The organism is Panacibacter microcysteis, assembly GCF_015831355.1.
In the GTDB taxonomy this organism is placed as follows: Bacteria; Bacteroidota; Bacteroidia; order Chitinophagales; family Chitinophagaceae; genus Panacibacter; species Panacibacter microcysteis.
The window spans coordinates 1-45,009 of sequence record NZ_JADWYR010000004.1; the positions used below are offsets into that span (position 1 = coordinate 1).

Annotated in this window: 36 protein-coding genes; 30 read left to right on the forward strand and 6 right to left on the reverse strand. The window is 46.7% G+C overall.

Annotated elements, in window-relative coordinates; translation table 11 throughout:
• The 13 genes from I5907_RS21110 to I5907_RS21170 form a co-directional block, all read left to right on the forward strand.
• A partial coding sequence (locus I5907_RS21110; RefSeq protein WP_196992833.1) for a DUF2961 domain-containing protein occupies nucleotides 1-235 on the forward strand: 235 nt, incomplete at its 5' end.
• A gap of 138 nt (nucleotides 236-373) precedes the next feature.
• Nucleotides 374-1,396: a substrate-binding domain-containing protein gene (locus I5907_RS21115; RefSeq protein WP_196992850.1), complete on the forward strand. Its 1,023-nt coding sequence runs from the start codon at nucleotides 374-376 to the stop codon at nucleotides 1,394-1,396.
• A 2-nt stretch (nucleotides 1,397-1,398) separates the two neighbouring features.
• Nucleotides 1,399-2,733, forward strand: coding sequence for a DUF6786 family protein (locus I5907_RS21120; protein ID WP_346266801.1), 1,335 nt, complete (start codon nucleotides 1,399-1,401; stop codon nucleotides 2,731-2,733).
• A gap of 67 nt (nucleotides 2,734-2,800) precedes the next feature.
• Complete coding sequence (locus tag I5907_RS21125) at nucleotides 2,801-4,579, forward strand: L-fucose isomerase (protein WP_196992851.1); 1,779 nt, start codon at nucleotides 2,801-2,803, stop codon at nucleotides 4,577-4,579.
• 38 nt (nucleotides 4,580-4,617) lie between these two features.
• Complete coding sequence (gene fucP / locus I5907_RS21130; protein WP_196992852.1) at nucleotides 4,618-5,964, forward strand: L-fucose:H+ symporter permease; 1,347 nt, start codon at nucleotides 4,618-4,620, stop codon at nucleotides 5,962-5,964.
• A gap of 87 nt (nucleotides 5,965-6,051) precedes the next feature.
• On the forward strand, nucleotides 6,052-8,010 hold the full coding sequence (locus I5907_RS21135; RefSeq protein WP_196992853.1) for a glycoside hydrolase family 172 protein: 1,959 nt from the start codon (nucleotides 6,052-6,054) through the stop codon (nucleotides 8,008-8,010).
• 18 nt (nucleotides 8,011-8,028) lie between these two features.
• Complete coding sequence (locus I5907_RS21140) at nucleotides 8,029-11,151, forward strand: GH116 family glycosyl hydrolase (protein WP_196992854.1); 3,123 nt, start codon at nucleotides 8,029-8,031, stop codon at nucleotides 11,149-11,151.
• A gap of 151 nt (nucleotides 11,152-11,302) precedes the next feature.
• Entirely contained in the window at nucleotides 11,303-12,967 is a 1,665-nt protein-coding gene (locus I5907_RS21145) for a ribulokinase (RefSeq protein WP_196992855.1), read from the forward strand.
• Nucleotides 12,968-13,142: 175 nt separating this feature from the next.
• Nucleotides 13,143-15,773 (forward strand): GH116 family glycosyl hydrolase, encoded by a 2,631-nt coding sequence (locus I5907_RS21150; RefSeq protein WP_196992856.1) that lies wholly within the window; start codon nucleotides 13,143-13,145, stop codon nucleotides 15,771-15,773.
• Nucleotides 15,770-16,111, forward strand: coding sequence for a peptidylprolyl isomerase (locus tag I5907_RS21155; RefSeq protein ID WP_196992857.1), 342 nt, complete (start codon nucleotides 15,770-15,772; stop codon nucleotides 16,109-16,111). Before I5907_RS21150 ends, I5907_RS21155 begins: the two co-directional genes overlap by 4 nt.
• Nucleotides 16,112-16,124: 13 nt before the next feature.
• Nucleotides 16,125-17,201, forward strand: coding sequence for a GTP-binding protein (locus I5907_RS21160; protein WP_196992858.1), 1,077 nt, complete (start codon nucleotides 16,125-16,127; stop codon nucleotides 17,199-17,201).
• Complete coding sequence (locus I5907_RS21165; protein ID WP_196992859.1) at nucleotides 17,198-17,875, forward strand: MIP/aquaporin family protein; 678 nt, start codon at nucleotides 17,198-17,200, stop codon at nucleotides 17,873-17,875. Before I5907_RS21160 ends, I5907_RS21165 begins: the two co-directional genes overlap by 4 nt.
• Nucleotides 17,876-18,032: 157 nt before the next feature.
• A complete protein-coding gene (locus I5907_RS21170) occupies nucleotides 18,033-18,821 on the forward strand; it encodes an L-fucose dehydrogenase (protein ID WP_196992860.1) in 789 nt (262 codons plus the stop codon).
• A 666-nt stretch (nucleotides 18,822-19,487) separates the two neighbouring features.
• Here the strand turns inward: I5907_RS21170 and I5907_RS21175 are convergent.
• The 3 genes from I5907_RS21175 to I5907_RS21185 form a co-directional block, all read right to left on the reverse strand.
• Nucleotides 19,488-19,724, reverse strand: a complete 237-nt coding sequence (locus tag I5907_RS21175; RefSeq protein WP_196992861.1) for a hypothetical protein — start codon at nucleotides 19,722-19,724, stop codon at nucleotides 19,488-19,490.
• 184 nt (nucleotides 19,725-19,908) lie between these two features.
• A complete protein-coding gene (locus I5907_RS21180; RefSeq protein WP_196992862.1) occupies nucleotides 19,909-20,439 on the reverse strand; it encodes a hypothetical protein in 531 nt (176 codons plus the stop codon).
• A gap of 27 nt (nucleotides 20,440-20,466) precedes the next feature.
• Nucleotides 20,467-21,234, reverse strand: coding sequence for an RteC domain-containing protein (locus I5907_RS21185; protein WP_196992863.1), 768 nt, complete (start codon nucleotides 21,232-21,234; stop codon nucleotides 20,467-20,469).
• Nucleotides 21,235-21,712: 478 nt separating this feature from the next.
• Here I5907_RS21185 and I5907_RS21190 point away from each other — a divergent pair, with 478 nt between their 5' ends.
• From I5907_RS21190 to I5907_RS21215, 6 genes are all read left to right on the forward strand, one after another.
• Nucleotides 21,713-22,594 carry a DUF5694 domain-containing protein gene (locus I5907_RS21190; protein WP_196992864.1) on the forward strand — a complete coding sequence of 294 codons (882 nt, stop codon included), beginning with the start codon at nucleotides 21,713-21,715 and terminating at the stop codon, nucleotides 22,592-22,594.
• 452 nt (nucleotides 22,595-23,046) lie between these two features.
• Nucleotides 23,047-23,232: a PAS domain S-box protein gene (locus I5907_RS21870; protein WP_196992865.1), complete on the forward strand. Its 186-nt coding sequence runs from the start codon at nucleotides 23,047-23,049 to the stop codon at nucleotides 23,230-23,232.
• Between the two features lie 22 nt (nucleotides 23,233-23,254).
• Nucleotides 23,255-23,539: a hypothetical protein gene (locus I5907_RS21875; protein ID WP_283016305.1), complete on the forward strand. Its 285-nt coding sequence runs from the start codon at nucleotides 23,255-23,257 to the stop codon at nucleotides 23,537-23,539.
• A 69-nt stretch (nucleotides 23,540-23,608) separates the two neighbouring features.
• The gene (locus tag I5907_RS21205; protein WP_196992867.1) at nucleotides 23,609-24,928 is read left to right on the forward strand and encodes a metal-dependent hydrolase family protein; all 1,320 of its coding nucleotides are present in this window, start codon (nucleotides 23,609-23,611) and stop codon (nucleotides 24,926-24,928) included.
• 206 nt (nucleotides 24,929-25,134) lie between these two features.
• Nucleotides 25,135-26,250 (forward strand): AI-2E family transporter, encoded by a 1,116-nt coding sequence (locus tag I5907_RS21210; RefSeq protein ID WP_196992868.1) that lies wholly within the window; start codon nucleotides 25,135-25,137, stop codon nucleotides 26,248-26,250.
• Nucleotides 26,251-26,441: 191 nt separating this feature from the next.
• Nucleotides 26,442-26,888 carry a ribose-5-phosphate isomerase A gene (locus I5907_RS21215; RefSeq protein ID WP_196992884.1) on the forward strand — a complete coding sequence of 149 codons (447 nt, stop codon included), beginning with the start codon at nucleotides 26,442-26,444 and terminating at the stop codon, nucleotides 26,886-26,888.
• A 212-nt stretch (nucleotides 26,889-27,100) separates the two neighbouring features.
• On the opposite strand, the gene I5907_RS21220 is transcribed toward I5907_RS21215, so the two are convergent.
• Together I5907_RS21220 and I5907_RS21225 are read right to left on the reverse strand one after the other, a co-directional pair.
• Nucleotides 27,101-27,955, reverse strand: a complete 855-nt coding sequence (locus I5907_RS21220) for a nucleotidyl transferase AbiEii/AbiGii toxin family protein (protein ID WP_196992869.1) — start codon at nucleotides 27,953-27,955, stop codon at nucleotides 27,101-27,103.
• Nucleotides 27,952-28,590, reverse strand: a complete 639-nt coding sequence (locus tag I5907_RS21225; protein WP_196992870.1) for a type IV toxin-antitoxin system AbiEi family antitoxin domain-containing protein — start codon at nucleotides 28,588-28,590, stop codon at nucleotides 27,952-27,954. The genes I5907_RS21220 and I5907_RS21225 overlap by 4 nt, the downstream gene beginning before the upstream one ends.
• 397 nt (nucleotides 28,591-28,987) lie before the next feature.
• Between I5907_RS21225 and I5907_RS21230 the strand changes: the two genes are divergently transcribed.
• The 10 genes from I5907_RS21230 to I5907_RS21275 all read left to right on the forward strand — a co-directional run bounded on the left by I5907_RS21230 (nucleotide 28,988) and on the right by I5907_RS21275 (nucleotide 42,618).
• Complete coding sequence (locus tag I5907_RS21230) at nucleotides 28,988-29,590, forward strand: TetR/AcrR family transcriptional regulator (RefSeq protein WP_196992871.1); 603 nt, start codon at nucleotides 28,988-28,990, stop codon at nucleotides 29,588-29,590.
• Nucleotides 29,591-29,788: 198 nt separating this feature from the next.
• A complete protein-coding gene (locus I5907_RS21235) occupies nucleotides 29,789-30,940 on the forward strand; it encodes an efflux RND transporter periplasmic adaptor subunit (protein WP_196992872.1) in 1,152 nt (383 codons plus the stop codon).
• A gap of 392 nt (nucleotides 30,941-31,332) precedes the next feature.
• Nucleotides 31,333-34,500 (forward strand): efflux RND transporter permease subunit, encoded by a 3,168-nt coding sequence (locus I5907_RS21240; protein ID WP_196992873.1) that lies wholly within the window; start codon nucleotides 31,333-31,335, stop codon nucleotides 34,498-34,500.
• Nucleotides 34,501-34,716: 216 nt separating this feature from the next.
• The gene (locus tag I5907_RS21245) at nucleotides 34,717-36,129 is read left to right on the forward strand and encodes an efflux transporter outer membrane subunit (protein ID WP_196992874.1); all 1,413 of its coding nucleotides are present in this window, start codon (nucleotides 34,717-34,719) and stop codon (nucleotides 36,127-36,129) included.
• 43 nt (nucleotides 36,130-36,172) lie between these two features.
• Nucleotides 36,173-36,919 (forward strand): SDR family NAD(P)-dependent oxidoreductase, encoded by a 747-nt coding sequence (locus I5907_RS21250; protein WP_196992875.1) that lies wholly within the window; start codon nucleotides 36,173-36,175, stop codon nucleotides 36,917-36,919.
• A gap of 686 nt (nucleotides 36,920-37,605) precedes the next feature.
• The gene (locus I5907_RS21255) at nucleotides 37,606-38,838 is read left to right on the forward strand and encodes a helix-turn-helix domain-containing protein (RefSeq protein WP_196992876.1); all 1,233 of its coding nucleotides are present in this window, start codon (nucleotides 37,606-37,608) and stop codon (nucleotides 38,836-38,838) included.
• Between the two features lie 134 nt (nucleotides 38,839-38,972).
• Entirely contained in the window at nucleotides 38,973-39,470 is a 498-nt protein-coding gene (locus I5907_RS21260) for a DoxX family protein (RefSeq protein WP_196992877.1), read from the forward strand.
• Nucleotides 39,457-39,822: a hypothetical protein gene (locus I5907_RS21265; RefSeq protein ID WP_196992878.1), complete on the forward strand. Its 366-nt coding sequence runs from the start codon at nucleotides 39,457-39,459 to the stop codon at nucleotides 39,820-39,822. Before I5907_RS21260 ends, I5907_RS21265 begins: the two co-directional genes overlap by 14 nt.
• Nucleotides 39,823-39,894: 72 nt before the next feature.
• The gene (locus tag I5907_RS21270) at nucleotides 39,895-41,703 is read left to right on the forward strand and encodes a serine hydrolase domain-containing protein (RefSeq protein ID WP_196992879.1); all 1,809 of its coding nucleotides are present in this window, start codon (nucleotides 39,895-39,897) and stop codon (nucleotides 41,701-41,703) included.
• A gap of 606 nt (nucleotides 41,704-42,309) precedes the next feature.
• Nucleotides 42,310-42,618, forward strand: coding sequence for a hypothetical protein (locus I5907_RS21275; RefSeq protein WP_196992880.1), 309 nt, complete (start codon nucleotides 42,310-42,312; stop codon nucleotides 42,616-42,618).
• A 320-nt stretch (nucleotides 42,619-42,938) separates the two neighbouring features.
• On the opposite strand, the gene I5907_RS21280 is transcribed toward I5907_RS21275, so the two are convergent.
• Complete coding sequence (locus I5907_RS21280; protein ID WP_196992881.1) at nucleotides 42,939-43,211, reverse strand: hypothetical protein; 273 nt, start codon at nucleotides 43,209-43,211, stop codon at nucleotides 42,939-42,941.
• On the opposite strand from I5907_RS21280, the gene I5907_RS21285 reads away from it, so the two are divergent.
• The gene (locus tag I5907_RS21285) at nucleotides 43,190-44,065 is read left to right on the forward strand and encodes a leucine-rich repeat domain-containing protein (protein WP_196992882.1); all 876 of its coding nucleotides are present in this window, start codon (nucleotides 43,190-43,192) and stop codon (nucleotides 44,063-44,065) included. The genes I5907_RS21280 and I5907_RS21285 overlap by 22 nt on opposite strands.
• The last annotated feature ends 944 nt before the right edge of the window (nucleotides 44,066-45,009 follow it).

Sequence of the window (45,009 nt, forward strand, 5' to 3'; positions counted from 1 at the left end):
AGGTGATGGTCATTACCAGGTTGCACAGCGCTTTGGCCTTTACCGCTGGCATATCACAGACCCCATTCGTTTCGACAAAGATTTAAAAGTTACCATACAGGCACTCGGCTGGAGAGAGGGAGGCCGTTACCTGCCACTGAAAGATGATATTGCCTCTACCGTATTCTGGTACCAGGCAGAACCACACAATGCCTTTCCGCCATTGCCGTCAAAAGATGAGCTGGAGGTAAATTAAGTTCCGTATTATTTAAGTGATCAGGACACTGGGATTACATATATTAGATGATGCTAATACAAATTGCCGGACTGCGGGGACAAAACAAATATACACCGGTTCGTATTCACCTGTTAATCAAGTAAACAAAACTAGACAGTGGACAAAAAGACATCCCTTAAAGACGTGGCCAATCATATCGGCGTTTCGGCAGCACTTGTTTCATATGTAATGAACGGAAAAGAAAGGGAAGCGCGGGTGAGTGAGGAGATGGTCAAAAAAATAAAGATTGCGGCTGCGGAACTGAACTATCAGCCGAATCTGATTGCCAAAAGCCTGAAGATGGGCACAACAAAAACAATCGGGTTGATCGTGGCAGATATTTCAAACCCTTTTTTTTCCAATATCGCACGGATCATTGAAGATGAGGCAAAGAAACAGGGTTATGTCGTCATATTTGGAAGCAGTGATGAAAATGCTGCCAAGCAATCAGACCTGATTGACGTCTTTACAACGAGGCTGGTGGACGCTTTTATTATCGCACCCGCAATGAATACTGTTGACCAGATTCAGCAAATACTGGATAAGAACGTACCGGTGGTATTGATAGATCGTTTCTTTCCCGGTCTTGACGTGGATTGTGTCCATATTGATAATTACAATGCTTCTGCAAATGCAGTTAAACAGCTGGTCAAAAACGGCCGCAAAAAAATTGGGATGCTGGCCTATGATACGACCCAGTTGCATATGCAGGAAAGGAAACGTGGATATAAGGCGATACTGAAAGAAAGAAATATCAGGTTTAGGAAAGAATGGCTGGTGGAAGCCAGTTATCAGGAAATGGATAAAGATGTTGCCACTAAACTTGCCGCTATTCTTCAGCCATTGCAAATAGATGCACTTTTTTTTGCTACTAACTCCCTCGCTGTGGCCGGAATGAAAGCAATCAGCAAGATGGGTATTCGCGTCCCCGGGGAACTGGCGATAATTTCCTTTGACGAGAGTGAGGCATTCGATTTTTTTTACTCGCCGGTCACTTACGTGAGCCAGTCACTGACAGATATCGGGAGGGAGGCGGTTCGGCTGGTACTTCAGCGACTGCACAACAAAAGCAGGAAGCACCACACCGTTATTGTGGAGGCCAGGCTGGTGGTAAGGGAGAGTTGTGGTAACAATTTATAAGCGTGAACAAGCAAGGATGCCATATGACCTATACACATGTGCTTAAACGATTAAGTTTTCAATCCAATAAGATTGATGATATGCAAACAGTAGAAAGATTTATTCAACGTCTAATCATTACAATCACCGCCATTATGTTAACAACCGCATGTAAAAACACGGGGCAGGATAAGACAGCTTCGGAAAAGGAAATTTACAAGCCCGGTACTTTTGGATATGATCTGCAATTCCTGCAAGGATACGACAGCCTGATTCTGCTCAGATCTCCGGAAGGATCAGCACAGCTTATTGTATCTGCGAAATACCAGGGAAAGGTGTTTACCTCCACCGCGCAGGGGAACGACGGATTTAGTTTTGGATGGGTAAATTATAAGGCATTTGACGGCCCGGCTGATCTGCACATGAATGCTTATGGTGGTGAAAACCGTCTTTGGCTGGGTCCGGAAGGCGGTCCTTTTTCCCTGTACTTCAAACCCGGGGAAGACATGGTGTTTGATAACTGGAAAACGCCGGCGGCTTTTGACACAGAACCATGGGAGGTAGAAGTACAGACTGCACATTCCGTGACGATGAAAAAAGATATGTCGCTGGTGAATTACCGTGGTACACCGCTTCGCTTATCGGTAAAGCGGGAAATTGCGGTTTCCAGTGCGGACAGTATCAATAAACGTTTCGGGCTGCCATTGGATGCAGCTGTTAACGCAGTGGGATATCAGACCACCAATACCCTGATCAACAAAGGCAGTCAGCCGTGGACGGCTGAGACGGGCATGCCCTGTATCTGGGTATTGGACATGATGAAAAATACTGATTCAACAGTTATCGTGGTACCCATTCATAATCCTGACCAGGTTGATTTCAGCAAAGTGGCTACCACGGATTATTTTGGCGAAATCCCCGCCGACAGGCTGGTACGGGATGACCAACATTTATTTTTTAAAGCGGATGGAAAAAGCAGGGGGAAAATCGGCGTCAAACCCGCGCATACTGATCCGGTTATCGGCAGCTACGATCCGCTGAACGGCATACTTACGCTTGCCGTGTTTGAACCGGAGGCTTCCTCCAGGTATCTCAACCAGGAATGGGATCCCCGGAAATCCCCCTTTACCGGAGACGCGGTAAACGCGTATAATGATGGTCCCCTGGCTGACGGATCGCAAATGGGTCCGTTCTATGAAATCGAAAGTGTATCACCTGCCGCATTCCTCCGGCCACAGGAATCGCTGGTCCACCGCCAGTCCGTTTATCATTTTACCGGGGACAAAAAATCGCTTGATATGATCAGTAAGCGGTTCCTTGGCGTCTCACTCAACGATATTACCAACGCTTTTAAATAAAAGACAGGAAAGCATAAGCGCAGCTGATCCTGCACTGACTCTATCTGAATAACCGACAAATACTTATATGCATAAAACTGATTATCCCAAAATCGGCATTCGTCCGATTATCGATGGCCGGCTCGGCGGTGTACGTGAATCATTAGAGGCTACTACCATGAAGATGGCGGAGACAGTAGCAGCACTTTATCAACGGGAGCTTCGTTATCCGGACGGTTCGCCGGTTGAATGTGTGATCGCCGACACCTGCATTGGTGGCGTACAGGAGGCCGTTCAATGTGCCAAAAAATTTGAAACCAGTAATGTCGGCGTTTCACTATCGGTGACCCCCTGCTGGTGTTACGGCAGCGAAACGATGGATATGAACCCGTTGTTGCCCAAAGCGATCTGGGGCTTTAACGGCACCGAACGACCAGGGGCGGTTTATCTTGCTGCCACACTTGCCGCTCACAACCAGTTTGGGTTGCCCGCCTTTGGCATTTACGGCCATGATGTGCAGGACCTGGGTGATGAAAATGTACCTGATGATGTAAAAAGGAAGCTGCTGAACTTTGCCCAGGCAGGGCTGGCAGTGGCGATGATGCGTGGCAAGTCATACCTCGCGATCGGGTCTGTTTCCATGGGCATTGCCGGCTCTATCGTGGTGCCCGATTTTTTCCGGGAATACCTGGGTATGCGCAACGAGTATGTTGACTCGTCCGAAGTGTTGCGCCGCATCGAACAGAAAATTTATGATGAAATGGAGTTTGACAAAGCCCTGGCATGGGTAAAAGAGCACTGTAAAGAAGGGGAAGACCTGGCCAACGACGCAGAGAAACAGTCCACGCGGGAGCAAAAAGATAAGGATTGGGAATTTGTCGTAAAAATGACATTGATCATACGCGACCTCATGCAGGGAAACACGCGGTTAAAAGATAAAGGTTTTGGAGAGGAGGCATTAGGGCACAATGCGATTGTATCAGGTTTCCAGGGACAAAGGCAATGGACAGATTTTCTGCCAAATGGCGATTTTTCGGAGGCTATTCTTAATTCCTCTTTTGATTGGAACGGCATACGCGCGCCCTACATGGTGGCAACAGAAAACGATTGTTTTAACGGCATCAGCATGCTGTTTGGTTACCTGCTTACCAACACTGCGCAGCTATTCGCAGATGTCCGTACCTACTGGAGCCCTGAGGCGGTTGAGCGCGTGACAGGCTGGACACCGGAAGGTATTGCCGCGGGTGGATTTATTCACCTCATTAATTCCGGTTCTGCCACGCTGGATGGCAGCGGGCAGCAATCAATGGAAGGGCGTCCGGTGATGAAACCTTTCTGGGAAATTACCGAACCCGAGGTTCAGTCCTGTTTGGCAGCAACTACCTGGTACCCCGGTAATAAAGGTTATTTCAGGGGCGGGGGTTATTCCTCAAAATTTGTTACCAAAGGGGGTATGCCGGTTACCATGTGCCGTATCAACCTTGTAAGAGGCCTGGGCCCCGTGCTGCAGATTGCGGAAGGGGAGACCATTGACATTCCGCAGGATGTGCACGACATCCTGGATAAACGTACCGATGTCACCTGGCCGACTACGTGGTTTGTTCCGCGTCTTACCGGACAAGGTGCTTTTGCGGATGTTTACAGTGTCATGGCACACTGGGGCTCAAACCATGGATCGATCAGTTACGGGCACATCGGCGATAAACTCATTACCCTTGCTTCCATGTTGCGTATCCCTGTATGTATGCACAATGTAGCCGACAGCAAGATATTCAGACCTTCTGCATGGAATGCGTTTGGATCGGACAAGGAGGGCGGGGATTACCGTGCGTGTAGTACTTATGGCTCACTTTATGGCATTGCCTAACTCCCCCGTTTGTCAACTCATTAATCTTAACAATCGTCATGAAGAAACAAATAAAACTCACCCGCTTACCGGACGGCACCAGCTTGCTCTTTCCGTTTGCACTGATCTCCAGCTTGTTTTTAATGTGGGGTTTTGCACATGGTCTGCTGGATGTACTGGACAAACACTTCCAGGACATCCTGCACGTAACCAAGGCGCAATCGGGATTTGTCCAGTTTTCATTATACATCGGATACCTGGTCATGGCAGTCCCTGCGGGAATCATCATTAAAAAATATGGCTATAAGGCAGGCATCATCACCGGGCTGTCGCTGTTTGCAGCAGGCGCATTTTTGTTTTATCCTGTAGCAAAGCTGGAATCATTTGTGCCTTTCCTGCTTGCTCTTTTTGTCATCGCGTGCGGGCTGGCCTGCCTCGAGACATCTGCCAATCCATATTCCACCGTTTTGGGTCCCAAAGAATATGCGGCGAGACGTATCAATATATCACAGTCTTTTAACGGGCTGGGATGGATACTGGGTCCCTTAATCGGGGGGCTGTTGATATTCGGGGCCAATGATAACGGAGATCCGGACAGGTTTGCCTCTATGGTACAACCTTACATGATGGTGGGTGCAGTCGTTGTGGTACTTGCCCTGGTATTTCTTTTCGTCCGGCTACCCGAGATTGAAACCGGGCGCACCGAAGAAATACAGGAAGACCCTCCGATGCGGCACCTGCTGCGTCATCCCGCTTTTGTTGTTGCGGTCATTGCAGAATTTCTATATGTCGCAGCACAAACGGGGGTGAACTCCTTTTTTATCAATTATGTGACGGAAGCAGTTCCGGACCTGCAAAACCCTGTAGCGGGTATGATGGCCCATTTTGGCAGCTTTGGGGAGACCTTTATGCCACGTAACCCGGAACAGGCCGCTTCGCTGATTCTTGCCATCGGCGGGATGGGGCTGTTCTGGATCGGGCGCCTGTCAGGGTCTTACCTGATGAAATACATCGCCCCACAGCGTTTGCTGCTGGTATACGGTGCTGCGAATACCTTGCTGGTGCTGCTGGTTATAGCGGGCCTTGGCTGGGTCTCTGTCATATCACTTTTCTGCACGTATTTTTTTATGAGTATCATGTTTCCGACCATTTTCGCACTGGGTCTCAGGGATCTTGGCCCGCTTACGAAGAAGGGCGCCTCTTTCCTGGTCATGGCTGTTGCCGGTGGCGCTTTTTGCCCGCCGGTAATGGGGCTGCTGGGAGATCATTTCGGCATGCCGGTAGCATTTATTATTCCCTGCATATGTTTTGCCTTCATCGCCTGGTACGGCGGCAGACGCAGTACCCGAACGGAATTGCAGGCAGGCAAAAAAAACGGGCCGGTGCTCCATTATCAACACCATTAACGGCTGTCGACGGAGTGTGAAACGTGTAAGGCTGAAGAAAGTTATCCCGGATATCCAACATCATTCTTTTACAAAAAACACCGGCAGATGAAAACACTACGATTTGTTTTGCTGCTGATGGTCAACGGAATGGCCATCTCTGCATATACCCAGCAAACAATCACCGCAGCGGACGAAATAAAGCAGTTGTACGACCTCAGTTTACTTCCCGCCTACAGGAGTAAGACTTATTCGGCGCAGGTATCCAGTTACGACACCACCGGTGGAAATAATGACGGATTCAATGGCGATTATTCCTTTGTGAGACGCAATGCCGACAGCAGCCTGGTAATTCTGGATGTGCGTGGTGCCGGAACGGTAAACAGGATATGGACACCCACGCCAAACAGCGACACACTTGATTTTTATATTGATGATGCAGCACAGCCCTCCCTTTCGGTCTGCTTCAATGACTTGTTTTCAGGCAAAGTTTTTCCTTTTGTACAGCCATTGTGCGGTAACCAGCTGGGCGGGTATTACTGTTATTATCCTGTTCTTTTTCAAAAACATTGTGTCATTGTCACCCGGGGAAAAAAAATGTTGTTTTACCAGGTTGGCTACAGGCTATACCAAAACGGCACTACGGTGCAATCTTTTAATATTTCACGCAGCGACGAGGTAAAAACAGCCCTCGGTGCTTTGGAGCGGGTATGGAACACCAGTCCAGGAAAGACCGCAAAAGGGATCAATGCAAGTAGCGGTGATGGTAAAACGGTAGAAACTTCCATCCGCATCAAGCCGGGAGAAACAAAGAAAGTATTTTCCTGCATACAGGGTGGCAGGATCACCGGTCTCGAAATTACGCCTGCCGCCAGCGTAGCTACGCTGTCAAAAAACCTGCTGCTTCGGGTATATTGGGATGATGAACCGGGCCCGGCCATTGATTGTCCTGTATCGGATTTTTTCGGCTTTGCCTTTGGCAGACCTTCCATGCAAAGTATGTTGATCGGTACGGCAGACAATACCTGCTATAGTTGGCTGCCTATGCCTTTTGATAAAAAGGCGAGGGTTGAAATTGTTTACCGGGCGGATAAAGACAGCAGCCTTCCCAACCTGGATATACGTGCAGCAATTGCTTATACGCTGCAGCCCCGGCTGGCAGCGAAAGAAGGCAGGTTTTACGCTTACCGCAACAGTGGCGTAACAACGGATGGTAAGCCGCATGTGTTGTTGGACGTACAGGGTAAAGGCCATTATGTTGGCGCAGTATTGCAGGCCCAGGGTCTTCAAACCGGAATGACTCTTTTTTTTGAAGGCGATGATTCAACAGAAATAGACCAGACGCTGCGTTTTCACGGGACAGGATCCGAAGATTATTTCAACGGGGGCTGGTATGCATTGCTGAACCGCTGGGACGCCCGGATGAGCCTGCCGTTGCATGGTTCCCTGGATTATTCGCTGGCCTTTGCAAGAACGGGTGGATACCGGTTTTACCTGTCCGATAAAATGTCCTTTGAAAAGCATTTGTTTCACAGTATAGAGCATGGTGGTGAGCACAATGCTGTGCCGGGTATCTACACTTCCATCAGTTATTTTTACTGTGACCGGAACCCCCTGTCACCGGCCATCTATACCACGGAGAATACGACCGTTTACCTGCCTGATACGATCAGTATTTACCCCCAGTTTGCATCGGTAGTACCGGGGGAGGACATCAGCATTAAAACTACCTGGGAAAACAATGATATTGGTCAAAGCTTTGACATTACTGCCGGCAACAACAGTTTGTTGAAAATAAACCTGGAGGATGTTCCCCCCGGAGTATATAAGCTCCTCGTGTCTTATGCTGCACAACCCGGCGGTTGTATGTTTTCGCTCTGGCAAAGACAAACCAAAATATCCGCCGACTTCTCTTCGCGGGCCACGGCAACGGCAGTAAAGGAAGTCGAAGCGGGAAAAATAACCCTTACCGCGTTAAACAGCTCAGTGACTTTTCGGTTCACTGCAACAGATCAGCGTAAAAAATTCCTGTGGAGAAAACTGATACTGGTAAAACTGAAAGATTAACACATTAAATCTTTGCATATGAAAAAATGTTTCTTTGTGCTCGCCGGTCTGGTATGTACCCTCCTGGTACCCGCACAATCAACGGATCCGACACACCATGTGCCGGCGGACAAGCAGCTGCCTGGCACCTGGACCACGTCATTATACAGTAAAGAGAAAAAAATTTTTAAAGGGGCCGAACTCTTAACGATCGGTATGCCATGCGGTGGTATCGCCGCGGGCCAGTTGTATGTGCGGGGAGATGGCACACTGGCCAACTGGTGGATTGCCAACAATGCCCACAATACGGGGTATGGGATCGATTCACTCACAAAATTCAATACCGCCCTCGGTCCCTGGAAGGTTTGTTACCAGACGTTTGAACCGGCCAGTTATGTTTCTCAGGGTTTCGCACTCACGGTTACACAAAATGGAAAGAAACAAACCACGGTGCTAAACAAAGAAAATTTTGATGATATTTCGTTCACAGGTGAGTATCCGATAGCGGAAATAAGCTATGCCTCCAAAAAACAACAACTTCCGGTGAAAGTAGACGCAGAGATATTCTCGCCTTTTATTCCCATGAATGCCCGTGAGTCAGCTACACCGGGTACCATCTTAAAGTATACGATCAGGAATACGTCCTCCAAAAATGCAACAGTAATGCTGGAAGGTTGGGTGCAGAACCTGGTCTGTCTCGAAATAGCGGGTGAAATCAATGCATTGAGCAGGAACAGGACCGAAACAAAAAATGGTCTGACATCGGTAGTAATGGAACTAATACCGAAAAAAGAAAATGCCGCTGAAAAAAGGCCGGTGGTGCAGCTGTACGAAGATTTTGAAACCGGGTATGGCCGATGGGCCCTCACCGGTGACGCATTCGGGACTGCACCGGCGCCGGGCAGCTTTGGAGGCGATCAGTCCGGTGTACTCAACATGTCAGGCAAAGGGATGGTCAACTCTTTTTTAAACGGCGATCAGACAACAGGCCGTATGGTTTCCAAGCCATTTGTGATAAACGACAATTATATTGTTTTCAACATTGGTGGCGGTAATCATCCCGGTACAACCTGCATCAATCTGGTGATTGACCATAAGATCGTCCGTACGGCAACAGGTAAGAATACCGAAGGGCTGGATCCACACAACTGGGACGTACATGAACTAAAGGGTAAAACCGCCCATCTGGAGATTGTGGATGCGGCAAAAGGCGGCTGGGGTCACATTAATATAGACAATATCGGTTTCAGCAATCTGCCTGTAACAAGGGAAAAATATTATCCGCAGCAGCATCCCTACTTTGGCAACCTCTCTTTAAGTGTACTTTCCAACAATGCTTTTGCTGATGCGGACTACCAGGGTTTGGATGACAGTCACCGGGTGGATGCTGCGGCCAGAACCGCCGGTGAAAAGTTATGCGGCAGTGTCGGAACAACCATGACGTTACAGCCCGGAGAACAAAAAGAAATCAGCTTTTTACTCACCTGGTATTTTCCGAACCGGCCTTCCTATTACCAGGGCAGCGATGTAACGGCCATACTGGCCAACGACTGGAACCAGGCCTTACCGACTGATGGTGCAACCATCATTGGCAACATGTACAGTAACTGGTTCAGTAGTTCGCAGGACGTGGCAGCTTATCTTCAGCAAAATTATGAGCGTCTGTCCCGTCAAACGCATCTTTTTCATGATACTTACTATAACAATTCAACCATCCCTTACTGGTTAAACCAACGCCTGCTGATGCCTTTGTCTATCCTTGCCACTGAAACCTGCCAATGGTGGGCCAACGACAAATTCTGGGCGTGGGAAGGGGTCGGTTCATGTGTAGGAACCTGTACCCATGTATGGAACTATGAACAGGCACTGGCCCACTTTTTTCCGGAACTGGAACGCAATATCCGGGAGCGTACAGACTTCGATATTTCTTTCCGGCAGGATGGCGGTGTACTGGCGCGGAACGGTTGGGGGGGCATCCTGATCGATGGGCATGCAGGTGCTATTTTAAAAGCCTACCGGGAACACCTCAATTCAAAAAATGAATTATTTCTTACCCGCAACTGGGACAGGATAAAACGGGCTACCGAATTTATTATCCTGGAGGACGGGAATGAAGACGGGCTGATTGAAAAAACGCAGGCCAACACCTATGATATTGCTTTTTACGGGGCAAATACCTATGTGGGTTCATTATACCTGGCAGCGTTAAAAGCAGCAGGACGTATGGCGGTAATGATGAATGATACAGCCTTCGCGAACCGCTGTAATATGATTGCTGCAGCTGGCGAAGCACATTCGGTTGCAAGGCTTTGGAACGGTGAGTATTTTATTCAGGAGGTTGATCTTACAGCGCATCCTGAATTCCAGTATGCGACGGGTTGTCTTTCTGATCAGCTGTTCGGACAGACCTGGAACCATTTGAATAACCTTGGTTATATATACCCGGAAGAAAAAGTAAAACAAACACTCCGATCCATCTGGAAATACAATTGGGCACCGGATGTGGCAGTGCAAAATAAGGTCCACCCGCCGGAACGCACGTATGCCAGTTTCGGGGAGCCGGGATTGCTGGTCTGTACCTGGCCGAAGAGTCCGCACATGGGCGAGAAGGGAGTCCGTTACCGGGATGAGGTATGGACAGGCATAGAATACCAGGTGGCCACCAATATGATCTATGAGGGTATGACAGAGGAAGGGTTGTCCATCGTCAGGGCGGTGGATCAGCGCTATAGCCCGGAGAAGCACAATCCATGGAATGAAATAGAATGCGGCGATCACTATGCAAGGGCGATGGCGTCCTGGGGCGTTATGCTGGCATTGCAGGATTACTATTATAACGGTCCGCAAGGTATCCTCGGCTTCCACCCCAAAATACAGGCAGACAATTTTAAAGGTTTCTTTACGGCAGCAGAAGCCTGGGGAAACATCTTACAGGTGCTCGGGGGCAATCAGCAAAAAAATACCATTGCAGTAAAGTATGGCAATCTTTTACTACGCCAGGTACAACTAAAAAGCGATAAAAAACCGTCGTCCGTACAGGTGCTTTTAAACAACAAACCACTTACGAGCACGTATGTTTATGACGATCGCACTGCTTCCATTGCGTGTGAAGAAATGTCACTGACAGCAAATGATATTGTTGATGTAATAATGACTTTTTAAAGAAAAATAACGATTGTACATCCTGGCCAGGCTGCATTACTGCTATATAGCGTTGGTTGTGTCACACACTTGTACTACCACAACTAAGCCGGCACAGTAAAAACACGCTTTGTTTTAACTGTTCCTCTAAGGGCCATAAAAAAATAATGGAATGGAAAAAGCCTATGTTATCGGTGTTGACTACGGAACAGATTCGGTAAGGGCAATTATTGTTGACGCGTATAATGGCCAGGAGATGGCCGCGTCCACCTTTGAGTATCCGAGATGGAAAAAGCGCATGTACTGCAATCCGGAAGGCAATGTCTTTCGCCAGCACCCGCTGGATTATGTGGAAGGGCTGGAATGCATTGTAAAGGACTCCCTGCACCAGGCTGGTGAGGAGGTGCGCAAACACATCAAAGCCATTTCCATTGATACAACGGGCTCGTCGCCGGTTGCCGTCGATGAAAGTGGGATGCCGCTGGCACTACAGGAAGCGTTTGCGCATGAACCTGATGCCATGTTTGTTTTATGGAAAGACCATTCGGCTGTGCAGGAGGCAGAAGAGATCAACCGGCATGCCGGGAACTTTGAGACCAATTACCTTAAATATGTCGGCGGCATTTACTCCTCCGAATGGTATTGGAGTAAACTGTTGCATATATTAAGACAGCACCCGCAGGTGCGGGCAGGCTGTTATAGCTGGGTGGAACATGCGGACTGGATGCCTTTTTTGTTAACCGGTGGCACGCACATAAATCAAATGAAACGCGGGATTTGCACCGCAGGGCACAAAGCCCTGTGGGCGGAAGAATGGAATGGCTTCCCGCCGGAAGCTTTTTTTGCTTCTCTCGACCCCTTGCTGACCGGTTTTGTATCCAAATTGCCTGCCGTGGTATATACCGCAGACAAGGCGGCAGGAAACCTGTCCGAAGCATGGGCAAACAGGCTGGGATTAGGTACCAATGTAATGGTTGGTGTTGGTGCAATGGATGCGCATATGGGTGCTGTTGGCGGACAGGTCGAGCCCTACTACCTGAGCAAGGTCATGGGTACTTCCACCTGTGACATGCTGGTCGCACCGTTGGAAGACATGCAGGGTAAATATGTACAGGGCATCTGTGGCCTGGTAAATGGCTCTGTTATTCCCGGTATGATCGGGATGGAAGCCGGCCAGTCAGCTTTTGGTGATGTATATGCATGGTTGAGAAATGTGCTCGCCTGGCCCTTGGAAAATATCGCCCGTGGATTGGTGGAGGAGCAGACCATTCAAACGATTGTGAGCCGGATGATCCCAACATTAAGCCAGCAAGCTGCTTCCATTCCCCTTCAGGAAACGGATGCACTCAGTGTAGACTGGTTCAACGGACGTCGCACGCCTGATGCCAATGCACTCGTCAAGGCTGCCATCACCGGTCTTGACCTGGGAACTGATGCGGTAAAAATATTCCGTTCACTGGCTGAAGCAACCTGTTTCGGTGCCAAAGCAATTGTGGAACGCTTTACCAGCCAGCAGATCCCGGTACAGGGGCTCATTGGTGTTGGTGGCGTGGCAAAAAAATCACCGTTTATCATGCAGCTGATGGCCGATGTGATCAATATGCCCATCCGGATCAACCAATCCGAACAAACCTGTGCAATGGGAGCGGCCATGTTTGCCGCGACAGTTGCCGGTATCTACCCAAAGGTGGAGGTAGCGATGCAGGCGATGGGGCAGGGGTTTGAGCGCGAGTACAAGCCTGACCACGCAAAAACAGCGTTATACGGCCGGCGTTATGAAAAATATAAGGAATTGGGTGGTTATATGGAAGCAGCAACCCTGGTCCCGCAAGTTTAACAGGGTACGCTTCAGGAAACAGGAAAACCGGGTACAGGGAACCGCATACAGGCGGACATCCTGTTCCCATCCTGCTTCCGGCTGTAGCATTCCATGGTCGTGAACACGTATGCAGGATACCAATTTGCTGCACCGTTGAACTGGTTCAAATTGACCAAACATTAAAATATATGATATGGATAAAGCACAAAAACGCAGATCTTTTTTAAAATCAGTCGTATTGAGTGGTTCGGGTGTTGCCGTAGCGCCAATCATACAGGCTGGTAAGCCAGCAGAAACTTTCGTTACTGAAAGCAACGGGCAGCAAAAAGTACCATTACCTGACAGAAAATATAACGGTCCGTACACGGGGGAATACCTGAGTCGGGTTGCTTTTCCGATCGGAGGGATAGGAGCCGGCATGTTCTGCCTGGAGGGTACGGGTGCCATTTCGCACATGAGCGTACGCAACAGGCCTGAAATATTCCATGAACCATCCCTGTTTGCGGCCCTTGCCGTCAAGGGTGTAAAAAACGGCGTGAAAGTATTGGAGGGCCAGGTAGCTGACTGGAAAATGTTTGGGCAGAAAGGAACGGGTAATGGTGCTGCCGGGTCGACCTTTGGTTTGCCACGCTTTAAGCAGGCGGAGTTTATGACCCGTTTTCCGTTTTCAACCATCCGGCTGGCAGATCCAGATATCCCTCTACAGGTATCCATAAAAGGCTGGAGCCCCTTTATTCCCACGGATGAAGATAACAGCAGTCTTCCCGTTGGCGGGCTAGAATACACGTTTGTCAATAAAACCACACAGCCTGTCGACGCAGTCTTTTCATTTAACACCAAAAATTTTCTGGCGGATACGGCCGGGGCAGTCAACAGGATTGCCGGAACAAAAAATGGTTTTGTATTACAGCAGGAGGGGTTGAAAGAAAAACCCGAAACCGAAGGGCATTTTGCTGTTTTTACCAATGATGACCAGACGGTCGTTGATCATTGCTGGTTTCGTGGAGGCTGGTGGGATCCTCTAACGATGGCGTGGAATACCGTAAGGGATATGAAAATAAGAGCTACCGAACCCGTTGAAAAAGACGCGCCCGGTGCCTCGCTGTTTGTTCCATTTACCCTGCGTGCGGGGGGATCAAAAACAATCCGGCTGATGACCGGCTGGTACATCCCGGAAAGCAATATACATATTGGTGATGTCGTAACTGACGAGAAAAAAGATTGTACAACAGCAGAAGGCTGTTGTGCTGCTCCACAAGATCTGGGGGTTCAGAACGGACAGCAAAGCGCATCGCCCAATTATAAACCGTGGTACAGCAGCCGCTTTGCAAACGTGGAAGAAGTAGCCGGCTACTGGAGAAAAAATTATGATGACCTGCATGCGAAAAGCAAATTGTTTGCGGATACCTTTTACCGTTCCACCCTGCCCGCAGAAGTCATGGAAGCAGTAGCCGCTAACCTCACTATCTTAAAATCACCGACTTCCCTGCGCCAGTATGATGGCAGGTTCTGGGCCTGGGAGGGCTGCGGTGATGATGGGGGATGCTGTCATGGTTCCTGTACGCATGTCTGGAACTACGCGCAGGCGTTGCCGCATCTTTTCCCTGCACTGGAAAGAACATTACGCAATACGGAGTTTTGTGAGAACCAGGATAAGGCGGGACATCAGGCCTTCAGGGCCAATATGCCGATCAGCCCTTTGAAGCATGATTTTCATGCCGCTTCTGACGGCCAGTTGGGTGGTATTATGAAAGTGTACCGGGAGTGGCGCATCAGCGGGGACAATGCATGGTTAGAGCGTATCTATCCTGTCGTGGCAAAAAGTATGGATTATTGCATATCCACCTGGGATCCGAAAGGTAAGGGGGTGGTAGAGGAACCGCATCACAACACGTATGACATCGAATTCTGGGGTCCGGACGGTATGATCACCTCGTTTTACCTGGGTGCATTGACGGCTATGTTGTTGATGGGCAGGCACCTGAACAAAGATGTAGGCAAATATGAAGCACTTTACAGGAAAGGGAAAGTGCAATTGGAGACAAACCTCTATGACGGGGAATACTTTTACCAGGATATCGAATATAAAAACCTGGAGGCCGAAAACCCGGCAAAGGCCAAATCATTCGGCGGAGAGTACTCTGCTGAAGCAGTGGACATATTGAAGCAAGAAGGACCAAAATACCAGTATGGAAAAGGTTGTTTAAGTGACGGTATTCTCGGCGCGTGGATCGGCAGTATGTGTGCATTGCCTCCTTTCGTGGACGATCAAAAAGTACGGAGTCACCTGCTGGCAGTACACCGGTATAACCTGAAAACATCATTGCTGGAGCATGCCAATCCCCAGAGACCGGCTTATGCACTGGGGAATGAAGGGGGATTGTTATTGTGCACCTGGCCAAAGGGTGGCAAACTTTCCCTGCCTTTTGTATACAGTGATGAGGTCTGGACCGGGATAGAATACCAGGTAGCCGCCCACCTGATGGAAATGGGACAGGTGCAGGAAGGCCTGGATATTGTAAGGTTATGCCGTAATCGTTACGATGGCAGGGTACGCAACCCCTTTAACGAGTATGAATGTGGTCACTGGTATGCGCGGGCCATGAGTAGTTATGGTATGTTGCAGGCCTTAACAGGTGTCCGTTATGATGCGGTGGACAGAACCCTGCACATCCGTTCGCGCGTGGGTGACTTCACTTCCTTCCTTTCAACCGCCACCGGGTTTGGTACCGTAACATTAAAAGCCGGCAAACCTTCGCTCAGCGTCGTTTACGGCAGGATCGAAGCGGACACTATCCTGGTCAATGGCAAAAAAGTGTCATGATGCATTGTATTACCAGCGATATGATTGTATCCATACGATACAGGATGTACAACAGCAGGGGCGAGCTTGTCGAGGATACGATGTGCGCTACACCAGTGCAGTACCTTCATGGCTCCGCCGGCATTGCCAATACGCTGCAGTGCCAGCTCGAAGGCCTAACCGTGGGAAACCATCAACAGGTCTGGCTCTGTAGTGATATGGACCAGGGAGATGACGATTACCGGTTCGAGGTGATCATTGACGATATCCGCCCGGCAACCCCCGCTGAAATCATACTGGGTTACCCGGTACACATATCTGCGGATAACTGCGGGGGCGATTGTTTCTGTTATCAATAAAAAACATACAGTAATGAAAATACACCTCCTGAGCGGATTTTTAGGCAGCGGTAAAACTACCGCTGTCTCCACCGCATGTGAGATCCTTCAACAGGCAAATGTATCCGTGGCTGTAATTACGAACGATCAGGGTTCGGTCCTGGTAGATTCCCGGGTGTTCCGTCATAAAGGTATTCCGGACAGGCAGGTGGTCAATGGTTGCTTCTGCTGCAATTATACGCAACTGGAAGACCGTATTGGCGAACTAATGGACGCACACCGACCCACAGTGATTTTTGCCGAATCGGTTGGTTCCTGTACCGACATCGTCGCAACGGTCATGAAACCGCTGCTGCTTTCCGGGCAGGCAATCGAGGTAAGTTTTTCCAGCTTTGCCGATATCCGCCTGCTGCACCTGCTGTATATACGGCAGGAGCCTGTGTTTAGCCCGGAAGTACGGTATATTTTTCAAAAGCAACTCGAGGAAGCCTCCACCATCGTACTTACCCGGGCGGATCTTGCTGATACACGCGATACCGCAGCGGTGCAGGCTTTTTTACAAACCAGTTATCCGGGCAAAAAAATACTGCTCATCAATGGTTACGATCCTGCCAGCATCAGGATTTGGCTGGATAACGTCGGAACAGGAACATCCTCCATACAGGGTCCTGCCCTGGATATCGACTATGCGGTCTACGGTGCCGGCGAGTCCAGGCTTGCATGGCTGGATGAAGTGCTGCAGATTGAAAACGGAAACGGCCGGGCGCCGGAAGAAGCTGCATGGCTGGCTGCGGAAATATACCGGAATCTGACCACGCTCGGACTGCCTGTCGGCCACCTTAAAATGTCCATCGACGGGGTTGTCAAAATCAGTTATACGGCAAACGGAGGCGGATGGGCCGGGGGGGCATTACCCCCTGGCAAGACAGCAGCAGTTGTTATCAATGCCAGGGTTGAGACAGATCCCGGTACGCTTCAAAATATCGTCGGTAATGCTGTTGCGGCTTTGCGGCACACCCGTAACACTGGTGTCCGACAAATCAGTTCAGCCGCTTTTGTACCCGGCTTTCCAAAACCACAGCACCGTATCACTACGAATATTGATGCATGAACAACAGACAATTTTTAGCTGAAATGACGGGGACTTTTGCTATTGTGTTCTGCGGGACCGGTGCGGTGATTGTCAATACTGCTACTGCCGGTATGCTTTCCCATGCCGGGGTGGCGATGACCTGGGGGCTGATAGTCATGACCATGATTTATACATTCGGAGAGCGTTCAGGCGCACATTTTAATCCTGCGGTAAGTATCGCCTTGGTTGCTGCACAAAAACTGCCGGCCCGCTCTCTGTGTTGGTATATCCTGAGCCAGTGTGCCGGCGCTCTGATGGCGAGCGCGCTACTGCGAATTTTATTTCCGGGAGATGTATCACTGGGTACGACTGCGCCGGCGGGAACAGCACAGCAATCATTCCTGCTGGAAGTGTGCCTTTCCTTTCTCCTCATGCTGGTCATCCTTCATCTTTCCACCGCAAGCAAAGAGACAGGATTGTTCAGCGGGGTAATTGTTGGAGGAGTGGTCGGCCTGGAAGCCATGTTTGCAGGTCCTGTCTGCGGGGCATCGATGAATCCGGCGCGATCACTCGCACCGGCGCTCATTTCGGGTCAGACCGTTTATTTATGGTTGTATGTCCTGGCTCCCGTCACCGGTATGTTGCTGGCGGTACCTGTGCATCGCCATGTGAGCAATTCCTGTGTAAGGTCTGCGGCGGGAAGTGCCCGCTAGGTTGTTTGCCGCGGTCAGCATGCCCTGCCCTGAAGCAAATGCTCACAAACTGACTATCAACCTTTTGCCGCTTATCCAATCCATCAACCCCCGGATTTTTTATCAGATGACGCTTCCTTAATAATCTGTATTATTGTGCACTAAACTATTGTAAACGATGGACTTAAAGCTACAAGACAAGGTGATCATTGTCACAGGTGGTGCCCGTGGAATCGGGGAGGGAATCGTGCGCAGACTAGCCGATGAAGGCGCCATTCCTGCTATTGTAGACCTGAACGGGCAATCCGCACAAGCGCTAAGTGAAGCATTGCGGGAAAGTGGTAAACAATGTGTTTTTGCAGTTGCAGACCTTACGGATCCTGACCAGTGCAAACGCGCGGTGGAATCCGTCTACTCGATGTGTCATTCCATTGACGGGCTGGTTAACAATGCCGGACTGAATGATGGGGTCGGCCTGCAGGACGGTAGTTATGAGCAGTTTGTCAGGTCACTAACATTGAATGGCGTGCATTATTATACGATGACTGACCTTGTGCTTCCCTATCTGACGACAGGTAAAGGTGCAATCGTTAATATCTGCTCCAAGGTTGCCCTGACAGGCCAGGGTGGAACATCCGGCTATGCAGCGGCAAACGGTATGCGGCTTGAACTGCAGACTGCGCATGCAGCGGAAATGCGTGCACGTGGTCTTCGTTGTAATGCGGTGGTGGTTGCAGAATGTGCGACACCGCAGTATGAATGGTGGCTGAGCCAGCAGCCGGATCCCGAAGCGCAGTTACAACGGATCAATGAAAAAATACCATTGGACAACAGGCGGACAACACCGGACGAGATCGCTGCTACAACGGTGTTTCTGCTTTCTGAAAAATCCCGCTCCATAAACGCGGAATATTTTCATGTGGACGGTGGTTATGTGCATCTCGACAGACGCGTCGCGGCGCGGTAAGCATTTATTATCTTTTTATATGCCTGTGAACAGTTGCGTCGCTGCATAAGAACTTCCTTTGGTACATACGTGCTGCGTCATTGTTGAATGATGCTGTAGGATACAAAGCAGCAAACAGCTGCGTTCCTGATTCTGGCACTTTCTCGCCAGCCGGCATTTTTTGCGGATGATCCGCCTGCAACTGAAAAAGCCTGCAGGACTTTTTTGTCAATGCGCAGGCCTGGCCCGCCTGAACTTTCCAGATCAGCAAGAGGATATGGGGATCAGTCAGCAGGTAAAAAACGCGCACTTTGGCCAGGGCCGCTGCCGGCAGTACCCCGGCGCATTGACTTTTCGCCGGGCAACCTGCTGTTGTTACCATTGATTCCCTTCTCCCTGACGTGCTCCCGGGACCAGCTGATCCTGGTTGTCATTATCCGGGGATTGTATCAGAAAAAGTCGGGGTCGTGATCTGTGGCATCAGGAAAGTGATCCGGCAATACGTAACGGGATGGATGATGGAAACCGGCTGTTTGCTGTAACGAATTGTATCGGGTTGCTGATCCTGAAAATTCCTTAAGCGATATTAGGTGAAAGGGATGGAGGATGGATAAAAGATAAAAAACAGCTACAGGCCGTTGCTGCGGAAAAGCAGGATCAGCCCGTATCATCAGGAAGGGCTTCCCCTTACACGGATACACCGAGCAATCTGCAAAGTCTGTCTCGGAAAGTACTGTCTTTAAAACCGAGTACTTTCACTGTATCATCCGGATTGATGATTACGGCTCCGTCCCGGTGCCTGACAATTTCCCCGGACAAGGGAGAGAGTCTTTTAGCCATTTGGGTGATTTTGTTGATGCCTTCCACACTATCTGCCCCAAGGTATGAAGCGCCGTTATAAAAAATGTAGTCGTAAATGGACATAAGCAATGGTTCAATTGTTGAGATGGTTCTGCCAGTGCTAAAAGGTAGGAATTTTTTTGCTTTTGATCCGGTTTTCCAAATTTTTAATGATTCCCGGGCATGCTGTCGTATTTCAGGTGTTTGTCCCGGCACGACCGGTTTGAAATGCACCGGGTACAGGCAAGTATTGATTTCCAGCGAACATTCAGCGCTGTTCCCGACGCTTGATATGCCAGTGCCGGTCAGCATATATCAGGGACAGGGTATGTTGTTGCAGCAGCCCTTCTTTGAAGTTGAACACGCTACCAAATGGTGTAACACGAATACTTGTGGTGTAGGTAACCGTTGCCCCGTTGCCAGGTTTTGGCGTGTTTACCTCCAGAATAGTCTCCAATAACTTTTCACCCGCCTTTACATATTGAATATGGCGCCGCCGCTCCGTTTCGGGGGTGGTCAGCAGGTAAGGCGCGGCTTTGGCCGTAAAGCTGAGCCAGGCAGCCGTATCCCCTAATGGCTTCTTTTTTCTGATGACCACATAACCTGCCCTGTCAAGCCCGGCAGCTTTGATCTGTGCGATGGTCTTTGGGTCCCCCAGGTAGACCGGTAGCCCGATTACCTGCGGGTATTGCTGCTCCAGGATAGCGTTTGCTTCGGAAGAAGAAAGTGTTGCTTTCCCGCAGCTTGTCCAGAGGACCGGAAAGCAGCAGAGACAAAGGGCATACGTGAACTGTTTCATGTGTATTTTTTATGTGTACATCAATGCTTATCCGTTATAATTCAGGTCTGTTTCATCCATGTAGCGGATGAGCCTGGTTTTGAGATCATCCAGGAAACTGGTGCGGTTCTTTTTGCGGATCCGCAGCTCCTGGAAACTCCGGTAATAGTTGCCCAGGTCAACAGTGAAGGCGTCGCAGAAGAAATCTGCCAGGTCTTTGATGGTCGCCTTTCCGCCATTCAACATACCGGACTGTTGCAGGGCATAGAGCAGTTCCACGAGTGCAGCCTTACTGCCCGTCCATTGCAGCACTGGCGTATGACCAGTTGCAGTAACGTTATAACCTTGCCTGCGTTGCAGGTATGATTCGATCCAGGCACTCACTTTTTCTTTGGCATAAAACGCGGCAAGTACGGTACTGCAGCGGGCGGTCGGCCAGTCCGCGTATAGGCAGGCCCCCCAGTCTGCCAGTTCACCGGGTACCGTGCATCGGGTGAACAATTTATCATCCAGCAGTTCTTGACCGGACTGCAGATAAGTGCGCAGGAAACCGTGCCGGTTAAAAAAGGCCGCAATGTCCGCCAGCGCCTGCTGGTAGTACGCGTATATCTGTTCGCTGCCTACAGGGGGTGCTGCGGCCAGCAGTGCGGAGACATCGCGGTGAAACATCCAGTCGCTTTCCGGTCCCGGCCGCATCTCTTTAAAGAAGCGGATCTCTTCCGCACTGTCCGCAAAGCCCTTGTCCTGAGCATATTGCATCAGGCGTTCAAACATTTCCAGGCAGGCTGCTGCCATCCGGCGGTGCTGCTGCAGCATATCCGTTGTGGCGGTAAGTATAGCAGACAGGGTAGTTTCCAGTTCCGCTTTTAAAGTGGCGCAATAAGACGGGTAAATCTGTGTCTTTCATAGCTATTTCATTTAGTGGCATCAGTTAAATCATTTGCAGGATGAAGGTATGATTACAGGAAAACTCAACAACTTGATAATTATCAAGAAAAGAGGCATGAGTGAAGAGGTTATGCATGCATTTGCGTTTATCTGCTTGCGTCATCATATGGTGATGCTGATCAAATGCAGATCCTTCGGAGTAAGCACATGTTATGTGGTTCAAACTGCAGCACCAGTTCTGGTCAGTTTAACCTGGCAGAGCAGCAACTGATGCGTGTCTTTTTCATCAACAGGCGGTTAATCCGCCGGCGCTGCCGGATTGCTTTTACAGTCGTTGGTATATATTTGCAGCCGACCGATATCCGGCAAGCACTGTGCCCGGATAATTGATGAATCATGATACAATATGAACATACGACAGCTCATTCCCGCGATACTATTTCCACTCTGTTATGCGGTTTCGCTGCAGGGTCAGCCTGCCAGCATTATGATTGTTGGTTCGGATCACCTGGCCCAGCTGTATGACAGCAGTCATCCCAACACTGATGTGTTCAACCGGCAACGGCAGGCAGAAATCAGGACATTTGTCGCTGCAGCCACACAATTCAGACCTGACGCGGTGATGGTCGAGGTATTACCCGCACGGCAGGCTGAGCTCGACAGTCTATACCGGTTGTATGCGCAGGATAAGCTGAGTTTCGAAAGCCTGAAAGATGGCAGAAGCGAGGTATACCAGCTGGCATTCCGGATTGGCCGGCAGTCAGGACTGCCCGTCATCTTTTGCGTGAATGCCCCCGGAGGTACCTCGCAAAGTATCCTGGACAACGGAGACCGCATACAGTTGTTTAAAGACGAGGAGCAGTCGGTCAGACGGCTCGTCATGGAAAAGATGCATGCATTGCGGGCAGACAGTTTGTCGCTGCATGATTACCTCCTGTTCCTGAACCAGCCGGCTACATATAACAGGGTTTACCGGTTGCGTTACATGACACCGGCAAGGGTGACGAACGGGACATTTAAAAACCCGGATGCCATGGTCGACACCGCTTTTATCGACAAAAAATATATCGGTGCAGAGCTGGCTGCGATTTATAAAACAAGGGATTATAAAATATATTCCAACATCGTTACCACACAGCTGCAGACCGGTGCCAAAAAGATACTCCTCATCATCGGTGCAGCCCATGTTGGTTCACTCAAAAGCATGTTCCGGGATGACCCCGCATTCGAGCTGGCAGATACAGAAAAAATCCTGCGCAGCTTCCGCAAGTCTCCCGGCCGGCCCTGATGAGCTATCTCTGTAGTCTGAGCCGTATCCCGTCCACTGCAGGATGCTGACCAATTGAATTGATCGTCCCGGTCCGGATGGCGCTTTCCAGCCATCCTGCTGTATGATATAGTGTTCATAATTCACGCCGGTGGGTACGGTATTGCCCTGCAGGTGCACCCCGGAATCAGCGGGATGTTTAAAAAGCGCGGGCTGCTGACCACAGTACTGGCGACTTGTAATTCCACTCCAAACCACCCGGGGTGTTACCACAAAAATGACGGCCGGGCAACGGTGTCCCCCGCAAAATTCTAAGCTATTAAAAGTCAAATGCATACGCGACCTTTTTTGGGTAATCGGCGCAAATTCCGCGCGTAAATGGTAGGGACTTTAGGTGTGATAAATCATTTTATGCCGCAGCGATAACGGCAGATGTTACAATCTGCCAGAGGTACAATGCCAAAAACTTTTCTATGAGTTTCGAAACACAGCAGGTTCACCAGGCTACGTTAGCAGCGATCATTGAAAGCTCGGACAACACTTTTATCAGTGCGGATCTGAAAAGCCTGTTAACAAGCTGGAACAGGGCTGCCGAACGTATGTCCGGTTACACAGCAAGAAATGACTGGGTCAGGACATTATTCCATTATTCCCCCTGAACGGTTGCGTGAACAAGATGAAATGATGGCAAGAGTACGCCGGGGCGGGCATACCCAACATTTCCAGACCGAATGTCGTACCAAATATGGCAAACGGCTACCTGCCATTGTCTCGATTTCAATGGTGAAGAACACGCTTGGCCAGGTAGTGGGGGTTTCCAAAATCGCACGTGCTATGTCCCGCGGGCAGCAAAATGAGGAACGTCTCCGCCATATCTTCGGACTCTCCGGCAACATCAATGCAAAAAAGGATGTCAATGCTATTTCCTCCAAAACCATCATCCGGCTAAACAGAATATGGCCGTAACAGGTCAACAGCGTAACTTTTAACAAGTTTTCTGACATGTTCCCCATGCTGACCAAAAAAGCAAACTGCATGAAAAAACTTTGCCTGCTTTTGTTGCTGCCCGCTACGCTGTGTGCCAGCGCCCAACAAAAAATTCTCATCACCAATGTCGTGATTTTTAACGGAAAAGATCAACAGCTTTTTCCTGGCCATGTGCTGGTCAGCGGCGACACCATCAGCCAGGTGTCCAAAGCGCCTATTTCTGTCACAGGAAAAACAGACGTAAAAGTCGTCGATGGAAAGGGAAAATTCCTGATGCCCGGACTGATCGATGCACACACCCATGTAATGATGGAGTCAATGAGCATGATGGAACTCCTGGCGAGCGACATTGGGTTCATCACCGTGACGGCTGTAAAGTCAGCAGAGCTGGACCTGATGCAGGGGTTTACTACTTTCAGGGATCTTGCCGGGCCTGCTTTTGGTTTGCAAAAAGCGATTGACCGGGGTCTGGTCCCCGGCCCGAGAATATACCCCAGCGGTGCCATGATCTCGCAGACATCGGGGCACGGGGATTTTTTGCTGCCCAACAGCGTACCGCGCGATTATGCTGCGATGCTTGATTTTACCGAGCGTTTCAACTTTGGCATGATCGCCGACGGGGCAGAGCAGGTGTTGAAGCGGGTGCGGGAACAGTTGCGGCTTGGCGCGACACAGGTAAAGCTGGCCGCCGGTGGCGGGGTGTCCTCTAATTTTGACCCGCTGGATGTGACACAGTTTACGGAGGAGGAAATGCGCGCCGCGGTAGAGGCTGCCGAAAACTGGGGTACCTATGTGACAGTACATGCCTACACGCCACGTGCGATTCAAATGGCCCTGCGTGCGGGTGTACGTTGTATCGACCATGCACAGCTGATGGATGAGGCCACCGCCAAAATGCTGGCAGAAAAAAAGGCCTGGCTGAGCCTGCAGCCATTCGTGGAAGACGGGTCCAGCAGTTTTGCGGAAGGCTCACCCAACCGTATCAAACAGTTGCAGATGAGGGCGGGAACCGACAGCGCCTACCTGCTCGCAAAAAAGTTTAGGATCCCCACCGCTTTTGGAACGGATTGCCTGTTTGACCGGGCAGCCGCAGCACGCCGCGCCGTGAATTTAACCAGGCTTACACGCTGGTACACTCCCTATGAAATTCTGCAGATGGCCACTTCCGGTAATGCCGGGCTGCTGGCCATGTCCGGACCCAGAAATCCCTATCCCAAACCACTGGGCGTTATTGAACAAGGTGCTTATGCAGACATCCTCCTGGTCGACGGTAACCCGCTTGAACAAATTGACATACTGGAGCAGTATGACAAAAAATTGCTGCTGATCATGAAAGACGGCGTGATCTATAAAAATCTTTTGCAGTAATAGTTTCCTGTATACAGCAGGAGCATCGAGTGGTTCATTGTCTCCCTCATAAGATGCGCAATGGCCTTTGCACGGGGCGGGTTTTGTCAGGGGAACATGACAGGGAAGCGGGTCAGACAGTTGTCGTGTCGCAGGTTGAGTCGCCGGATCATACGCTGGCATCAATTTGGTCTTGTAATGCAGCAGGGTAATTAAAATCCGCACTCATGTTAACGAAACAACCGCTTTACGTAAAAATCCTCTCCGTCCTCCTGATCCTTTGTATTGTTTTCTACACTTTTTTTATTGCACAGGGGATAATCCTGCCACTCGGCTTTGCCTTCCTGATGGCTGTCTTATTATACCCGCTGGAAAAACTACTGGTAAAGATCCGTTTGCCGAGGGTGGCAGCGATTATCGTGGCACTCCTGGTTGCCAGCCTGACCGCTTTCCTGGTCGTCGCGCTGATCTCATACCAGCTCGCATCATTCCTGGATGACCTGCCGGGAATCAAAAAAAACCTGAATGACTTTTTCGTGAACGCACAGTCGTGGCTGGATAAAACTTTTCATATCAGCAAACGACAACAGGACATTGCCATCAGCGATGCAGGAAAAAATACGCTGACCTCTGCCAAAGCCGCAGCGGGCAGTACGCTTGGGGCGCTGACGACTTCCCTTGGGAATCTGCTCCTGTTACCCATTTACACTTTTCTGCTGATGTATTACCGTGATCACCTGATACATTTTGTCCTTCGTTTGTTTGATGAAGGGGAGGAAAAGCGGGTCGCGCTGGTCATTTCGAAAATCAGGAAGGTCATTCAGCAGTATGTAACGGGCCTGCTGATGGAAACCGGCTGTGTGGCGGTGCTGAACTGTGTGGGATTGCTGCTGCTTGGTATTCCTTACGCCATCCTGCTCGGCGTTATTGGCGCGATATTAAACCTGATTCCTTATATCGGTGGCCTTGTCGCGCTGGTACTGACGGGTATCGTGACGCTCAGTAATACCGGGGACACCGGTAAAACCATAGGGAGTATCGCCGTTTATTTTGTAGTCCAGTTTATTGATAACAATTTCCTGGTGCCACGCATCATTGGCTCCAACGTGAAGCTGAATGCACTGGTATCCATCCTTGCAGTGCTGATCGGCGGAGCGCTCTGCGGGGTGGGAGGGATGTTTTTGAGTTTACCCTTTGTTGCGGTGTTGAAAGTTATCTTCGAAAACGTTGACTCGCTGAAACCATGGGGTCTGTTGCTCGGTGACGAAACCGATGCGCGCTGGATAAAAAGAAGGAAAGGTCCGGAGCTTGCCGGCACCGGGGCGGACCAGACCCCGAAATAAACGGGACAGCGCAGTGTACCCACCGATGAGTGTCTCCGGGAGCAACAATGCCGGGTGGAGGTCTGCACCCCATCTGCGGGTACGAGGCAGGTGTTATTACAGCACGGTTACACCCCGAAAGTTATAGCAGGGTTGCATTACCCCGACCTGTATTTTGATGGCTGTGACCAGTTTGATAAAGATCTGCATGCATTAAAAAGTGGGGGAGTATACATACCATCGAGAAACTGTGTGCTGCCATGGCACGGACATTTATTCTGGTAGGTGATGAAAATAAATATACTGCCAGGCTGACCAATACTTATCCTGTCGTGCTGGAAGTGTTGCCGCAGGCCCGCACTTATGTACCCATAGCCATAAAGGGGTTGTTTGCGGATACGGTGATCAATTACCGTCACACAAACGGAGGCCGGTATACCCGCACGCAAAACAACAATTTGCTCCTGTATGTCTGGTTTGCTCAAATGCCGGAACCTGCACTGTTGGATATTCAGTTAAACCGGATCACACGTGTGGTGGAAACTTCTTTATTCTATAACCTGGCAAACAAAGCCATCAGAGCAGGAGCCGGCGGCATAACAGTTTTGCAAAAAGAGGGTCATATTGTTGAGCAGACATGCTACGGCAGGATGCCCTGAATGACAGCAAATACCGCGGCCGGCAGGATGATATCATCAGGCAGAAACCAGCGTTTTCAGGCTAAAGGAGGCCTGACTCAAAACAAGCAACGGCTGCCTGGCCAGGAGGGCGCTGTTTCATTGAATCATGCGTTGCTGAGATTACTGACAGGCACTGAAGATTTTGGTATGCTGAATGCTTTGTTTGCGCATCTGTCTGCTGTATAAATTGCCTACACAAATTTGATCATTTTCGCCAGGTCACGGAAATAGTCCGGGGACCAGATATCCAGCTTTTGGTAATCTTTGATAAACGGCACGACATCTTCTTTCACCTGGTCCATGGAGACTGAACTGATCCTGTCATTGAGTACCTGAAAGAATGCTTCTTTACTCATGGTATCGGCGGACCAGTTTCCGCTATCCTTCGCCCTTTTTGCCAGGTGTTCCAGGTGTAACGGGATACTTTTCCGGACATACCATTCCATATCATACCAGTCCCTGCCTTTGACACGGTTGGCCCATTTCCGGAAAAGCAAAGCATGCATCTTGCCGGCAAACAAATCCGGCAACCGGTAGCATTTGGTATAGAAGGAGAAGGGCTTTACGAGCAGCTTCTCTTCTGTCTGAAACCCCAATGGCGGTTTCTTGTCAACTTCCAGTTTGATCCTGATGATGGCGTTGAGCTTATCAGGCTTTTCCTGCGGAACGATCCCTTTCAACGTGATCTCCTGCCAGGCAGTGTCCGGTTTTAAAAACGCGGACTCCACATTGCTTTGCTTTGTTTTTTCCTTTTTGGTGATCGTGACCTCCATACCCAGCGCTGCCAGTTCCCTTGCCATTCCGTTGAGGTAAGGCTGCAGGGAAAAATCAGGATTTACTTCCAGCAAAGAGAAGTCAAGGTCCTCCGAAAACCGGTCCAGTCCGTGAAAGATCCGTAAGGCCGTGCCACCGTAAAATGCGGCCACTTCAAAAAAACGGCTTCGCTGCAAACCGGCCAGTGCGATCTCCTGCATGATTTCCCGCAGCGCCTGCTGTGCCTCCTCCTTATTTCGGGGTTGATATTCTTCCAGCCATTCCCTGATCATAGTGCCTCCAGTGTTTTTATCAGCATGCGTAAACTGTTTTGCTTAGCCGCATCCGGGAGCCAGGAGCGGATCATCTCCCTGTCTAAAGTCCGCAAAGGTTCGCGTTCCATGCGCAGGTCCTCTTCTAAAAAAAATTGTGTCTGGCTGACACTGCGAAGCAGTACACCTGTTCTGGTAAGGATCACATCACATAGTGCCTTTTCGGGACCGGCTATCAGTGCCGTTTGATCCTTTGCCAATACCACGCGCCTGATACCAAAACTATAATAGGGCAGTCTTGTTTTGAAGTACCGGAAGAGCCCCGCCGCTGTGCGGAAAGTTCTGGTGGAACCTGTCGTCATCGAACCAATAGCGGTTACCCGTTCGGGGATCAGTCCCCAATGGGAAAGCGCTGCCTCCAGCGACACATAACTTGGTCCGTAAATATGATTTGCCAGGTTAAAAAGGGAAGGCTTTGCATCCTGCAGCGCGTCGCCCGTTATGTATAAGCCCCGCTTTATCCGGGTGAGCATATGTTGCTTTTCCAGCTCCTGTATCTTATTATGCGGGCGCAGGTAATCTTTCAGCAGATCCATCAGGATGCTCATACTGATTGCCTGTCCCTTATATGGCTGCAATGCCTGTTCGATCGTCATGACATGTCATTTTTTGAACAGATAATTGGATAAAATCCAATTATCTGTTGTAAAATTAGCACATTATTGTTATTTATATGCAGATACTGTGATTATGTTACAATATCTGTCAAAATTTTTACAGGCATTGTTTTTCGCAACATGCAAGCAGGTTGTTTCGTTGACCTTAATGTTCCGGCAGTAATGGCAGCTATCTGTGCCCTGCGGGGGTAAATCAATGTCTGGACCATACCTGCAAAAAGCCGCATCTGATTTCCCCCGGAACACAGGCAGTAATAAACACCGGGCATGCTGGTGCAGCGCTGAAGCAGCCACCAGCAAATTTTTTTTGGGAGGAGAAGATGTTTTACCTTAGCTTTGTCTAACGGTGTTAAATTATTTTACACCTAAAATTTAAATGGCAAGTAAAGAACGCATTCAAAGATTAAAGGACGAAACCAGGTGTAATATACTGTCTGCCAGTCTTGACATCGTTAAAGAGGAGGGATGGCCTGCCCTCAGTATGCGTAAAATTGCTGATAAGATAGAATATACAGCGCCTATTATCTACGAATATTTTGGTAACAAAGATGCTATTTTAATAGAGCTTACCCGAATGGGCTACGTAAAACTTTCCAGGCTATTGGTGGAAGCACAAAGTAAATTTACTACGCCTGAAGAACAGCTCGAAGCAATGTGGCTGGCTTACTGGAATTTTGCTTTTGCTGAAAAAGAGCTCTACCAGGTGATGTATGGTGTGGAAATGAACTGTTGTGCAGGTTTTGAAAGCGACTGCCCGGATGTAAAAGGCCCATCAGAAATGCTTTGGAATAAGATTGAAGAAATCACTCCCGTACAAAAACGTACCGAGGAATATGTTGATACCAAGTATTTTACGTTTTGGTCAGTCGTACATGGGCTGATTTCTATCAATTTAACAAGGCAACTGGTATCGGATGAAATTAACCGGCAAGTATTAAAGGACGCAATCAGCGGTATTATTAATGCTATAAAAAACTAATTTTTTTTTGCGTAAGGATTTAACGCTGTTAAATGATTTAATAACGTTTGAACTCGCAACCTGTTATTTAATATCGCAGGTTACTTAGATCCGGAACAGAAACAACAGGCACAGCAAACTGATCTTTTATACTTAACAGCATGAAAGCTGTTTTTTTTAAACTATTTACTTAACACTGTTAAACAATTGAATCGCGTTATGAACAAGCTAAAAAACTATGCAGCTTACGGATTATTCTTATACCTGGTATCCTGTGCAAGCAATGCCATGAATACCCCACCACCTCCACCTGCATTGCCCGTTGTAAAATTAGATACCGGCTCTGTTATCACCTGGCAGGAATATCCTGCTAACGTACAAGGCACAACAAATGTTGACATACGCCCCCAGGTGAGTGGTTACCTCGAAAAGATCTACGTAGAAGACGGCGCTTATGTTACCAAAGGCCAGCCTTTATTCCGTATCAACAGTTCGGAATACGGACAGTACAGCAATACCGCTGCTGCCAACATCCAGTCTGCAAATGGCGCAGTGGAGAAGGCAAAAGTTGAAGTTGAAAGATTACAACCTTTGGTGGCTAATAAAGTGATTGCCGAAGTACAATTAAAAACGGCCCTTGCAAACCTTCATGAAGCGGAAGCTGCTTATCAAAGAGCAGTAAGCGATAAACGCAGCGCAGATATTACACTCGGCTACACCCTTATTACAGCGCCTGTAAACGGCTATGTTGGTCACATCAACTTTAAACAGGGCAGCCTTATTGGTAAAGGAGAATTGGAACCATTAACTGTACTGAGCGAAGTGAATGATGTACATGCATACTTCTCCATGAGCGAAGCTGAGTTTTACAGTTTCTTCGCCAACATCGAAGGCAAAACTGCCGCGGAAAAAATTGCGCATATTCCTGCCGTTGAACTGAAACTAGCCGATAACAGTATTTACCACACAAAAGGAAAAGTAGAACTCGTGCAGGGTCAGTTTGACCGTAGTTCGGGCAGTATAGCATTCAGGGCAGTATTTGCAAACCAGGACAGGCTGTTGCGGTCAGGTATCACCGGTAAAATCCGCATTCCGTTTGCTCAGCAAAATAAATTGCTTGTGCCTGAGGAAGCCACTTATGAATTGCAGGATAAAGTGTACGTCTTCGCTGTAGGCGATAGTAATAAAGTGGTCAGCAGGGAGATCAGCATTAAAGGTAAAAGTAATGGCAACTACATTGTTGATAAAGGGGTAGAAAACGGTGAAACCATTGTTTTCAGTGGCTTACAGCGGTTAAGAGACGGTGCAGTTATTACACCGCAGCGTATTTCTTTCGACAGCGTGTTGAACACTACAGTTGCAAAGCAATAACAAAAAACAATCATCAATTATATCAACAAAGTGTGGTGATTTTCTTTTGAACCCGGCTGCAGCGCTGCTATCATCGGCTCTTGCGTCGCACACTTGTACTGTAAGCATATAGTGCGGCAATGTGCAGACAGGTTCATTGTATAGGGCAGGTTCAAAACATAATCAACACACTTATTTTTCTCAGCATTTATGCTGATGGTAACTGCTTTGCTCTATACATAACAAACCAATAGCAAATGTTTGAAATAGCAGGGATGCTGCAATGTGCAGCAACATGATCCGAACGCACAAGTGAGTGACACAACAGAAGAAGAAAGTAGTAATGCAGTTAAGCACAAAATCCGGATGCTTTCATCAGCAACCAACGCAACAATCAATCACAAAATATTTTTATGTTCAGAAAATTTATAGAACGACCCGTACTCTCCACCGTGATCTCTATACTGCTGGTATTGGCCGGCATAGTATCGCTCAGATCGCTGCCCATCACACAGTTCCCTGATATTGCCCCACCGGCAGTATTGGTAACAGCAGCTTATCCCGGTGCCAGTGCAGAAGTGGTGGCACGATCCGTTGCAACCCCTTTGGAAGAAGCCATCAACGGGGTAGAGAACATGACTTACATGACCTCAAATTCCAACAACGACGGCACGATGACGCTGAGTGTTTTCTTCAAGGCCGGCACAGACCCTGACATAGCTTCTGTAAATGTGCAGAACCGCGTAGCAAAAGCCAGCAGCCTTGTGCCGCAGGAAGTTTTGCAGGCAGGTATCAGCACACAAAAACAACAGAACAGCATCATCATGGCCATTGCGTTATATACGAACGACAGCAGTTATGATGAAACATTTTTACAGAACTATGCAAGGATAAATATTGTGCCCGAAATACAGCGTGTTCATGGCGTTGGCCAGGCAACGATATTTGGTTCAAAAGACTATGCCATGCGTATCTGGTTAAAGCCAGACAGGCTTGCAGCGTATAATCTTTCTGTGCAGGATGTAATGGCGGCAATCAAAGAACAAAACCTGGAAGCGGCACCCGGTAAGTTTGGTGAGGGCAGTGAAGAGTCTTTTGAATATGTGATCAAATACAAAGGCAAGCTTAGCAGGAATGAAGATTATGAGAATATTATTTTAAAAAGTAACAATGATGGTGCTTCCATCAGGTTAAAAGATGTAGCAAGAGTGGATCTTGGTTCGTTCAATTATTCAGCAGATGCAAAAGTTGATGATGGTCCTTCAACAGGTATCCTGATTTACCAGACTGCAGGCTCCAATGCCAACGATATACTTACAGAAGTAAACAGCATCATGGAACGGGTGAATAAAGACCTCCCCAAAGGTGTTAAGACCTTTGTGCCATACTCAGCAAAAGAGTTCTTAGATGCTTCTATTGATAAAGTAGCGCACACATTGATTGAAGCGTTTATACTGGTATTCATTGTAGTGTTTCTGTTCCTGCAGGATTTTCGTTCTACATTGATTCCCGCAATAGCTGTTCCGGTTGCTGTTCTGGGTACTTTCTTCTTTATGCAGTTGTTTGGCTTTACCATTAACCTGCTTACTTTATTCGCATTGATACTCGCTATCGGTATCGTAGTAGATGACGCGATCGTTGTGGTGGAAGCAGTACATACCAAAATGGCGAATGAACATTTGCCTGCAAGAGCTGCTACAATTAAAAGCATGCATGAAATATCCGGCGCTATTATTTCTATTACGCTTGTAATGGCTGCCGTGTTTGTTCCCGTGGGTTTTATGCAGGGCCCGGCCGGCATCTTTTATAAACAGTTTGCATTTACACTGGCTATTGCCATTCTTATCTCGGCGGTGAATGCATTAACATTGAGCCCTGCATTATCTGCATTGTTTTTGAAGAACAATCACCAGGGGGCTAACACAAAACCTGTAAACTTTAAACAAAGATTTTTTAAGGCATTCAATGCAGGATTTGAAAATATTACGGGCAGGTACGGTCGAAGCCTGCGGTTTCTTATCAAAACAAAATGGATCGCATTAACAGGCCTTTTTGCTATTACGATTACAACCGTAATATTAATAAAACAAACGCCGACAGGTTTTATACCTACCGAAGATCAAAGCATCTTTTTGTATTCACTGAACATGCCTGCAGGAGCATCATTAGAACGTACAAAGAAAGTAGTGAAACGCGTGGACAGCATTATAGCTACCGTTGAAGCTGTAGAAAAATCTTATAGTGTTGCGGGTATGAATATTATTACCAATGCTACAAGTCCTATCAGCGCGCTGGCATTTGTAAAATTGAAAAAGCCAGGTACAAGAGGCCATACAGAAGATATCAACGCAATACTTGGCGAAGTAAATCAAAAGCTTTCTGTAATCTCTGCAGCAGATCTCTTCACATTTACACTGCCTACTGTGCAAGGCTTCGGAAACACCAATGGCTTTGAATTAATACTGCAGGACAGGGCCGGCGGCAAACTTGAAAATCTGAGCGCAACTGCTTATGGCTTTATAGGTGAACTAATGAAGCGTCCAGAGATCATGTATGCATTTACAACCTTCAATACAGGCAACCCGCAATACAAATTAAACATAGATGAAGACAGGGCAAAACAACTGGGTGTGTCCATCAATGAAATACTGCAAACAATGCAGGTGTACTATGGCAGTTACCAGGCAAGCGATTTTAACCGCTTTGGTAAGCAGTACAAAGTAATACTGCAATCAGATGTTGCCTATCGCATAGATCCTGAAACGCTGAATGATGTGCAGGTAAAGAATAACGAAGGTATAATGGTGCCGATCAAATCGCTGGTTAACCTGGAGAAGGTGTACGGCCCTGAAACAGTGACGAGAAACAACCTCTTTAATGCTGTTACAATAAACGGCGTACCCAGGCCGGGATACAGTAGCGGTGAGGCTTCGAAAGCAGTGCAGGAAGTAGCTGCAGCATATTTACCAAGAGGTTATGCATATGAGTGGGGCGGACTTGCAAGAGAAGAAGAAAGTGCAGGCTCGCAAACCACGCTCATCTTTATCATGTCACTCATCTTCGTGTACTTCTTACTGGCAGCGCAATACGAAAGTTATATTCTTCCGCTTGCAGTGATATTATCTGTGCCTACAGGTTTACTGGGCGTGTTTGCATTCATCAATCTTGCAGGTATTGAAAACAATATTTATGTGCAGGTTGGGCTGATCATGCTGATTGGTTTGCTGGCAAAGAATGCAATATTGATTGTAGAGTTTGCCGTACAAAAAAGAAAGGATGGCATGTCTGTAAGGCATGCTGCCATTGAAGCTGCAAGGTTACGCCTTCGTCCTATACTCATGACTTCATTCGCTTTTATTGCGGGTCTTGTTCCGTTGCTGATGGCAACAGGCGCTTCTGCAATGGGTAACCGTTCTATTGGTACAGGTGCGGTTGGCGGTATGCTTACAGGTGTATTGCTCGGCATCTTTGTTATACCTGTTTTGTTTGTCATCTTTCAAACATTACAGGAAAAGGTTACAAAGAAAAGAGTGGTTGAACCTGATGGACTATTGATTGAAAGATTAGAGATGGCTAATTGATTTTCGTGAACAACCTGTAATACCTGTAGCAGCATCGTTGTGTCACTCACTTGTACGTTCTGCACATTGCTGGGCAAAGAACAAGCCGCTGAAGAGTGCGACGCAACCGGGGCTTTATAGTAGTAATACAGTTGGGTACATAATAAAACGAACGGATAACACCATGTTGCGGCTTTTGGTAATACATACGAATTATAGCATAATAAAAAATTTCAAATGAAAATTATACTCACCTGTTTTACTGCAATCATGTTTTTACTAAGTGCATGTAAAGTGTCAAAAGATATAGGTGCACCAACAGACGCGGCGCCTGTTGCCTACAGGAATGCCGATACGACGACAACAGATACAGCAAGCATTGCAAACATCGAATGGAAGCATTTTTTTACGGATCATGATCTTCAGCAACTGATTGACAGCAGCATTGCCAATAATTATGACATGCAGGTAGCTTTAAAAAATATAGCAGCTGCGCAGCTGGTTTTAAAACAAAGTAAACTTGGCTATTTACCAAATGTAAACCTGCAGGCAAATGCAACGATCAACAGGCCTTCCGATAACAGTTTGAATGGTATAAGTCTTAGCCAGTTTCTTGGAAAATCTTATGTGGAAGATTATACTGTTAGTGGCGCCATAAGCTGGGAAGCAGATATCTGGGGCAAAATAAAAAATCAAAAAGAAAAAGCATTGGCCTCCTTCCTGCAAACAGGTGAAGCAAGAAAGGTAATACAAACAAACCTTGTTGCATCTGTTGCAAGTGGCTATTATAATTTATTGATGCTCGATACACAGGTTGCCATCGCAAAGAAGAATCTCCTGCTGAATGACAGCACACTCGGTATTATCAGGTTACAATACAATGCCGGCGAAGTAACTGCATTGGCGGTGCAGCAGGCCACGGCCCAGCGTTTACTGGCAGCGCAGCTTATTCCACAACTTGAACAGGAAATAGCGGTACAGGAAAATGCCCTGAGTTTACTGGCAGCTGTAGCACCTGCTGCTATTAAAAGAAACAGCGGCATTAACAATGTTCAGTTTACAACAAGAAATGCGGTTGGTGTTCCTTCCGCGTTATTGCAAAACAGGCCGGATGTAAAAGCAAGTGAACTGGAACTGGCAAAAGCAAATGCGAATACTGGCATTGCAAAGGCAAACATGTATCCATCTTTAACGATAACTGCATCTGGTGGTCTCAATGCTTTTAAAGCAAGTAACTGGTTTAATATTCCTGCTTCATTATTCGGCGCTGCCGCGGGCAGTATTGCACAGCCCCTGTTTCAGCGCAAACAATTAAAAACGCAATACGAACTGGCAAAAATTGACAGGGAAAAAAGAGTGATAGAATTCAGGCAATCTGTTTTAACTGCGGTTGGAGAAGTAAGTGATGCATTGGTAAAAGTAAATAAACTGGAAGAACAGCAAAGCATTGCTGCAACAAGAGTAGATGCTTTGCAACAAGCGATAGGAAATGCAGACCTGCTGTTTAAAAATGGCATGGCTAATTACCTTGAAGTGATTACAGCGCAAAGCAATGTATTGCAGGGAGAACTTGAATTGGCTGCATTGAAAAAAGAACAATTGCATGCAACGGTGGAATTGTATCGTGCACTCGGGGGTGGATGGAAGTAAAAAATAAAAATACAATACACATTATCATTTTAAATCAACAGACATGGCAAAGTTAACAAACAAGGTAGCGATCATAACAGGCGCTTCTAAAGGCATCGGAGCCGGTATTGCAAAAGCTTACGGAACAGCAGGCGCATCAGTAGTGGTAAATTATGCATCAGACAAAGACGGGGCAGAGCGTGTGGTAAATGAAATTACTGCCGGCGGCGGTAAGGCAGTGGCAGTACAGGGAAGCGTAGCAATTGCAGCAGATGTACGGCGAATATTTGCAGCAGCACAACAGGCATTTGGCAAAGTAGATATACTGGTGAACAATGCCGGTGTATTTCGCTTTGACCCGCTGGAAGCAGTAACGGAAGATGAATTTCACCGCCAGTTTAACACCAATGTGCTGGGAACTATTCTTGCCACGCAGGAGGCGCTGCAATATTTTGATCAAGGCGGCAGCGTGATCAATATCGGATCTGTCATCAGTGACAACCCCATGGCCAATTCCGTTGTGTACTCAGCTACAAAAGGCGCAGTGGATACCATTGCGGTGGCTTTATCAAAAGAACTTGGTGCAAAAAAGATTCGTGTGAACACTATTGCACCGGGTGCCGTAGAAACAGAAGGTACACATACTGCCGGTATTATCGGCAGCGGGTTTGAAACGGAGATGATCGCAAATACGCCGCTGGGCAGGCTTGGTCAGCCGGATGATATTGCAAAAGTTGCCGTCTTTCTTGCGTCGGATGATGCCACATGGGTAAACGGGGAGAAGATCAAGGTCAGCGGGGGAGCGCGATAACAGCCTGATTTTTTCAGCGGCTCCTGTTACAAACAGGTTGCGGCCGGCTAAGCATACCGTTTTGACCTTTCCTGCATAAGGAATCACCTTGTCAGCGGACTATGTGATAAATCACATCAGGTTAGGTGAATAATCACCTTTTCCGGATGAGCGCCTGCCCGCATCTTTGTGCCGTTGCTGACGTGGAAAATAAACTTATTCATTGGGGGTGAAAAGTTGAGAAACACCGGACAGCCTGGTTCACCCGGGCTGTTTGCTTTTGCGGAAGGAATGTATTATTCATTAGTCCGGACGGTGCCCCATGCTTCTGCAGGAACGATAAATGATATTGTTTTTAGTAAGAACCAGGGCAGTAAATGATAATTCGCAAACTCTCCCTCAGGAAACTTTCTGGTGACTATCTAAACGCTGCGAAAATTGTTATTGGTCCATTTGTTCTATCAAGAAGTTTCAATAAAACCGCAACGTAACGATGCTATAAAAAACTACCGTACAAGGTGAGTGACACAACAGCAGCCTAATAGTTGCAATACTGCGGGTAACATACCATCCGAAAAAAGATACAGCAATAATTATATTTCAAAAATGCGTAAGCAAAAGCAGGCTTATTGCATCATTCCTTTTACGATTACAAAACGGTACAAGGTTATCAATTATATTTAACCCTCAACATCACGAACGATTCAATGCAGTTTGATTTTAATCTTCGGAGCTCTTTCCTCCTTATTTTTTTTGTTCATACACTCGTTTATAGTGGTTTGTTTTTTTACCGGTATAAGAAAAAAGAACAGCGCTCCAGTCTCTGGATGGGCTTCTTCCTGCTGCTGGCCGCACTTTACATAAGCCCGTGGATGTTGGGGTTTTCAGGCTGGTATGGTCACCAGCCTTACCGGAACATTTTGTTCTATGTACCTTTTCAACATCTTTTTTTGATAGGGCCGGTGATATTCTTTTATGTGGCCACCTTATTTAATCCGCACTTCAGGTTAAATGGCAAAAACTGGTTACACTTTTTACCGGCTATGCTTTACCTGCTGTTTTGTATTGTAATGGTAGTGTATGATCAGTTGATTGTACAACAATATTATTTTCTCAAAAAGGAGCAGGACCCTGATTTTGATGACTGGTACCAGATAGCCGGTTATATAAGCATGATCACTTACTTTGTTGCATCCATAAAATATTACTATAATTACAGGAAAACGGTAGAGGCGATCATTAGCAACGCGGCAGAATTTCTTTTTGCATGGGTAAGAAATTTTTTATTTGCGTTTTTGTTTATTCTCTCTGCATGGTTTTTTATTGCGGTGTTTGGTTTGTTTTACCAGATCAATTATGTAATTACCTGGTGGTACTTCCTGGGCTTTGCCATTATTTGCTATTACATTGCGATTGCAGGATATTCGAATGCGGTAGAAGCAAAGCTTTTTTTCCAGGGCAGTTTCTTCAATACTGATCAGCGGATTTACCTGGTTGATCGGGTGATTCCTTTAAGTCTTGGTTATGTGGAAGCAGACATACAGGAAATAAGCTTGCAGGAAATAAACAACAACAGCGAGGCAGCTAATCCCAAACTTGCACTATGGAAAGAACAGATTGAAAAGCTATTGACAGAAGAACAGGTTTACCTGGAACCCGAACTTACATTGCTTGATATAGCGAAAAGATTACAAACCAATATTTCTAACCTCAGCCTTGTAGTCAATACATCTTTCCAAAGCAACTTTAATGATCTTATTAACCGTTACAGGGTAAACCATTTTATAGTGTTGTTGGATAATGCCGAACATAAAAAGCAAACACTTTTATCCCTTGCCTTTGAAAGCGGCTTCAACAGCAAGACCACTTTTAACCGGGCCTTCAAAAAAAACACCGGTTTATCACCCGTTGAATACATCAAAACAAAAGTGGATAAATAGCTGATAATCATGTAAATGGATTTTTTGATATGCTATGCAGATAATATGAACCCTGTTTTTGATGGTTCACATCATCATTTGGAACGCCTGTTTAAATGGCTTTTTCAAATTTTGGGGCATTGAAAAAATGTTCCATGAAAAAATTCTTTACACGCATCACAGCACCTGTAAAACTTCCCTACTGGCCACAGGATTTGTTGCTCCTCATCCCGAGAATTTATTGCGGCTATCTTTTGTCTTTCAATTTTGGCGCAGCCAAGTTTGGGTTGCCGTGGAGCCCGGATGAAACCAACCTGCGTTTATTTGAAGTAGCGTTTTGGTTCCCTAACGACATAGCCGAACATGGTGGTGTTTTCGCTATGTTTCCTGCAACGCTTGCATGGTTGGGTGCATTTAGCGAAGGCGTTGGTGGCCTTGCGCTCATCCTCGGTTTTCAATTAAGGTTGTTTTCCTTTTTAATTGGCTGCACTATGTTGGTTGCTGCTTTTGTTCAACACGCCGGTCACGATCTCTGGCAGCAGTTACCTGCCATTGGTTTCTTATGGGTGGCAATTTATTCGCTTATCCTCGGTGGCGGAAGATTCAGTTTAGATTATCTCATTGCTCAAAAACTTCGTTATGAAAAAAAATAAATTAATGATCCTGCTGTTAGCAGTCGTTTTGCTTGGTGGATGTGTGCAAGAGGCACACCTCAAAACCGTGATGGTTACGCTTACCGTTCACAACAAAAAAGGGATACAGGCAGTTGGCATACGCGGCAACGGTAACCCGCTTACATGGGAGCAGGATTACCCGATGACGGCCGTGGTAACAGATTCTGTATATCATGCCAGCTTTAAAACAATGACGGCTTTTAAATTTACAGAGATGAAATTTACCGTAGATGGAGCATGGGAACTGGAAGGTAGGCCCAACAGAAAAGTTGTTTACCCGGAAAACCGCGATACGGTTGTTGTAAATGCAGTTTTTGATCAGCAGGATTGATGATACCATCCGTTTGCTCAACCAGCTATACTTCACCACATCGTTTATCTTATAACACAAACAAAACAGTATATGTATAAATATTTCCTGGCTTTTTTCCTGGTTGTTGCAGCAAAAGCTGTTGGCCAGCAAACCACTACAGCTCAGAAAATAAAAGAAGTCGAAAACAGCCTGATGCAGTATGTTCCCGTAAAAGGCTTTGCAGGCTGGAACATACTGGACCGTATGAAGTATTATAAAGTGCCGGGATTGAGTATTGCGGTCATCAGTAATTATAAAGTGGACTGGGCAAAAGCTTATGGCATGGCCGATACAACTTTGCATACACCGGTTACTACAGAAACCATGTTTTCAGCAGGTTCCATCAGTAAATTGCTGATGGCAGTAACCGCACTAAAACTGGTAGAAACGGGCAAAATATCACTCGATAGCCCGATCAATAATTACCTCACCTCGTGGAAACTTGCCGGCAATGCTTTTACACAAAAAACACCCGTTACATTAAGGATGCTGTTGAGCCATAAAGGAGGAACCAGCCAGTCTTCTTATTTCGGTTTTACGCCGGATAAAAACCCCCTGCCCACCATCGTACAAATTTTAAACGGAGACCCCGTTGCAGCAACAAGAAGAGTGGTGGTAAACAGCGAACCCAACAAAGTATTTCAGTATTCAGGTGGTGGCAGTATGATAGCACAGATGGCGTTGATGGATGTAAGCCACCAGTCATTTGATGCGCTTACAAAGCAGGTACTGTTTGATAAACTGGGCATGAAACATTCCACTTTTGCGCAGCCTGTTCCGGCGGCATTTGCCGGTAAAACGGCATGGGGTTATTCGGCAGCATCCTGGTATAAAGGCATGCCGTATGTATATCCGCAACAGGCCGCTGCGGGTCTTTACACAACGCCAACAGATCTTGCAAAATTTTTTATTGACATACAGTTATCTGTACTGGGCAAAGGCAACGTGTTGGGTAAAGGAATGGCCAATGAAATGCTCACACCGCAGGTAGATGTATCAGACGGTGGTTATAAAGAGCAAATGGGTGTTGGCCCATTCCTGCTGCAACGTACAGATAACAGGGATACAGCAGGTATTTACTTTGAGTTCACCGGTGTAAATGCGGGTTTTCTTGCTTATGGTATTGCCAGTATAAAAGGCGGTAACGGTGTCGTGGTTATGCTTAATTCAGGCGATGACCAGAATGGTATTGGCAAAGAGATCAGGAGGGCTGTTGCAAAAACATATCATTGGGTCAATTACCTGCCCGAAACAATTCAGCCGGTTACATTAAGCAATGAACAGTTGGATAAAATGGCCGGCCGCTACCGGATGGGCGCTAATGAAGTATTGTACCTGCGGCGGGAAAACAATTACCTGGTAGAGAACATCAATGAAGGTAATGATATTTATTGTTTCCCCGTTGCAGCAGATACTATTGTGTTTACTGACTTTAACGTAAAAGGTTTTTTTACATTCAATAATGATGGCGAAGCTGTTTCCCTGCAATCGGTGTGGCAGGATAAACCAATGCGTAAAATGAAAGCAAATGAGTTTACAGCCAACGAATACCTTAAGATGAAAAATTACACAGCGGCAAAAAAAGCTTTTGGCGAATTACACCTGAATGAATACCAGCTTACTTATATCGCTTATGACTTGCTGAACAAAAAGCCTGCAGACTTTGAAGCGGCGAAAACCCTACTCGATGTTACCACGGAACAACACCCAAATGCAGGGATCGTTTACAGCCGCTGGGGTGAGTATTATCAAAAGCAGCACGATACAGCCAATGCCATCAAAAATTACCAGCAGGCACTAAAGCTGGACCCTAATGATACACAGGCCAAAGAAATACTCATGACATTGATGAAGCAGTAAAATGTTTTAGAGATTTCATGTCGCAGGCAGTATATCGCTGTGCAGCTTTGGTTGTGTCACTCACTTGTACGTTCGGTAGTTGGGTGATTTGCAGCGTTGCGGTTCACGACTACATATTAATCTATTCAATCTGTAAAGAGAAAAGACTTGAATCAAAATGTCACAGAAAAACGTTGCAGCAATTCTTGATAAATTAGTCTGCTTTATTAGTCAGGTCGAAAGCGCAATTCATCCTGCAAAATATAACCTTGATCATTTAAATATATTGCCTGGCGAATTTGATTATGCGCCCAAAGATTTCATGCAACCCACTTGCTGAAAAAGGAAATTAGCATTAAATACATCAAGGATTTGTCAGGTGGTTTCAACATCAAAATCACTTAGCGAAATTTACATGTACGCAAAGAAAAGTCGATAAATACAATAAGCCTTTTAAATGACCGCTGGCAGAAAAATACGATAGCATAGTAAGTTGTATTTGCGCCACTACAATTGAAAAAGGCGAACACAAAAATACTGATTACCAACAGCTCTTTTTTTGAACTATTTATTGGAGTGGCGTATATTTAAGTGTTATGTGCCACTTTAGTGCAACCCTCTACGACAATGAAGAATTTTAATAAACAGACATTCATTATTGCAACAATTCTATTTGGACTGTTGCTTATCCCGAGTTTTTTGGCAGCTTGGGCTGAAGATGAAGGAACGCTTGGTACAAATATTATCTGGGTAACATTTGCTAAGCTTTTTCATATTCTTCGCTTTCCGACTCATACTTTACTGTGGACACTTTTTGCAAACGGAGGTGCGACAATTTATTTTGTAGGACTTATCATTAACTGTTTGTTTTATGGTTTTATAACGCAACGACTCCTCTCATTTGCAAAACGTAAACGACTTACAAGTGCAGACTAATTTAAAGCTATATCATAAACTATTACCGTTGCTTATCATTCCGATATGTTTATTTTTATTTGTGACATTTGGTTGGAGTGCATTTGCGACAATAACAGAGCGGAGCGGACTTAACGGAAACATGTATTACTACTACAATTTGACACGCCTTCAATATTCCTTTTACACAGCACTTATTTCATTTGTTGGACTTTGTTTCATTTTTTTATTAACCGCCTACTTATTTAAAGGAAGCCCTTCAAAGCTGACAAAACTATTTTGGTACTTTTTAATTTTCGTTGGAGTTTTAATTATTTTCGAAATATACTTGCAGACAAGATTTACAGAAAAGGGGTAGCTTTCAAAGCAAAGCGGCACATAACATTGGGTTTGCTGCAAGGCTGGCTGGACATTGGAGCAATGGTCATTTTATCGCTGTTGTGCTTCATCTGGGCTGGACAAACATAGCTGGGCTTTTGTTTGTTAACTTGTACTTTTATATCTTTAATCAGCAGCGGTTCCGGGCGGACGAGCAATGAATTCCAGCCCTGCAGCAAGCCCTGCCCGTTGCCTGCTACTTTAAACGACCACCGTGCAAGAAATAAACCTTTCATCAAAAGAGCTTAAAAGTTTTCCACTTGACATCTTAGGTCTGACAGATGTTGAAAAGTTAGACTTATCAACGAACACAGGTTCGTGGGACAGTTGGCTTTATCCAAATGAGTTTATTTCATTGCCAAACGAAATTGCAAACTTAAAAAGTCTGACATATCTCAATTTGGCACGGACTTGTTTGGAATATTTACCTGAGACATTTAATCAATTAAATAACCTAACTTATCTTGACTTGTCCTCAAATAAGCTAACAGAGTTTCCAAAACCTGTTATAAAATTATTTCAATTAGAATACTTAGACCTTTCGGCTTGCACTATTTTGACCATACCAGACGAAATTGAAAATCTAAAAAAATTAAAAATTCTTAAGTTGGACAGTTGCGGCTTAGGGACAATTCCAAAAACTATTAGAAAGTTAGAAAGCTTAGAGGAACTGCATCTTTACAACAACTATCTGCAAAAATTACCATCAGAAATCGGAGAACTTAAGAATTTGAAAATTTTAATGTTAGGTAGTTATGAAAATAACCACAACCAAATAAAGGAACTTCCTGCTGAAATAGGACAACTTAAAAACATTGAATACATTCACTTAGGAAACAACAAACTAAAATCGTTGCCTCGCCAAATCGCCAATTGTACTAAGCTAAAAGAACTTGCATTGTGGTGTAATGAATTTGAAGAAATCCCTGAATGGCTATCAGAGATGAATTTAAAAGACTTAAATTTTTACACAAACAAAATTCAGCACTTACCGACAAACTATAAGTTTTTAACTAAGATACCGAAGCTTACACTTGACAAACACCTTGACAAGGAACTTGCAAGTAAAAGAAAATGGAAATGGTTCTGACGAAAAGCAGCAGGCAACAAAAGTATTTGCAAAAGCAGGGCAGGACAATGTAACATCAGCTATGTGCAGTCATCAGCAGCGGTTCGGGCTCGACGTTTAATGTTAAGCTTTAGTTCTTAACTTCAACAACATATTTTCAAATGGGCATTTGTTCGTGGCTGGACAATCAATGAATTCCCTGCCTTCGCAAATACTCGAACGTTGGGCGTCATACAATGAAAAATCTTCAGACTACAATTTTATCGTTTGACAATTGGACACAACCATGGAAATTTTACGAGTTTGTGGTAAATGACAAAGAGCTAATTTCTGGGGATGTGGAACTATTCAAAGAAGTTTGGAACAGAGCAAGCGATGTTAAGTTTTGGAATTTTAGCGACTTGACATTGGGTTGTCAAGCCTGTCAGAAATTTATCATGGATAATTATGATTTAGCAAATGAGGCCGTTGTTTCAATAGTTAGGGCGATATCGTATCAATGGAAATAGGGAGCTAAGATAAACCCGCAAATTATTTTTCTGTTCCAAGTGTTGTTGCTACAGGCATAAAAGATGATTGATACTATGGCAGGGCAGTTTGCAAATGCATTTGATAATAGAGGAGGAGACTGCGACAAATCATGAGAGATGTACGAACGCCCAACATTGGGTTTTATGCAAGTTGGGCATGACCAGCAAACATCAACTAATTGCAAATCCAGGCTGTGGTTCGGGCTGGACAAACAACTTTCAACTTTAATTATTAAATTCAACTTTATATTTTCAATCAGCAGCGGTTGTGGGCAGACGAATAACAATTCCCAACCTGCATAAAGCCGTGTACGTTGGCGGTAATTTTATGAAGACCCTACTAACCATCATAATTCATTTTTTATCTGTAGCTGTATTTGGACAGACTAAGACGCTTTACAATGTGATAAACCCAAACGGGGACACTTCGTTTTG

Excerpts from the sequence above, each read along its gene's own strand:
- I5907_RS21210 (WP_196992868.1), top strand. The coding sequence starts at position 25,135 with ATGTTAACGAAACAACCGCTTTACGTAAAAATCCTCTCCGTCCTCCTG.
- I5907_RS21150 (WP_196992856.1), top strand. The coding sequence starts at position 13,143 with ATGGATAAAGCACAAAAACGCAGATCTTTTTTAAAATCAGTCGTATTG.
- I5907_RS21140 (WP_196992854.1), top strand. The coding sequence starts at position 8,029 with ATGAAAAAATGTTTCTTTGTGCTCGCCGGTCTGGTATGTACCCTCCTG.
- I5907_RS21125 (WP_196992851.1), top strand. The coding sequence starts at position 2,801 with ATGCATAAAACTGATTATCCCAAAATCGGCATTCGTCCGATTATCGAT.
- fucP (WP_196992852.1), top strand. The coding sequence starts at position 4,618 with ATGAAGAAACAAATAAAACTCACCCGCTTACCGGACGGCACCAGCTTG.
- I5907_RS21875 (WP_283016305.1), top strand. The coding sequence starts at position 23,255 with ATGATGGCAAGAGTACGCCGGGGCGGGCATACCCAACATTTCCAGACC.
- I5907_RS21260 (WP_196992877.1), top strand. The coding sequence starts at position 38,973 with ATGAAAAAATTCTTTACACGCATCACAGCACCTGTAAAACTTCCCTAC.
- I5907_RS21225 (WP_196992870.1), bottom strand. The coding sequence starts at position 28,590 with ATGACGATCGAACAGGCATTGCAGCCATATAAGGGACAGGCAATCAGT.
- I5907_RS21135 (WP_196992853.1), top strand. The coding sequence starts at position 6,052 with ATGAAAACACTACGATTTGTTTTGCTGCTGATGGTCAACGGAATGGCC.
- I5907_RS21155 (WP_196992857.1), top strand. The coding sequence starts at position 15,770 with ATGATGCATTGTATTACCAGCGATATGATTGTATCCATACGATACAGG.
- I5907_RS21245 (WP_196992874.1), top strand. The coding sequence starts at position 34,717 with ATGAAAATTATACTCACCTGTTTTACTGCAATCATGTTTTTACTAAGT.
- I5907_RS21145 (WP_196992855.1), top strand. The coding sequence starts at position 11,303 with ATGGAAAAAGCCTATGTTATCGGTGTTGACTACGGAACAGATTCGGTA.
- I5907_RS21180 (WP_196992862.1), bottom strand. The coding sequence starts at position 20,439 with ATGAAACAGTTCACGTATGCCCTTTGTCTCTGCTGCTTTCCGGTCCTC.
- I5907_RS21220 (WP_196992869.1), bottom strand. The coding sequence starts at position 27,955 with ATGATCAGGGAATGGCTGGAAGAATATCAACCCCGAAATAAGGAGGAG.
- I5907_RS21160 (WP_196992858.1), top strand. The coding sequence starts at position 16,125 with ATGAAAATACACCTCCTGAGCGGATTTTTAGGCAGCGGTAAAACTACC.
- I5907_RS21230 (WP_196992871.1), top strand. The coding sequence starts at position 28,988 with ATGGCAAGTAAAGAACGCATTCAAAGATTAAAGGACGAAACCAGGTGT.
- I5907_RS21255 (WP_196992876.1), top strand. The coding sequence starts at position 37,606 with ATGCAGTTTGATTTTAATCTTCGGAGCTCTTTCCTCCTTATTTTTTTT.
- I5907_RS21275 (WP_196992880.1), top strand. The coding sequence starts at position 42,310 with ATGAAGAATTTTAATAAACAGACATTCATTATTGCAACAATTCTATTT.
- I5907_RS21175 (WP_196992861.1), bottom strand. The coding sequence starts at position 19,724 with ATGTCCATTTACGACTACATTTTTTATAACGGCGCTTCATACCTTGGG.
- I5907_RS21280 (WP_196992881.1), bottom strand. The coding sequence starts at position 43,211 with ATGAAAGGTTTATTTCTTGCACGGTGGTCGTTTAAAGTAGCAGGCAAC.
- I5907_RS21870 (WP_196992865.1), top strand. The coding sequence starts at position 23,047 with ATGAGTTTCGAAACACAGCAGGTTCACCAGGCTACGTTAGCAGCGATC.
- I5907_RS21270 (WP_196992879.1), top strand. The coding sequence starts at position 39,895 with ATGTATAAATATTTCCTGGCTTTTTTCCTGGTTGTTGCAGCAAAAGCT.
- I5907_RS21240 (WP_196992873.1), top strand. The coding sequence starts at position 31,333 with ATGTTCAGAAAATTTATAGAACGACCCGTACTCTCCACCGTGATCTCT.
- I5907_RS21205 (WP_196992867.1), top strand. The coding sequence starts at position 23,609 with ATGAAAAAACTTTGCCTGCTTTTGTTGCTGCCCGCTACGCTGTGTGCC.
- I5907_RS21235 (WP_196992872.1), top strand. The coding sequence starts at position 29,789 with ATGAACAAGCTAAAAAACTATGCAGCTTACGGATTATTCTTATACCTG.
- I5907_RS21250 (WP_196992875.1), top strand. The coding sequence starts at position 36,173 with ATGGCAAAGTTAACAAACAAGGTAGCGATCATAACAGGCGCTTCTAAA.
- I5907_RS21185 (WP_196992863.1), bottom strand. The coding sequence starts at position 21,234 with ATGCTGCAGCAGCACCGCCGGATGGCAGCAGCCTGCCTGGAAATGTTT.
- I5907_RS21190 (WP_196992864.1), top strand. The coding sequence starts at position 21,713 with ATGAACATACGACAGCTCATTCCCGCGATACTATTTCCACTCTGTTAT.
- I5907_RS21265 (WP_196992878.1), top strand. The coding sequence starts at position 39,457 with ATGAAAAAAAATAAATTAATGATCCTGCTGTTAGCAGTCGTTTTGCTT.
- I5907_RS21170 (WP_196992860.1), top strand. The coding sequence starts at position 18,033 with ATGGACTTAAAGCTACAAGACAAGGTGATCATTGTCACAGGTGGTGCC.
- I5907_RS21165 (WP_196992859.1), top strand. The coding sequence starts at position 17,198 with ATGAACAACAGACAATTTTTAGCTGAAATGACGGGGACTTTTGCTATT.